Source organism: Rhizobium sp. N621 (genome assembly GCF_001664325.1).
GTDB lineage: Bacteria > Pseudomonadota > Alphaproteobacteria > Rhizobiales > Rhizobiaceae > Rhizobium > Rhizobium esperanzae.
Genome location: NZ_CP013495.1, coordinates 2,369,753 through 2,424,709, shown reverse-complemented (window position 1 = coordinate 2,424,709; position 54,957 = coordinate 2,369,753). Strand labels below are relative to the sequence as shown.

Genomic DNA, 54,957 nt, shown 5'->3' with positions numbered 1-54,957 from the left:
TTCGATAGTGCAACTCGAACACGAGAGCGGCATTCCCCGCAATCCCTTCATCAATGCCGGGGCGATCGCCGTCACAGACGTCGTCATGGCGGGCCATGCGCCGCGCGAGGCGATCGGGGAGCTGCTGCGTTTCGTGCGGTATCTCGCCGACGACGAGTCGATCACCATTGACGACAAGGTAGCGCGTTCCGAGACGCAGACGGGATATCGCAATGTTGCGCTTGCCAATTTCATGCGCGCCTATCGCAATCTCGACCATCCCGTCGATCACGTGCTCGGCGTCTATTTCCATCAATGCGCGCTCGCAATGAGCTGCGAGCAGCTGGCCCGGGCCGGGTTATTCCTGGCGGCGCGCGGCAGCAATCCGATGACCGGTCATTCCGTGGTCTCGCCGAAGCGGGCGCGGCGCATCAATGCGCTGATGTTGACCTGCGGCCATTATGACGGTTCGGGCGACTTTGCCTATCATGTCGGCCTGCCCGGCAAGAGCGGCGTCGGCGGCGGCATTTTTGCGGTAGCGCCCGGCATCGCCTCGATCGCGGTGTGGTCGCCGGGGCTGAACAAGGTCGGCAATTCGCAGCTCGGCGCCGTGGCGCTTGAGATGCTTGCGGCCCGCACCGGCTGGTCGGTTTTCGGCGATTGAGGCTGTGTTGCCGGATGACTTTCTGCTAAGGCAGGCAGACCTTCGATAGGACGGAGCAATGAATATCGCAGCCAACATCGCTGATGATCCGGAAACTAGCGAAATCGACGACGGCGCAGGCCCCGCACTCTTTGCCGATGCGCCACGTTCGGTCTCCTTTAACAAGCTGCGCAAGCGCCTGCTCAGGCAAGTACGTCAGGCTTTCGATGACTTCGACATGCTGAAGGGGCAGAATCGCTGGCTTGTCGGCCTTTCCGGCGGCAAGGATTCCTACGGTCTCTTGGCGCTGCTGCTTGATCTGAAATGGCGTGGGCTGCTGCCCGTCGAGCTCGTCGCCTGCAATCTCGACCAGGGACAGCCGAACTTTCCAAAGCATGTGCTGCCGGATTATCTGACGAAGATCGGCGTCCGGCATCGGATCGAATATCGCGACACCTATTCGATCGTGAAGGAGAAGGTGCCCGAAGGCGCCACCTATTGCTCGCTCTGTTCGCGGCTGCGGCGCGGCAATCTCTACCGCATCGCGCGGGAGGAGGGCTGCGACGCACTGGTGCTCGGCCATCACCGTGAGGACATTCTCGAAACCTTCTTCATGAATTTCTTCCACGGCGGACGGCTTGCCTCGATGCCGGCAAAGCTTCTGAACGACGAGGGCGACCTAATGGTGCTTCGGCCGCTCGCCTATGCCGCCGAGGACGATCTTGCCAGGTTTGCCGTCGCCATGCAGTTCCCGATCATCCCCTGCGATCTCTGCGGCTCCCAGGACGGGCTGCAGCGCAATGCGATGAAGGACATGCTCGCCGATATCGAACGGCGCATGCCTGGACGCAAGGACACAATGCTGCGAGCGCTTTCGCACGTGAACCCGTCGCATCTGCTCGATCCGAAACTCTTCGACTTTTCCAGCCTTGGTGTCACCGATCCTTCATGAAAGGCCGGCTAAGCAGGCTGGCTCTTTGCATGAAGGACAGCAATTCGCATGACCATTTCAGATCAGGATATTCTCTTTCTCGGCGAATGCGTAAAGGAGGCGGCGCGTGCGGAAATCATGCCGCGTTTTCGCAACCTCGGCGACACGGATGTTTCGGAAAAAACCTCGGCAACCGATCTGGTGACGCAGGCGGATCTGCTTGCCGAACACCGGATCACCGCGGCCCTGAAAGAGCGCTTTCCCTCGGCACTCGTGGTCGGCGAGGAAGCCTATGACGCCGACAAGTCGGTGGTGCCGGCGCTTGCCGATGCCGAGCTTGCCTTCGTCATCGATCCTGTCGACGGCACGTTCAATTTCGCCGCCGGACTTCCCGTTTTCGGAACGATGCTTGCGGTTACCGTGAGCGGCGAAACCGTTGCCGGCATCATTCACGATCCCGCTCTCGGCGACACGGTGACGGCGATCAAGGGGGCGGGCGCCTTTCTGATGCGCCGGGATGGACAATCGAGCAGGCTGAGGGTGGCTGAGCCTGCCGCCTTGAACCAGATGGTCGGCGGCATGTCATGGGGCCATATGGAAGAGCCCGATCGCTCGCGCATCTGCGCCAACATGGCAAAGGCGCGGATGACCTTCGCTTTCAACTGCTCGGCCTATGAATATTGGATGGTCGCATCCGGCAAGATGCATTTCATTGGTCATGCGAAGCTGATGCCCTGGGATCACCTGGCCGGCGTGCTCGCGCACCAGGAGGCGGGCGGCCACACGGCGAAATTCGATGGCACACCCTATCGTCCGGGCGAGACGACCGGCGGCATCATTTCTGCGCCTGATAGGGAAAGCTGGCAGCTGATCCGGCGCGAGATTGTCGGCATCTGATATAAGGCCTCGGCCGAAGTGAGAGGATTTGATATGACAACAAGCGTTGACGTGACCGTTCTTGCCGATCTCTTGCGCCGCGCGGCAAAGGCCGAGATCCTGCCGCGCTTCCGCCGGCTCGGCCGGGATGAAGTGCGCGCCAAGAGCGAGGCGACCGATCTTGTCACCGAGGCCGACGAGCAGGCCGAGCGGATGATCAAGGCGGAAGCGCAACAGCTCTGGCCGGACGCGCTGTTTCTCGGGGAAGAGTCGGTCGCGGCCGACCCGACGCTGCTTGGCAGGCTTGCCGATGCCGATCTCGCGATCGTAGTCGATCCGGTCGACGGAACGTTCAACTTCGCCGCCGGCATCCCGGCCTTCGGCGTCATGGCCTCGGTCATTTCAGGCGGCGAGACCATTGCCGGCATCATCTACGACCCGATGGGCGACGACTGGGTCATGGCAGAGAAGGGCGGTGGTGCCTGGCTGCGCAGACCGAATGGTGAGGCGCAACGACTGCGCGCAGCCGAGCCTGTCGCGCTCGCCCAGATGGTCGGCATGGCTTCCACCGGCTACCTGCCGGTCGAGAAGCGCGCCGAGGTCCTTGGCAATCTCGCCAAGGTGCGCTTCCTCACCAACTACCGCTGTGCTGCTCACGAATACCGCACTCTTGCGGGCGGGCACGTCCATTACCTGATGTATAACAAGCTGATGCCTTGGGACCATCTTGCCGGCACGCTGATCTCGCAGGAGGCCGGCGCCTATGCGGCCCGCTTCGACGGCTCGCCCTATTTACCGCAGCATCTCGATGGCGGACTGCTGATTGCGCCCGACAAGGCATCGTGGGATACGCTGCGGCGTGAGGTCGTTACCATCTAAAACCGATGCGACCGGCCGTCGCAAAGCCGATCGCAAATGACAATTTAGGCGTAGAAATTTTCCATCAGGAAGTTTTCCAGGCCTTGTCCGCGCTTCTCGACGGTTTGCCGGGTTATCACGCGAAATCCTTTGCGTTCAAAGAACGGACGAGCAGTTCTGCTTGCTTCCGTAGATATTCGGCGAAATCCCAGCTTGAGAGCTTCTTCTTCGACCCTGCCCAGCAGGCAGGTTGCTACACCGACCCCTTGATAGCCAGGGTGCACGAACATCATGTCGAGGCACCCGTCGCTGGCGAGATCCGAAAAACCCACGGGGTTTCCGGCGATCTCTGCCATCCAGGCCGGCCTGCTCATCCTTCGTTCCGCCCATAGGGCGCGATCCTCCACCTTTGCCCAAGCTTCGATCTCAGCGGCGGAATAGTCTTTTGACGAGACTTCCCGGATGGAGCGTAGAAAAATCTCGATCGTGGCGTCCACGTCACCCGGTACATAAGGCCTGATCAGAATTCGCTCGTTCATCGAGAATGCCTTGAGTTGATCCGGTGCTCCTGCCTCAGAAGTGAGCCGCGCCCGGATCGAGTTGCGGATTGTCACCGGGATGGGTGAAGAGCTTGCCGTTCTCAGCCCATAGCGTGGCTGTGATCGTCACCAGGCCGAACAGCGCGAATCCGCCGAAGAGCGGCTGCACCGTGCCGTTGAACATCTGGCCGACCAGGCCACCGAGGATGGCGCCGAAGGTCGTCGAGACAAAGCCGGTGATGGCGGTCGCCGTGCCGGCGAGATTGCCCATCGGCTCGAGGCTGATGGCGGTGAAATTGGTGGCGATCACCGCAAACATCATCAGAACGATGGTGAAGATGCTGTAGGCGGTGGCGAAGTCCGGCTTGCCCGCCAAGGCGATGACGAAGCCGAGAGCCGACAGTGCCGTGAAGATCAGCAGCGCGGCGTGCGAGATGCGGCGCATGCCGAATTTGCGGACGAAGAAGCCGTTCGCGAAATTGGCGACGGCAATGCCGCCGGCGGTCGCCGCAAAGGCGATCGGCAGCCAGTCGCCAAGGCCATAAACTTCGCCGAAAACCTGCTGCACGGAAATCACATAGGCGCTGATGACGCCTGTAAACATGGTCAGACCGATCATGTAGCCGCAGGTGATGCGGTTGGTGAGCACGGTCTTGAAGCCGTCTGCGACAGAGCCGACCGACAGCGGCAGGCGTTCTGCCGGGGGCAGCGATTCCTTCAGCCGCAGAAGAGCCCAGACGAACAGGATGCTGGCGACTGCGCCGAGCAGGATGAAGATCCAGTGCCAGTTGGCATAGAGGATGATGAGCTGGCCGATAGAAGGGGCAACGATCGGCACGATCATGAAGACGATCATGACATAGGACATGACGCGGGCCATTTCGCGGCCACCGAAGCAGTCGCGGACGATGGCCATGGTGGTGATGCGCACGGCCGCGCCGCCCACGCCTTGAATGAAGCGCATGAGGAGCAGCATTTCGAAGCTGCCGGTTGCTGCAGCGGCCAACATCGCGACTACATAGCAGGCAAGGCCGCCAAGCAGGATGTTGCGGCGGCCGAAGGTGTCGGAAAGGCTGCCGAAGAATATCTGCGAGACGCCGAAGCCGAGGAAGAACACGCCGATGATAAGCTGGGCGTCGTTGGTGTTGGTGACGCCGAGGGAATGGCCGATATTGGGCAATGCCGGCAGCATGCTGTCGATTGCCATGGCAATGCTGGCGGTCATGATGGCGATGGTGACGACGAATTCGCCGAAGCCCATGCCGATGCGGCGGGAACCCTGGTTTTCCTGGTGCGGTTTATGCGGCGGCGTCATGCGGTGAAATCCTGGATGCGGAAGGGACCGGCCGCTCAAACGGCCGGATTGTGCTGATGGAAGAGGCGGCCCTTTTCGGCGATCAGCACGAAGATGAGCCCGATGATCGAGACGATGAAATAACCGGCGACCATCGGCAGCGCCGTGCCGTCGAAGGCCTGGCCGATGCCGGCGCCGATAAGGGCGCCGCCGACCGTGCTCATGAAGCCGAGAACGGAGGAGGCGGTACCGGCGACGTGTCCGAGCGGCTCCATGGCAAGCGAATTGAAGTTCGAGCCGATCCAGCCGAACTGGAACATGGCAAGGCCGAAGAAGGAGATGAACAGCGCAAACGGCATCGGCTCGGAGCTTGCCATCTGGACGATCAGCCAGATGGTGTTGATGGCGATGAAGCCGAGGAGCGAGCCGTGTGACAGGCGGCGCATGCCGAGTTTGCCGACAAAACGGGAATTGAAGAAGGACGACAGCGACATGAAGATCGCCACGCCGGCAAAGGCGAACGGGAAATAGACGCCGAGGCCGTAGATGCCGACATAGATCTGCTGGGCGGAATTGATGAAGCCGAACAGCGCGCCGAAGATGAAGGTGCTGGCGATGGTGTAGCAGAGCGCCACGCGGTTGGTCAGCACCAGCTTGAAGGCGCCGAAGATCGAGCGGGCGGTGAAGGGGCGGACATTCTGCGGATGCAGGGTTTCCGGCAGGCGGACATAGGCCCAGACGCCGATCGCCGTCGCCATTGTGGCGATGAAGAGGAAGATCAGGTGCCAGTTGCCGAAGAACATGACGACCTGGCCGGTGCCGGGCGCAATCACCGGCACGATCATGAACACCATCATGATGAGCGACATGACCTCCGCCATCTGCCGGCCGCCATAGATGTCGCGGACGATGGAGATGGTGATGACGCGGGTGGCGGCCGAGCCGACGCCCTGGACGAAGCGCAGCACCAGCAGGCCGGCGAAGGAGGGAACGAAAACGATTCCGATGGCGGACGTGATATAGACGACGAGGCCGATCAACAGCGGCGTGCGGCGGCCGAAACGGTCGGAGAGCGGACCGTAGAACAGCTGGGCGCAGCCGAAACCGAGCAGATAAGAGGAGACGACGAACTGCCGGTGATTCTCGCTTTCGACGCCGAGGCTCGCGCCGATCTGCTGCAGCGCCGGAAGCATGATGTCGATGGCAAGCGAGTTGATGGCCATCAGGAAGGCGGCAAGCGCGATGAACTCACGCTTGCCCATGGGCAGGCGGCCCGCGGACACGGCTTGTGATGAATCTGTCACAATGAAATTCCCATAAACAGGCCAAGGCGCTGCTCACCGCAGCGCCTCGGACTCGAGAAACAGATTTGGAAACCGGGCGGACGTCCGGTGACCGGTCAGGCGGCGCCGCGAACGGTGACGCCGTTTTCCTGGAGATGCTGCTGCAGTTCACCGGCCTGGAACATTTCCCGGACGATGTCACAACCGCCGATGAATTCGCCCTTTACGTAGAGCTGCGGGATCGTCGGCCAGTTGGAATAATCCTTGATGCCCTGGCGGATTTCCGAATCGGCGAGCACATTGATGCCCTTGTAGTCGACGCCGATGTAATCGAGAATCTGCACGACCTGGCCGGAGAACCCGCACTGCGGAAACTGCGGCGTGCCCTTCATGAAGAGGACGACGTCGTTGCTCTTGATTTCGTTGTCGATGAATTCGTGAATGCCGCTCATGGGATCTGATCCTTTCAACAGGCGAGTTAAAGGCCCGCCGTTTCAATCGTTTCCCTTAGATAGCATGTGACAGCAGGAATTCCAGCCGCCCGAGCCAAAAAAAGACCATCTGGTCAGACCACTTTGCGATTGTTGCTGTCGCGTTACGGTCGGAAGTTTGCCTTGCTTCTCAGACGCGACGCTGACGGCTGCGGCCGGCGGCGGTGCGGCGCTTGCTGACCTGTTTGCGGGCGGGCTTGCGCTTGGCCGTAGCCGTCTTCCTGACAGCCGTCGTCGTCGCGCCGGGGCGCGCCTTGCGCCTCTTGCGTTTCGTCGAGACGCGACCTGTGGTTTTCTTCAGGATTTCCTTCAGCACGCTGTCGACGACACCCGATATCAATTCTTTTACAAGATCGGCCACAAAACCCCTCCGTTTGCGGTGAAAACGACGTGCCTGCTATTGAATTCCGGATGAGTTCGGTTAGCAAGACGGCTTTGAAATCATACCTGCTTTTTCGCGATATCGGCGGTCAGCAGGTGGTTTGCAGCAATATGCCGGCTATTTGCCCGGCCGGAACAGCGGAATGACATTGATAAAGAAGCGGGTCGTCCTGCATTTCCCGGGCTTCGAGCCGCTCGACGGCCTTGCCCATAGGGCGCGGTACGAACGCTCTGCCAGACAGAGTGCTGCCGTCTGGGGCTACTCCGTCGAAACCGGTGCGCCGGAGGCGGGAAGCGATCCTCTCAGCTTCGAGGTCACGACTGGCAGCGCGGGAGCCCGCGAAACGGCGCCTGCGGCGGAGACCGGTTCCGCCGGCTGGCGGACGAAGAGCCGGATCCATATGGTTGATCACGACATGTTCGTGCGTCGGCTGCGCGGCCGCAATACACTGAGCCGGATCATTGCAGGATTTCGGAGCTGCGCCGAGATCATGCTGGAAGGTGGCATGCGGGGATATTTCAGGCATGCGTGGCGTTTCGGCCTGTTCTTCCTCTTTCCGTTCCTGCTGACGGCGCTGGCGATCGCGCTGACGGCCGAGATCGTCTTCCTGCCCTATAGTCTCGGCTTCTCCGCCTGGCACGTGCTCTGGAGTGGGTCACTGGCGCTCTGCTTCTTCATCTTCGCCTTCCTGCCTTTTTCCGAGCGTTTCCATACGCTGCATCTTTTTGCCGATTGGGAAATGGCAGTGGCGCTCGGCCGTATGGATCGGGCCGACTTCAACGACTGGCTGGAAGAGCGGGCGACTGCGGTGCGCAAGGCGCTCGCCGAGGAGGCGGACGAGTACGTGATCTCCTCGCACAGCATGGGATCGAGCGTCGCCGCCCATGTCATCGGCATACTGCTTGAAAGGGAGCCGGGGATCTTCGCGGGCAAGCGAGTGGTATTCGCCACACTCGGCAGCGCCGTTCTGCAATGCGCCCTGCTGTCATCGGCAACATTGCTTCGCGCCCGCGTTGGCCTGATCGCCCGCTGTCCGGAGATCTCCTGGCTTGACGTGCAATGCCTGACGGATTCGATCAATTTCTACAAGGTGCCGGTCGTTGCCGTCTCCGGCCATGCAGATGCGCCGCCGGCAAAGATCCTTCTTATCCGCGTCAAGCAGATGCTGACGAGCGAACATTACCGGAAGATCCGCAAGGACCAACTGCGGGTCCATCGGCAATATGTGCTCGGCCCAGATCTCAAGGCGCCCTTTGATTTCACCCTGATGACGTCAGGACCGATGCCGGCCTCGGTCTTTGCCTCTCCGGAGCAGAATAAGCTGCCGGCTTGAAGGCTGGGCTCCAGCGGTGTTGGCTGGTTACGAAATTGCCGTTCTGATCCCGCCAAGGCCAGCACGTGCCCAAGAGCCGAGGACGTTACTTTACGGCGCTCCAGCGCTTGCATTCAGACGGTGTACGAAATCCGCAAAGAAGGCTGAGGCATGAATGGCTCTTCGGTGCACGGCGATCGTCTGGGGAATTTCAGAGAACGCTCCCTCCACCAGCCTGAAGCCGGAAATTCGCTCCGAACTCTGAACGAGGAATTCGGTCAATCCCGCAGCCGCGTCGCATTGCGACCCGACAAGGAGATCGATGGCAGCTGCCGGGCTGTCCGTATGCGAGACAGTGGCCTTTTCAAGAATACGCTCGAGCTGCTTCGTATAGGCGGCGCTTCTTGCGGAGGCTATCCGTAGTCCTTCAGCATCGACATCTCCGACCGTTCGAAGCGCTGAGTCCTCCGGCACCAAATAGGTCGCTCTGACGGAGATGTAGGGAGGTGAAAAGGAGAACCGGTCGGCTCTCGATGCATCCGAGGCAATAAAAGCAATGTCCCACTCGCCGCGGTCCGCAGCGGCGAGGATGTCGGCGGCCGAGCTGTACTGAATCAGCGAGAGGCCGCGATCCAGTTGCTCGGCAATTTTGTGACCGATCCGAGCGCTTGGACCGACCAAGGTGCCCGCCTGATCGTCCCACTGGACCAACGCTGTATTCGACATGTTGACGGCGGCCCGGATCACACCCGCGGGCGCTATCTCGGACAGAACTTTCTTCCGCGTCGACATCGGCGCGAACTCCCTAAGATGCAAACCGGGCTGCGAGCGCCTCCGATCCTCTCGCAAGGAGGGCGACGTCTACGCCAACGGCGGTGAACAACGTCCCGAGCGAAATGCAGCGGGCTGCAAACGTCTCGTCCGGCGTGAGGATGCCTGCCGGTTTTCCAAGAATTTTCAGGCGTCCGATCGCGTCTTCAATGGCCGCGACCACCTCGGGATGCCCCGGTTGGCCGGGATGACCGAAACTGGCCGCCAGGTCGGCGGGGCCAATGAAGACGCCGTCGACGCCTTCGACCGCTGCGATGGCCTCTAGCTGACCGAGTGCCTCTCGGGTCTCGATCTGCAGAAGCAGGCAGATCTCCTGTTCGGCAATGCGCGCGTAGTTCGGCACGCGCCCGAAGCGGGTGGCGCGCGTTAGAGCGGAGACCCCGCGGACCCCGTGCGGCGGATACCGTATGGCGGCGACCGCCGCCTTCGCTTCCTCTTCGTTCTGAACATAGGGAACGAGGAGCGTTTGGACGCCGATATCCAGAAAGCGCTTGATCAACACGGGATCGTTAAATGCCGGGCGTACGACCGGGGAAACGTCGTAAGGCGCGACCGCCTGCAATTGCGGTAGGACGGTGAGGACGTCGCTCGGAGAGTGCTCTGTATCGAACAGCACCCAATCGAAGCCCGACGGCGCGACGATTTCTGCCGCGTAGCTTCCGGGAAGGCCGCACCAGAGACCGATCTGGCTTTTGCCGGCTCTCAGTTTCCGTTTGAAGTGATTGACGGGAAGTTCCATCGGCGCCTCACACAAACGAGACGCCGATGGAGCCGACCGGACCATAGTCGGCTTGGATGACATCGCCCTTGACGATGTCCACAGGGCGGGTGAACGAGCCGGCAAGCACGATCTGGCCCTTCTTCAAACCGCCTCCGACGGCATGGAGCTTGTTCACGAGCCAGGCGATTCCGGCGGCCGGATGCCCCATGATAGCGGCGGAAACACCCGATTCCTCGATGATGCCGTTTTTTGAAAGCGTCGCGCCGACCCAGCGGATGTCGATGTCCATCGGCCGGATGATACGGCCACCCACGACGATCGCTCCGAAGGCGGCGTTGTCGGCGATCGTATCGGTGATGGCTCTGGGCACTTCGGTTCGGTAGTCGATGATCTCAAGCGCAGGAACGACAAATTCAGTCGCGCGCATGACATCATAGATCCGAGTGCCCGGTCCCTCGAGATCCTCGCCCATTACGAAGGCGAGCTCCACTTCGAGACGAGGCTTGATGAAGAGTTCCGCTCTGATCTGCGCTCCGTCGTTAAAAAGGGCGTCATCCAGAATGACGCCGTAGTCGGGCTCCGTCATTTTCGAGGCCATCTGCATCGCCCGCGATGTCAGTCCGATCTTATGACCCGCAATCCGCGCCCCCTTTGCAATCCGGGCCTGCGCCCAGAGTGCTTGGATCTCGTAAGCGTCTTCAAGTTCCAAATTCGGATATGTCCTGCTCGGCTGGACGATGGGCTTGCGTTCGGTTTCTGCCTTCAGCAGTGCGTCGGCTGCCGCCTGGCGTTCCTTTTGCGTAATCATGATTTGGCTCTGTTGGTTTCGTTATTTGATCGGGGGACGCGGCAGGATGGCCTCGCCTGGCTCCATGACGTAGGTGTAGTCGAGCGAGAACCACGGGCCAGTGACGTCCGTGTCGGACGGGTGCGGCTCGTCATGACGGACAAAGTCGCCTGTCAAAGCCGCGGTGACGCCGAACTGCACATCGGAATCAATGTTCGGATCGCTCGGGTCGAAGACCTGGGAAATGAGGGTTTTGTATCCCTCTTTGAAGATCAGGGCGTGCAGATGCGCAGGTCGGTAAGGGTGGCGACCTTGCGCCTGGAGAAGCCGACCGGCGACTCCGTCGACAGGGATGGGATAGCCCACCATCTTGACCGTTCTAAACCAGAATCGACCCTCGTCGTCCGTAGTGAACTTGCCGCGCAGGTTCATTTCCGCCTGATCAGGATCCTGGTTCTCGTAAAGGCCGACAGGCGAGGCGTGCCATACGTCGATCTCGGCGCCTTGGATGGGCTTGCCTCCTCGATCAACCACCTTCGCGTGGACAAACAGGGGTGTTCCCGGCGTTTCCGACCGGATGATGGTTCCGCCGTTTTCCACCCGCGGAGAGTTGAGCCGCCAGAACGGCCCGAGTAGCGACTGTGAAGTCTCGGTCTGCCCGTTGTCGCCGTTGTTGAGCAGGCACACAAGGGACGAGACGCCAAGCGATCCGGCGATGAGCACGAATTCGTTGTGGCTGTCGGTCTGCAGCTGGCCAATTTCGTTGAGGATGGCGGTCGCTTCGCGAAACTCGACTTCCGACAGCCTGACTTCCCGCACGAATGCGTGGAGGTGCTTCACCATTGCAACGAGTATATCCCGCAACCGTGGATCTTCCGTGCGGTTCATCACGGCGAGGACGGCCGGCGTCAACTCGCTTTCCATTCTTATTGCCATAAGGCTACCTCCCAATGAGGTTCGACTATCAAAATAATCGATTATTTGTCAAGCTATCACTATGCGCTCAATGCTGGCTGCCAATGAAAGCATGGCCAGAAGGATGCCGTAAGCATTGGAAATGACGTGATTAAAAGGCTTCTGAAGGCGAGAGATGGGAAGCTCGACACTTTTCTAGGTTGACATAAATAATCGTTTATTATACCGATAATCGAAACTTGCGCCGGATTGCTGGAGGAAGAATGGACACGGCCGACGACAGCTCTCTTGGGCCGTTGACAGAAGATGTGCCGTCAACCGGCTTTCTCGACGATGGTAAGAACACCATCGGCAGCCAGCTCGCATCGCGCCTTCGGGAGGCGATCATCTCCGGTGAGCTGGAAGCGGGCAGCAAGATCAATCTCGACAAGGCGCGGAAGACTTTCAACGTCAGCCTGAGCCCGTTGCGGGAGGGCTTGGCCCGGCTCATTTCAGACGGCCTGGTCGAGTTTCAGGACAACAGAGGCTATCGCGTCGCCCCGATCTCGCTGGCTAATCTGGAAGAGGTCACGAGCCTGCGCGAGGAGCTCGAGGTTTTTGCGTTGCGTGAATCCATGCGTCTTGGCGACGTCGAATGGGAGGGCAACATTATGCGTGCGCTTCATCGTCTAAACCGCTCGGAGCGCGACGCCGCGCGTCCCGAAACGCTGGAACAATGGGAAGCGCTTCACCGCGAATTCCACCTCACCTTGATCTCGGGCTGTGGCAAACCTCTGCTACTTCACTTCTGCAGTCTTCTGCTGAATCTCAACGACCGATATCGCCGCGTCTTCTTGATCCGTACGTCGGGGGATCGCAATGTAGGGCAGGAGCACAGCGAGATTGCCCAGGGAGCGGTCGCGCGTGATGTCGACTATGCCTGCGAGAAGCTCCGCCAGCACATCCATCGCACCGGCACCAATCTGCGCAACCATCTCGCGGCGAAGGGGATCGCGTGATGGCCGCCGTAACATCGAAATCGGCGCCACTGATTGGCGTCGCGCACTTCTCCGCGATATTGCTGTCTCCCATAGAATTTGCGAAGGCCGCTGCGTGCGCGGGATTTTCCAGGATCGGGCTCAGACTGAATCCGGCGTTCCCTGGTGCGCCCTACTACGAGTTGCCTGTCGGTGGTTCGGCTGCGCGCGAGCTGAAAACCGTGCTTGCCGGTGAAGGCATCGAGGTTTTCGATATCGAGTTCTTCGTAATCGACCCCTCGTTCGACGCGTCGTCGGTGGAGGCCACAGTCGCTGCGGCTGCGAACATTAGAGCACGCCGGCTCAGTGTCTGCGGAGATGATCCTGATCAAGCCAGATTGGCATCGAACTTCTCGGATCTCTGCGGCCTTGCGGACCGCTACGGCTTGGCTGTCGATATCGAGAACATGGGTTGGCGGGTGATTAAAACCTTTCAGGACAGCGTCAATCTTGTGAAGGCGAGCGGTGCCCGCAATGCCGGCGCCCTCGTCGACGGAGTACATTTCTTCAGGAATGGCGGTACGCTCGCCTCGCTCCGAACCGAGATTGGCAGGGTAAGGCACGTTCAGTTGTGCGATGTCACTGGACCAGCGCCGATGACACCAGAGGAGATGATCACTGAAGCTAGAGGCGGGCGGTTCGCACCGGGGGAGGGTGAATTGCCATTGAAGGAACTCGTTGCAGCGGTCGATAGCTCCGCGGCGATCTCGGTGGAAGTCCCACTCGCAGGGTCTGCCCCGCCTGAGACGCATTTGAAACATCTGTACGACAGGGCCGAAGAATTATTCGGGCCGGATCGCTGATCCGGCGCCGGCAAGGCGTGAGCCGCGCCGGAGGGAGGAAGTCAACATATGGGCTATACGTTCGATTTTGGTGCGGTCTTCGACCGCGCCCCGGAATTGTTTTGGGGTTCGCTTGGGACGCTCGGTCTCGCGGTTGCCGGAATGATCCTTGCGCTCACGATCGGTATTCTCGGCGTCGCTGCAAGAACGTCCAAGAACAAACTTGTCCGAGCTCCGGTGATTGCCTTTATCGAGATCGTTCGAAACACACCGTTCCTGGTGCAGATATTCTTTATCTACTTCGCCCTTCCGCTTATGGGCATCCGTCTAAACCCTACAGCTACTGCCATCATCGCGCTGGGGATCAATGGCGGCGCCTATGCGATTGAGATCATTCGAGGCGGCGTGGAAAGCGTGAGCAAGGGGCAGGTCGAGGCAGGCTTTGCGTTGGGGTTGCATAAGGCCGATGTCTTCCGGCTGATCGTTTTGAAGCCGGCTCTGCGGGCGATCTATCCGTCCCTGACCAGCCAGTTCGTGATGCTGACCTTGACGACTTCGGTCTGCACTTCAATCGCCGCCTACGAGCTGACCTCGGCGGCGCAGCGGATCGAATCCGACACCTTCCGAAGCTTCGAGGTCTATTTCAGCGTGACCGCAATCTACCTGGTCATCTCGAGCCTGATGATGGGCATCTTCGCCCTTATCTCCCGTTCCTACTTCAACTACCCGACCCGATAGGAGGCGTTCATGGGTCCCATCGGCGAAAACGAGCTGTTCTTCCTCTTGCAGGGTCTGAAGTGGACTGTGCTGCTGGCCATCATCGGCTTCCTCGGCGGAGGCATATTCGGAATCCTGATCGCTCTGGTGCGCACGTCGCAGAACCGTGTCGCACGCTTCGTATCGTCGGGCTACATAGCGCTCTTCCAGGGCACGCCGCTCCTGATGCAGCTTTTCGTCGTCTACTACGGCGTCGCGCTTTTGGGCGTCGACGTCAATGCATGGATCGCTGTGGCCATAGCGTTCACCCTGCATGCGAGCGCTTTCCTGGGCGAGATCTGGCGCGGCTCGATCGAGGCCGTTCCGAAGGGACAGACCGAAGCCGCGAACGCGCTCGGGCTGCATTACGTCTCCCGGATGAAGGACATTGTCCTACCACAGGCGCTGAAGATTTCGATGCCTGCAACCATCGGATTTCTCGTTCAGCTCATCAAGGGCACATCGCTCGCAGCAATCGTCGGCTTCATCGAGCTGACCCGTGCCGGACAGATCATTTCGAACCAGACCTACCGCCCGCTGCTCGTCTTTGGGATCGTCGGAATAGTCTATTTCATCATTTGTTGGCCTCTCTCCCACATCGGGAGCGGCCTCGAAAAACGGATGGCAAAAGCTGCCCGCTAACCTTGCTTCGCTCGAAGCAAAGACCACAGAGGAGGAGAATGGAATGTATAGCAATCGCAGACAATTTCTTGGAATGGCCCTGGCTACGGCCGCCTTCGCCACGGTAGGCGCTGCTGCGGCTTCCGCGGCGACCGTCGAGGAGATCAAGGCCAAGGGCACGATCGTCGTCGGCATTCAGGGCGACAACGCGCCATGGGGCTTCGTCAACACGAGCGGCAAGCAGGACGGGTTCGATGCCGATGTCGCGACACTCTTCGCTAGGGAACTCGGAGTTAAGGTCGAGTTCCAGCCGCTCGCTGTCGCCAACCGCATTCCGGCCCTGACCACCGGCAAGGTCGACATCCTGTTCGCCACCATGGCCATGACGGAAGAGCGCGCCAAATCGATCCAGTACAGCAAGCCATACGCGGCGAACACGATCTCACTTTATGCGGCAAAGGCCGATACCGCAAAAACGCCTGCCGATGTAGCCGGCTGGGAAATCGGCGTGCCGAAGTCCAGCTCGCAGGACAAGGCTATTACCGACGCGATGGGATCGACGGCGACCGTCCGCCGTTTCGACGACGACGCCGCAACCATTCAGGCGCTGGTCTCCGGACAGGTCAAGGCCGTCGGAGGCAACATGTTCTACGGACAGCGGCTCGATGCCGCCAGCGCCGGCACCTACGAGCGCAAGATCGACTTCCTGACGACTTACAATGGCGTTGGAACGCGACTGGGCGAGAAGGACTGGAACGAGGCCGTCAATGCCTTTCTCGACAAGATCAAGGCTAATGGCGAACTTGCAGCCATCACCAAGAAGTGGATGAAGATCGATCTGCCGACGTTCCCGGAATCCATCCCCAACATTCCGTTCACCGTTAAGTAAAGCATACATGGAGGGTGCCGTGCTCAGTTCCGCTAATGATCAGTCGACATTGATATCTTTAAATCAGGTGGAGAAGTGGTACGGCTCCTTCCATGCGCTGAAAAACATCAGCCTGTCGGTTCGCAAAGGTGAGAAGATCGTCCTTTGCGGACCTTCGGGTTCCGGCAAGTCGACGTTGATCCGCTGCATCAACGCTCTCGAGCTGATCCAGGAAGGCAGGATCATCGTCGAGGGGCAGTTGCTCGACGGCACAAGCAAGGCGGTTGATGCCATTCGGCGTGAAGTCGGGATGGTGTTCCAGAACTTCAATTTGTTCCCGCACATGACCGTTCTGCAGAACTGCGCGCTTGCACCTATGAGGGTCCGCGGAACCAGCCGGGCCGACGCCGAGAGGCTGGCGAGAAAATACCTCGAACGAGTTCGAATCCTTGACCAGGCGGAGAAATATCCCGCGCAGCTCAGCGGAGGGCAGCAACAGCGTGTCGCCATTGCCCGGGCGCTCTGCATGGAACCCAAGGCGATGCTGTTCGACGAACCCACATCGGCGCTCGATCCGGAAATGGTCAAGGAAGTGCTGGACACGATGATCGGACTCGCACGCGACGGCATGACCATGATCTGCGTCACCCATGAAATGGGCTTCGCCCGTCAGGTTGCAGACAGGGTCATCTTCATGGCTTCCGGCGAGATCATAGAGGAGGCCGAGCCCGAGGTCTTCTTCAAGTCTCCGAAGCATGAGCGCACCAAGGCTTTCCTTGGCGAGATCCTCGCACATCACTGAGCCGATTGGGTTTTTGAGATGAACAATAACAAATTCCTCGTCGGTCTCATCGGGGCCGACATCCAGATGTCGAAGTCACCCGCACTGCACGAAATCGAGGCGCGGCACCTGAAGCTGGATTACCATTATGAACTCGTCGATTTCGCCGAGCGCAGTTTACCCGCTTCTGCGCTGCCTGAATTGCTCGTAGAGTTCGAAGACCGCGGATTCGCGGGAAGCAACATCACGCACCCCTGCAAGCAGACGGTCATCGCTCATCTTACCAGCCTGTCGGAGGACGCCGAGATGCTCGGAGCGGTCAACACGGTTGTGCTTCGGGACGGAAAGCGGATCGGGCACAATACAGACTGGTATGGCTTCTACAAGAATTTCGAGCGCGGCATGCCCGGTGTCGCCAAAACGCATGCCGTCCTGCTCGGAGCCGGCGGCGCAGGGGTGGCGGTCGCGCACGCAGCAATTAAGCTGGGTATCGAGATGCTCTCGATCTTCGACCAGGACACAAATCGCGCCGCCGCGCTTGCCGATCAGCTCAACCGGCGCTTTTCAAGAACCTGCGCGCAGCCGGTCAGGGAAGTCGGTGCGGCGCTCGCTTCGGCCGATGGGCTGATTCACGCGACGCCGACGGGCATGCGAAGTCATCCGGGTCTCCCGATCGAACCGGAATGGCTTCACCCACGTCACTGGGTCGCCGATATCGTCTATATGCCGCTCGTGACGGAACTTTTGGCCCTGGCAGAGAAGAAGGGGTGCAGGACCTTGCCGGGCGGCGGCATGACCGTGTTCCAGGCCGCGGCTGCCTTTGAACTATTCACGTGTGTAAAACCGGATGCGGAACGCATGTCGCGTCACTTCGAAGAATTGTGCCGAGCTCCAGCCTGACCGGGAGGACATGCCTTGCCGCACATTATCATCGACTACAGCCGAGGTGCTGCCGAACGGGTAGCGATCGACGAATTGACCAGAGCGGTCCATCATCGAGTGCGCGACGGAGGCCTGGTGAAACCCACAGCCGTGCGGACGTTTGCCAGGGAGGCGACCTTCTCCTGCGTCGGCGACGAGCATCCGGACAATCACTTCATCCAGATAATCGTGCGCATGGCGCCTGGCCGGCCGGCAGAAACGAAGCGGCGGCTGTTGAAGGCGGTCCTCGAAGCCGCGTGCGATGTAGCGGCCCCCGCGCTGCATGCGGGCCGGCTGGGGCTGCGGGCAGATCTTTACGAATCCGATCCGGACTTCGCATTCCAGCAAATAGCGTTCGCCTGAGCCTGGCAACGCCCTCACAAGGACAATTACAATGAGTTTGATCTACGTTCTCAACGGCCCAAACCTCAATTTGCTCGGCAAGCGTCAGCCTCACATCTATGGTCACGAGACGCTGGCCGACGTCGAAGCAGACTGCCGGAAACTGGCCTCGGAACTCGGCCACGAGATCCGTTTCCACCAGAGCAACCGTGAATATGAAATCATCGACTGGATCCACGAAGCGCGCGAAGACGGAGCCGGCATCGTCATCAATCCGGCCGCATTCACGCACACGTCGCTGGCAATTCTCGACGCCTTGAACACATTCGAAGGTCCCGTCATCGAGATCCATATCTCCAACGTGCATAAGCGTGAAAGCTTCCGTCATCATTCTTTCGTTTCCCACCGCGCCGATGGAGTCATCGCCGGTCTTGGTACGGAGGGCTATCAGCTCGGAATCCGCCGAGTCGCGACGATGCTCAAGGTGCCGAAGAAGGAGTGACAATGGCTCCCGCAGTCAGACTGGCGGTCCTCGGAGCGGGGCTTATCGGAAGGCGTCACATCAAACACGTGCTGGACGAACCGATGGCAGAGCTTATCGCTATCGTCGATCCGACCCCGGCTGGAGAGGCGATCGCAAGCGAGGTCGGCACCAAATGGTTTTCGAGCTTCGCTGAACTGGTCGCCGCGGGGCGCCCCGACGGCGTCATCATCGCGACGCCCAACCAGATCCATGTCAGAAACGGCTTTGAGGCCGTAGAGGCCGGCATCCCGGCCTTGATCGAGAAGCCAATCGCCGACGATATTGCCGCTGGCGAGAAGCTTGTTCAGATAGCCGAGGCCAAAGGCGTTCCGCTGCTGACCGGACATCATCGCCGACATAATCCGATGATGCAAAGGGCTAAACAGATTATCGAAAGCGGAGAGCTCGGGCGAATACTGGTCGTAAATGCCATGTTCTGGCTATTCAAACCGGAGGAATATTTCGACACTTCCTGGCGGCGCGAACGCGGCGCGGGACCAGTCTTTCTCAATCTGATCCACGACATCGACAACCTTCGTTACCTGTTTGGAGATATCGCTGCCGTCCAGGCATGCGAATCCAATGCAGTTCGCGGAAACGCCGTTGAGGAGACCGCAGTGATCCTCATCGAGTTCAAGAACGGAATTCTCGGCACTGCTTCCGTTTCGGATTGCGTCGTCGCCCCATGGAGTTGGGAAATGACGACCGGCGAAAATCCCGCCTATCCTAAAACTGGGGAGGCCTGCTACATGATCGGCGGCACCCGCGGGTCGCTGTCGGTGCCGTCACTCGAAATGTGGAGCAATCCCAGCAAGCGGAGTTGGACGGAACCATTCGAATGCAATCGCGCCGAAGTCGAGAATGAAGACCCGCTCATCTTGCAGATACGCCAGCTTTGCAGGGTCATCAGAGGCGAAGAAGCGCCGCTGGTCAGCGGACGTGAGGGACTAGAAACCTTGAAGGTTATCGATGCCGTGAAGCGATCCGCCGCAGCGGGCAAGCGTATCAGCCTGACCTAAATGGTTGCGCGCCAGCTCAAGGTGGTCGCAACTGTTTGACGTAGGGTGCATACGAGTTCGGGCACCTTTGTCATCCAGAACCGCTTTGCAGAGAACCAAAGACCCGGCAGGAAGGAATCCTTCCACCCGGGTCTGTTTCATTTCAAGCTTCAACCGGGCGAAGCCGGCATATCAATCCGGCGCGGAGGTCTGCAGAGCGAGAGCGTGCAATAGGCCACCCATATTGCCCTTCAGCGCCTCGTAGACCATCTGGTGCTGCTGCACGCGGCTCTTGCCGCGGAAGGCTTCGGCGACGACTTCGGCGGCGTAGTGATCGCCGTCGCCCGCCAGATCGCGGATCGTCACCTTGGCACCGGGAATCCCAGCCTTGATCATGTCTTCGATATCGCCGGGTTTCATGGCCATGATCGTTACTCCTTGCGCATCATTCCGCGGCAAGTTCGCCGCGGCCTTCCATGAAATCAGGGAACCACGATTCATGGGCATCGCGCAATTGCTGAATCGGCAGTGAAATAAGATCGCCGACATCAAGTGTATCGCCCCCGACCGTGCCGAGGCGACGGAAGGGAACGCCAGCGCCTTCCGCATTGACGCAGACGAAATCGGCGACATCGGCCGGCACAGTCAGCACGTAACGGGCCTGATCTTCGCCGAAGAGCAGCGCATGCGCAGCACCCTTGCCTTCGGCGAGATCGATCTGAATGCCCTTGTCCGAGGCCATGGCCATTTCGGCAAGGGCAACGGCCAGGCCGCCCGAGGAAATGTCGTGGCAGGCGGTCGCCTGGCCGTTGCGGATGACGGAGCGGACGAAATCGCCGTTGCGGCGCTCGGCGAAGAGATCGACTTCCGGCGCCGGACCCTCGCGGCTGAAAAGGACATCGCGGAGGTAAATGGACTGGCCGAGGTGGCTGCCGTCGACGCCGATCATGATCACCTTGTCGCCGACATTGGCGCTGCCGATGCGGACCATCTTGCGCCAGTCCGGCAGCAGGCCGACGCCTGCAATCGTCGGCGTCGGCAGGATGGCGACGCCATTGGTCTCGTTGTAGAGCGAGACGTTACCGGAGACGATCGGGAAATCGAGCGCGCGGCATGCTTCGCCGATGCCCTTCACCGCCTGAACGAACTGGCCCATGATTTCGGGCTTTTCGGGGTTGCCGAAGTTGAGATTGTCGGTGGCGGCAAGCGGCTCGGCGCCTGTCGCAGTGATGTTGCGCCAGCATTCAGCGACCGCCTGCTTGCCGCCCTCGAAGGGATCGGCCTCGACATAACGCGGCGTCACGTCGGAGGAGAAGGCAAGCGCCTTGCTCTTGTGGCCATCGACGCGCACGACACCGGCGTCGCCACCGGGGAGCTGCAGAGAATTGCCCTGGATCAGCGTGTCATACTGTTCGTAGACCCAGCGGCGGCTCGACTGATTGGCGGAGCCGACGAGCTGGAGCAGCGCCTGGCCGTAATCCTCGGGGGCGGCGACGAGATTAGCGGGCAGGGGCGCCGGCTTGCCGGATTCACGCCAAGGGCGGTCATATTCAGGCGCCTGGTCGCCGAGATCCTTGATCGGCAGGTTGGCGACTTCTTCGCCCTGATGCATGACGCGGAAGCGCAGATCATCGGTCGTCCTGCCGACGATGGCGAAGTCGAGGCCCCATTTGACGAAGATCGCCTTGGCCTGCTCTTCCTTTTCCGGCTGCAGCACCATGAGCATGCGCTCCTGGCTTTCCGACAGCATCATCTCATAGGCGGTCATCCGCTCTTCACGGACCGGTACCTTGTCGAGTTCCAGCAGAATGCCGAGATCGCCCTTGGCGCCCATTTCGACGGCCGAGCAGGTGAGCCCGGCCGCACCCATGTCCTGAATGGCGATGACGGCGCCGGTCTGCATCAGCTCGAGGCAGGCTTCGAGCAGGCATTTCTCGGTGAAGGGGTCGCCGACCTGAACGGTCGGGCGCTTTTCCTCGATCGATTCGTCGAATTCGGCCGATGCCATGGTCGCGCCGCCGACGCCGTCGCGGCCGGTCTTGGCGCCGAGATAGACGACCGGGAGGCCGACGCCCTTGGCTTCGGACAGGAAGATGGCGTTCGATTTCGCGATGCCGGCGGCAAAGGCGTTGACGAGGATATTGCCGTTATAACGCGCATCGAACTCGACTTCGCCACCGACCGTGGGAACGCCAAAGGAATTGCCGTAACCGCCGACGCCGGAGACGACGCCGGAGACGAGATGGCGGGTCTTCGGGTGATCCGGCTCACCGAAGCGCAGCGCGTTCATCGCGGCGATCGGCCGGGCGCCCATGGTGAAGACGTCGCGAAGGATGCCGCCGACGCCGGTCGCAGCACCCTGATACGGTTCGATGTAGGAGGGGTGATTGTGGCTCTCCATCTTGAAAACCACGCAATCGCCGTCATCGATATCGACGACGCCGGCATTCTCGCCGGGCCCCTGGATGACCCGCGGCCCCTTGGTCGGCAGCGTGCGCAGCCATTTCTTCGAGGACTTGTAGGAGCAGTGCTCGTTCCACATGGCCGAGAAGATGCCGAGCTCGGTGAAAGTCGGCTCGCGGCCGATCAGATCCAGAATGCGCTGGTACTCGTCCGGCTTCAAGCCGTGGCTTGCGATGAGTTCCGACGTGATCGGGATGGTGTTTGGAATGGTCATGAGCGGAAAGTCCCTGGCGCGGTTTGCGCTGTCTTTAGCTTATGTAGCGGCGGCGCGCGACAGAAAAAAACCACCGTCAACACAGTGAACTGATCTCCGAAGTTGGACACCCAACTTCGGGGTTCAGTTTACAGGGCGGACAGGCTTTTGTTCTCGTGAAGGCGGCAATCGCTCAGAACTTGTAGCCGATCTGGATGCCGGCGCGCGTCATACCGTCGTTCGGGCCGTCGCAGAGATCGGCATGAGAGGAGTGGGCGATCTGGGCCATCACGTTCCAATTGCGGGTGAAACGGTAGCCGGCGCCGACATATTCGTGGAACAGAACGCGACAGCCGAGTTCCGGGCCGTCATCATTGTCGTCCAGCTCGCCGGTATGGATGACCCCGCCGAATCCGGCTTCGGCAAAGAGCTTCTCGTTGAGATCGACCGTCCAGGTGAAGCCCGTGAAGAACTGCGTTGCTTCACCCGAGGTGCCGATCGAGGTGCCGAGATGGACGCGGGGATGCAACAGCTGTTGCTGCCAGCCGACGGCCTCCTCATATCCAAAAGGATCGAAGAGAGCGGTAATCTCCGGAAAAACGCCATCTTCCCCGGCACGACCCGATTGCACCGAGGCGGAGGCCCCGAATCGCAATTCATCGAATATCTGCTCGCCGGCATTGGCCGAACCCGCCATCGAAGTGACGGCTACGGCCGCCACGGATGCCAGCCCCAAGAAGCGTAACGCGATCTTTCCGAACTCGACCCTCATCTGCCGTCCTTTGATTCGCACCAAGCGGGAATAACAAAGAGGTAGCACGGGGGTCGGAGCGGTAAAGCGCTCTCGTCAGGCGTGTGCGTTTTTTCGGAATTATGGCGTGTATTTGCAACAGGTCATATTTCGCCGTCATAGGCGGAACCGCCATTTTCCAGCAGCCGGCGCAGGATCATCAGGCCTGCGGTCAATTCCTGGCCCGTTTTGGGTGAGGAGAAGCCGATGCGAATGCGGTAGTAGGTTTTCTCGCCGCGGGCCGCCTTAAACTCGTCTTCGTCATCGACCAGCACGCCGTCGCGAAAGGCGGCATTCTTGAAGGTGCCGGACATCCAGGGCTCCGGCAGTTTCAGCCAGAGGAAGGGCGCATGCGGGTGCGACGCGAAGTCGAAACCCCGCAGATGCTCGCGGGCGAGGTGGGCACGTCGGGAGAGTTCCCCGATAACTTCCTTGCGGATCTCGTGCGCCCGGCCGCTTTCGACCAGGCGGGCACAGGTCTCTGCCAGGATGAAAGGCAGGCCGCCGGTGACCATCCTGTGCGTTACCTTGATGCGCTGGGCAAAATGCGGCGGGCAGGCGACCCAGCCGCCGCGCACACCGGCGGCGACCGATTTCGACAGGCCGTTGACCAGGAAGGTGCGATCGGGCGCAAGCGCGGCAATGAGCGGCGTCTCATCGTCGGCCATGCCGCCGTAGAGGTCGTCCTCGATCAGCCAGACGCTGTGCTTTCTGGCAATTGCGGCAATTGCCGCGCGCCGCTCGTAGGGCATGATCGTCACTGTCGGATTATGCACGGTCGGCATCAGGAAGGCGATCTTCGGATGCTGCTGCTGGCAGAGCCGTTCGAAATCGTCGGGAATGATGCCGAATTCGTCGGAATCGACCGTCACCGTACGGCGGCCGAGAAGGCGGGCGCTGCGGCTGACCTGGGTATAGGTCAGATTTTCGAAGACGATCTTGTCGCCCGGCGCCGAGACAGCGGCAATAACGGCAACCGCCGCGGCATGGGCCCCGAGCGTCGGTACGATGTTTTCGACCTCCGGTGTCCAGCCGCTGCGGGCAAGCCAGCGGCGGCCCGCGTCGAACCAGTTCCGCGGAAAGCTACGGGAATAGGAGGAAATCTCGGTGAGATGCTGTTCGCCGATCTCGGCGAGGATGGCTGAGATGATCTTGCCCTGGCCGAGATCGGGGGCGGCTGTCGTATCGAAACGGATCTTGTCGGCCGGCGCGTCCTGAAAGCGAGTGCCGCCAAGCGAGACGGCCAGTGCATCGGTTTGTTCGCCGGGCGGCGTCTCGGCGCGGTTCAGCACGTAGGTGCCGCGGCCCACCTCGCCGGCAACCAGGCCGCGCTCGTGCACCAGCGCATAGGCGCGGCCGATCGTGCCGATCGTCACCCCGATATCATAGGCAAGATTACGCTGCGGCGGCAATTTGCTGCCGGCGGGCAGGGCGCCGCTCGCAATGGCGGATTCGATGCTGTCGGCAAGCCGGAGATAGACCGGCCCGGAGCCGCGGGAAAGATCAGGAAGCCAATTTGTCATGGTGACAATTGCTTATATTGTCACTGTGTGCCTGTCAAGTTTAAGAGTCAATTCCACGGATGAGCCGAGAGGATTCCTGGAATGTCTGCATTGCCCGAAATCAATACGCGAATTGTGCCGATTGTCTCTTATGAGGACAGGCGCGTCATTCTTCCCAGCCCGCCTGCCGAGGCGACGATGCCTCTGGGACGGATCTGGGCCGCCATTCGTCTCTGGCATCAGAAGCGGGAGGGACGGCGCGCGCTCAGGGAGCTTACGGCGGCAGGGCTCAAGGATATCGGGGTATCGCAGTCCGAAGCCGCACGCGAAATCGGCAAGTCATTTTTCTGGGACTGATGCTGCGGGCGACCGCGGCGATCAATTGCAGGCTCTGTTGCCGCCGGACCAACGATTGACGTCGGCGGCGATGCGGCCGGCGACGGGGTCCGACATCATCGGACCAAAGGCCTGCAGACGGGCAGGGCTTCCCTCGGCCTGGACGACGAGCAGCGGCCGGCTTTCCGGGCTGGCCTTGTGGACGAGCAGGATGCGCGGCCGACCGGAGAAGGAATTGAGCTCCGGAGCGAGCTTATAGGCTGCAAAGGCCGGATCGCCCGATTTGAACCAGCAGGCATTGGCGCCGAGCGCTACGCGCTCCATCGTCGGCAACGCCGCCCGGTTTGGACCTGCTGCCGGTGCCGGTGATTGGCAGGCGGCGACAATGTTTGCCAGAGCAGTCAACAAGGCGGCGTTTGCGACGGAGAGGCGGGGACGCATTGATCTTGCTCCAGTGATCCGGATGAAGGTCTTCTCGGCTGCACGCCGTTGCCCGCGGTAGGCCTGCGGGCGGCATGGCTGAGGTGGGGGTCAGGCGGCGACGACGTCGAGCGCCGAGGCGAAGAGGCCCCGGCCATCCGAACCGCCATGGGCGGCCTCGATCAGGTTTTCGGGATGCGGCATCATGCCGAGCACATTGCCCTTTTCGTTCATCACGCCGGCAATGTCGTTGATCGAACCGTTCGGATTGGTGCCCTCGGCATAACGGAACAGCACCTGACCATTGCCCTCGATCTTCGCCAGCGTCGCTTCGTCGGCAAAATAATTGCCGTCGTGGTGGGCGACAGGGCAACGGATGACCTGCCCTCGCGCGTAGGCGCGGGTGAAATCCGTCTCGGCATTGACGACTTCGAGCTTGATCTCGCGGCAGACGAATTTCAGCGAGGCGTTACGCATCAGCGCGCCCGGCAGCAGGCCGGCTTCGACGAGGATCTGGAAGCCGTTGCAGACGCCGAGCACCTTCACGCCCTTCGCAGCCTTGTCGATGATCGCCTGCATGACCGGCATGCGGGCGGCGATCGCGCCGCAGCGCAGATAATCGCCATAGGAAAAGCCGCCGGGGATGACGATCAGGTCAACGTCGGGGATTTCCGTCTCCGTCTGCCAGATCGTCACCGGTTGGTGACCCGTGATCTTGGTGAGAGCGGCGATCATGTCGCGATCGCGGTTGAGGCCCGGAAGTTGAACGACGGCTGATTTCATAGAGTCCCCGCATTTCGCGAAAGATATTGGACTGGAACGCTCTCGGCGAGCCATACTCCATTGTCCGCGACAAAGAAAGAATGGCCTTCTGAAAACATGGCGGCTGCGTCGACACGCAGAATGATATAGTCGCCCTTGCGGCGCACGGCGACAATTTTCGCCGTATCGATGTCGGCCGATAGATGGACGTGGTGCCGCTCCATCTTCTTCAGGCCTTCGCGCTCGATCGACGGCCAGTTCGTGAGTGACGTGCCGTGAAAGAGAACTGCCGGCGGTTCAACCGGGGTCAATGCCAGGTCGACCTCGACACTGTGGCCCTGATTGGCGCGGATCCTGTTATCGACAAGCGTGAAGCGTTTCTTCGGACTGTTGTCGATCACCTCGAGGATATCGGCGCGGGAGACGCCGTATTTCGACGTCAGCACCTTTTCGAGATCATCGAACGATACCCAACCCTCGGCATCAAGCGTCAAGCCTGCGGCATCCGGCGCATGGCGCAAAACATAGCTCATGAATTTCGAGACTTCCGTCTCCAGCTTTGCCTTCAGCATGACGCTCAATCCATAAGACCCGCCGGTTGACGGGCAGGTCTGCAGGTCAGTCGATCGCGATCGCGTAATTCTCGATGACCGTGTTGGCGAGCAGTTTTTCGCACATCGCCTTGAGGTCTGCCTCGGCCATGGCCTTGTCGGCGCCTTCGAGCTCCAGGTCGAAGACCTTGCCCTGCCTTACATGGCCGACGCCCGAAAAGCCGAGGGCGCCGAGCGCGCCTTCGATGGCCTTGCCCTGCGGATCGAGAACGCCGTTTTTCAGCGTGACGGTGACACGAGCCTTGATCACTTTGTCTTTCCTGCCTTACTTGACGAGAACCGGGCCGGTGCCGCGCACAGGCTCGTTTTCATTGATGATGCCGAGACGGCGTGCGACTTCGGAATAGGCTTCGAGCAAGCCGCCGAGATCGCGGCGGAAGCGGTCCTTGTCCATCTTCTCGCGGGTTTCGATATCCCAGAGCCGGCAGCTGTCGGGCGAGATTTCGTCGGCGAGGATGATCCGCATCATGTCGCCTTCGAAGAGGCGGCCGCATTCGATCTTGAAATCGACAAGCTGGATGCCGACGCCGAGGAAGAGGCCGGTCATGAAATCGTTGACGCGGATGGCGAGCGCCATGATGTCGTCGAGCTCGGCCGGATTGGCCCAGCCGAAGGCGGTGATGTGCTCTTCGGAGACCATCGGATCGTCGAGGGCGTCGGACTTGTAATAGAACTCGATGATCGAGCGGGGCAACACGACGCCTTCCTCGATGCCGAGGCGCTTGGCGAGAGAACCGGCGGCGACATTGCGCACGACGATCTCCAGCGGGATCATCTCCACTTCCCTGATCAGCTGCTCGCGCATGTTGAGCCGGCGGATGAAATGGGTGGGGATGCCGATCTTGTTCAGATGGCTGAAGATATATTCGGAAATGCGGTTGTTGAGAACGCCCTTGCCGTCGATGACTTCGTGTTTCTTCTTGTTGAAGGCGGTGGCATCGTCCTTGAAGAACTGGATCAAAGTGCCCGGCTCCGGGCCCTCATACAGAATCTTTGCCTTGCCCTCGTAGATACGGCGGCGACGGTTCATCTTGGTCATTCTCTGTTGTTGGCGCTCTTGGGATAGCGCGAGTGGATCGATCTCGTGGCGTCCCCTTAAAGGAAAAGAGAGTGTTTCACAATCCGCCTGTCGCTCCTTCCCCGGTTTCCGGATTTCGTGGCCCCGGTTCCCGGATTTCATGGCCCTGTTTCCGGATTTTACGGAATAGCGCCAAGAGAATCGAATGAATTCGCGTTACGAGTCTAGCGGCTTTTTCTCTACGCTGGAATGAAGGCGAAATGGCGGGCCGCTTATACAGGTTTTATTTGGCGGTTCTGCTTGGCGTCGCGCGGAGAAGATGCGTCTGCAAGCCGCGCGCGGCGGTCAGCCCGTGTCGCCAGCTTCCGACGCGAATGAAGGAGGGGATCTGCATGGCCGGCATCGGCCGGGCGAGCGCATAGCCCTGCAGCGTGTCGCAGCCGAGTTGCTCCAGAATGCGCACATGATCAGCCGTTTCGACGCCCTCGGCAATGACGAGAATATTGAGCGAGCGCCCGATATCGATGATCGAGCCGACGAGTTTACGCTGCTCGGCAGACTGCGGCAGCATGCGGATCAGCTCGCGATCAATCTTCAGCGTGTTCGGGCTCAGGCGCAGAAGGCTGACGATCGAGGCGTGGCCGGTGCCGAAGTCGTCGATGTGAATGTCGATGCCGAGCTTGCGGATCTTTTTCAAATTGGCCGCCACCACCTTGTCGCAATCATCGAGCGGGATCGATTCCAGCAGTTCGAAGGCGATCGCGCCGGGCTCGATCTTCAGGGCGCGGAGCTTCTTGCCAAGATCGGGATCGGTCAGCCGCCGGGCGGAAACGTTGACCGATATTTTCGGGATCGACAGGCCATCCTTGATCCAGGCACGGCGGTCCGCCAGCGCGCGCTCGAGGATCAAGGCGTCGATCGTCGAGACGACGTCGAGATCCTCGGCGATATCGAGAAAGCGGTCTGGCGTCAGCAGGCCGTGCACGGGATGTTGCCACCGTGCGAGCGTCTCGACGCCTGTGACATCGAGCGTGCGGGCGTCGAACTGTAATTGATAGAACGGCACGAATTCATTGCGCTCCAGGCCGATCAGGATTTCATCGGCGAGCTGCTTGGCAGAGACGATATCGTTGCGGGCCGATGCCGAGAAGAATTCGAAGCGGTTTCGGCCGAGACCTTTGGCACGATAGAGTGCGATGTCGGCGTCGAGCAGCGTCTGCTTGGCGTCGAGCTTGGCGCCGCCATTGACCGCGATGCCGATGCTGGCGCCGAAACGGCAGTCATGCCCCTCATATCTGACGGGTCGGCGCAATTCTCGGATCAGGCGTTCGGCCAGGCTGGCGATCTTCTTCGATGCAGCATCGACGGCGCAGAGGATGACAAATTCGTCACCGCCGATACGGGCGACGAAATCGGCGGCGCGGACGGAATATCTGAGCACATTTGCGGTGTGCTGCAGCATGGCGTCGCCCGCCCGATGGCCGAGGGTATCATTGATCTGCTTGAAGCGGTCGAGATCGATATGCAGAACCGCCAAAGCGAGGCCTTTAGCCCGGCATTGCGCCGCGCCGTCGTCGAGCATCTTGTCGAGATAGCGGCGGTTCGGCAGGCCGGTGAGGTAATCGTGCAGCGCCAGGTGTTCGATGCTTTCCTTGGCGGCTTCGAGTTCGCGGTTGCGGGCTTCCGCCAGTTCCTTGGCACGCTGCAGCTCGTTGCGAAGCGCGACCTCCTCGGTGACGTCCCAATTGGCGCCGATCAGCTTGCGCTGGCCGTTGCCGTCGACGAAGAAGGCCGAGCGGGCACGGATGATGCGTTCGACGCCGTCGCCGCGGATTATGCGGTATTCCTGCTGAAAGTCGCTGCCGCTTTCGACGCTGCGGTCGGCCAGCCCGAGCACGCGTTCCCGGTCGTCCGGATGCAGGCTTTCGGCCCAGGCCTCGCCGCCGATCTTGCGCGCCGCACCCTGCAAGCCGTAAATGGCAATCAGGCGATCGTCCCATTCGACGCTGTCGTTTTCGATGTCGGCCTCGAAGACGCCGATGCGGGAAATTTCCAGCGCCAGATCGAGCCGGCGTGACAGGCGCGACAGCGTCTCCTCGGCTTCCTTGCGGGCGGTGATATCGATATCCGTGCCGACGATGCGCGTCGGTACCCCGTTCTCATCCCATTCGACGCAGGCGCCACGGCAGTCGATCCAGACCCAGTGGCCGTCCCTGTGGCGTTCACGATATTGGAAGATCTGATAATCCGGATCGCCGGCATTCTGCCGCTCGATCGCATGAGCGACGAAGTCCCGGTCGTCGGGATGGACGAGTTGCAGCCAAGCCTCGTAGTCGCCGGCGACGTCCTCGTCCGGCGCCATTCCGCGGATGATTTTCCACGTCGGCGAATAATATTTCCGGTCGAGACGGTAATTGTGATCCCATACGCCGAGGCCAGAACCAACAAGCGCATGGTTCCAGCGGCTCTCGCGCTCGGCCAGATCGGAATCGTCGGTCGACCCGTTGCCGACGCCAGCCTCAGCCGCTGCGAGATCGCCATGCGGTTTGTCGGCCTCCGGGCGGGCTTTCTTCACGGGCATTCTCGCTGATTTCATCTCGGCGCAGTCTGGGGGCTTTCTATTAAGAAATGCTTAGAAAGCGGTCGCTGAAATGGCGAGGGTCGGGGGTTCCAAATCAGGCAGAGAGGCGGCTGAGGAATTGGGCGAAGACCATTGTTCCTTCGGGCCACGGGCCGTGCCCGGACTCAGCATTGATATGCCCCGCCTCGCCGGCATCGACGAGGAAGGAACCCCAGCTGCTGGCGATATCGTCGGCATGGTCGTAGCTGCCGAACGGATCGTTGCGGCTGGCGACGGTGATCGAAGGGAAGGGCAGCGGGTCGCGCGGATAGGGCCCGAAGGTCATCAGGTGCTTGGGGCGAATGTCGGGATTGGTGACTTCAGGCGGAGCGACAAGGAAAGCGCCTGCCACCCGTTTGCGGAAATGTGGGATGGCATGGATCGCCGAGGGCACGCCGAGCGAATGGGCGACGAGCACGACCGGGCGGGTCGAGGCGTTCACCTCTTCGGCGATGCGGGCGATCCAGTCCTCGCGGACCGGCTTTGTCCATTCGGCCTGTTCGACGCGCCGCGCTGTGCTGAGCTTCGCCTGCCAGCGGCTCTGCCAGTGGCCGGGGCCGGAATTGGTGTAGCCGGGGATGATGAGAATATCTGCGTCTGAGGCTTTCATAGTGCCGCCGATGTGAGAAGGCTTGACCAAGATGTCAAGAGGGGGCGGCAAGGGAGCGACACGGGCGCTGAAATTTGTTATGTTACTCCAGTGCCGGTTGCGGATTTCGTATCGGCTTACCCGCCGATGCATGTCCGCGGCCGACCAAGTCTCGGCTGAGGAGGAGAAAGCCATGGCGGCATTTCATGTCATGACGGGTGCCAATGAAAACCTGGCGCGGCCCGTGGTCAATCGCATCGGCATCGCCGACGTCTTCGATGCGCTCAAGCGCGGGCTCGACGATTTCAGTGAGAAGCCTTCCCATTACGTGTTCCTGTGCCTGATGTATCCGATTGCCGGCGTCTTCCTGACGCTGTGGACCTCCGGCGCCAATCTTCTGCCAATGGTCTTCCCGCTGATGTCCGGTTTCGTGCTCATCGGCCCGATTGCGGCGATCGGTCTTTATGAGATCAGCCGCCGGCGCGAGGAAGGCCTCGATACGTCATGGACGCATGCGCTCGAGGTGCGCCATTCGCCGGCGCTGCCTTCGATCATCGCGGTCGGGCTGATGCTCTTTGGCCTGTTCGTCGTCTGGCTGGTGACGGCACAGACGCTGTACGCCAATCTTCTCGGCGAAGTGTTTCCGCGCACCATGACGGACTTCACCCGCCAGGTTTTCGGCACGGCGCAAGGCCTACAGCTGATCGTCTGGGGCAATCTCATCGGATTCGGTTTCGCGCTGGTCGTGCTGGCGATTTCAGTCATCACCTTCCCGCTTCTGCTCGATCGTGATATCGGGGCGGTCGCCGCCGTCGTGACCTCGATCCGTGCGACGGTCATCAATCCGGTGCCGGTGCTGCTCTGGGGCCTGATCGTCGCAGCGCTCCTCGTCGTCGGCACCATCCCGGTCTTTGCCGGACTCGCGCTCGTCATCCCGATCCTCGGCCACGCGACCTGGCATCTCTACCGCAAGCTGATTGCGCGGGAAGCTGTATAGCTTCGATCCTGCCCGCGGAAAACCTTGATACCGTGGGATCCCCGATTTTCGGGAACCTCGAACCTGCCTCGGAGTTTTTTGCGAGAGCATGATTGTAGCAACATCATGCTCCCGAGACTCCGAGGAGAGAGTTCAGAGGTGACGATGACGCATCTGTTTGCCCGCTTCGCAACCAAGACATCGGAATGGGCGGGTAAGCCCGTCATCTTCATCCTGGCGCTGTGCGTCGTCATTATCTGGGCCTTGCTCGGCCCCTTCTTCGACTATTCGGAAACTTGGCAGCTCATCATCAACACGGGTACGACCATCATCACCTTCCTGATGGTCTTCGTGCTGCAGAACGCCCAGACGCGCGACACCCGGGCAATCCAGGCCAAACTCAACGAAATCATCCTGACAAGCCATGCCGAAAATCGCTTCATCGGCATCGAAAATCTCGACGAGGAGGAGCTGAAACATCTCGACCAGCTGGTCGCCAAGGCTGCCAAGGGCAGGGGCGAGACGGAGGCTTGCAGTACTGCGGAGACCGCGGAAGCCGCTGCGCCGAAAAAGACCGATGCGCGTAAGCGATCGGGGAATGCTAAGGGCTCGAAGATGAAGCAACGACCGCTTGAGAAGAGCTGAATTCCGCAATATGCTTTATAACGCATGTCGGGTCTAAAGCTGTTTTGCAGGGGGAAATGCGCGATTCCTTTCTCAGAGAACCGCAGGTCGAATTGTTTTTTCAGGCCTATCTCATAGGGCTGCCATTGGGCCATTTGCCTTTTTTCTTCAGTGATCTAGGCCTTGGTCTGCTGTTCGCGAAGTTTTTTCTTTCGCTTCCGATCGTTTTTTTATTGTTTATTTTTTATCGCATTAAATATGCCGCAGTAAATTCAAGGCCATTTTTGTGGGGATCCATCATCTTTATCGCAACGTTGGTGTTAATCGTTGCGTCGTTCTTTTTGATGCGCGGCGGGATAAATGATCTCACACGGAAGGACATGACAATATTGGAGATTATCCTGATTGTGTCCGCTCCTTCTCTCCTTGCGACATGCATCTACTTCCCGGTCATGATCAGGCTGCGGCTAGGACGGAGCGTCGGGTAGACAGCACAGGAGACAACGGCGCCGGAAGGCGCCGCCATGACGTGGAAAAGAATCCTTATGCAGCTCCAAACACCCGCCGGAAGATCGTATCGACGTGCTTGGTGTGATAGCCAAGGTCGAACTTCTCGCGAATATCCTCCTCGGAGAGCGCAGCGCGGACCTCCGCATCCGCCAGCAGCTCTTCCAGGAAATCCTTGCCCTGTTCCCAGACCTTCATGGCGTTGCGCTGCACCAGGCGGTAGGCGTCCTCGCGGGAGGTGCCAGCCTGGGTCAGCGCCAGGAGGACGCGTTGGGAGTGGACGAGGCCGCGGAACTTGTTGAGGTTCTTCTCCATGTTCTCCGGGTAGACCAACAGCTTTTCGATGACGCCGGCCAGACGTGAGAGGGCGAAATCGAGGGTGACGGTAGCGTCGGGGCCGATCATGCGCTCGACCGAGGAGTGAGAGATATCGCGCTCGTGCCAGAGGGCGACGTTTTCCATGGCCGGCATGGCGTAGGAGCGGACCATGCGGGCGAGGCCGGTGAGGTTTTCGGTCAGCACCGGGTTACGCTTGTGAGGCATGGCCGAGGAGCCTTTCTGGCCGGGGGAGAAATATTCCTCGGCCTCCAGAACCTCGGTGCGCTGCAGGTGGCGGATCTCGGTTGCGAGCCGCTCGATCGACGAGGCAACGACGCCGAGGGTGGCGAAATACATGGCGTGGCGGTCGCGCGGGATGACCTGGGTCGAGACCGGCTCGGCCTTCAGGCCAAGCGCCTCGGCGACATGTTCCTCGACGCGCGGATCGATATTGGCGAAGGTGCCGACGGCGCCGGAGATGGCGCAGGTCGCGACTTCCTCGCGGGCGGCGACGAGGCGCTGGCGGCAGCGCTCGAATTCGGCATAGGCGAGCGCCAGCTTGACGCCGAAGGTGGTAGGCTCGGCATGGATGCCGTGCGAGCGACCGATGGTGACGGTGTCCTTGTGTTCGAAGGCGCGGGTTTTCAGCGCTGCCAGCAGCCGGTCGAGATCGGCAATCAGAATATCGGTGGCGCGCACCAACTGGACGTTGAAGCAGGTGTCGAGCACGTCTGACGAGGTCATGCCCTGGTGGACGAAGCGCGCATCCGGGCCGACGATCTCGGCGAGATGGGTCAGGAAGGCGATGACGTCATGCTTGGTGACAGCCTCGATCTCGTCGATCCGGGCGACGTCGAAGGTGGCCGCACCGCCCTTTTCCCAGATGGTCTTCGCTGCCGATTTCGGAATGACGCCGAGTTCGGCCAGCGCGTCGCAGGCATGCGCCTCGATCTCGAACCAGATGCGGAACTTGGTTTCGGGAGACCAGATGGCGACCATTTCGGGCCGGGAATAACGCGGGATCATGGGCGGCTGCCTTCACTTCAAGAGGTTAAGCATCGATGTTTTGTTTTTGCGCAATTTCGGGCGCAAAACCGCTGAACACTTTTGCTGAAATTGCTTCAGCGCCCCTGTAGCAAAGACGGGCGGCAATCTCAACGCATGCGTTTGGCAAGATGATAGCTGCTGACGACAAGGCAGACGAGGCCAAGCGGCAGGAAAAGGCGAAGGCCGATCACCAGGAACTGGTAGACGGCGCTGATGCCGGTAAAGACGAACTGGAAGGCCCAGGCGACGCTGCCGAAGGGCGCGTGCCAGCGCGAATAGAAGATCCGGTATTCCATGGCGAAGAGAAAGGCGGTCATCAGGATCGTGGCTGCCGTCAGCGTCACGAAAAAGGCGGCGAACCGCGCTTCCGGCGGTCTGTTATAGGCAAAAAAGCGAGCGACCGGCAGGGCGAAGGGCCAGGAGAGCAGGCCGCCGAGAAAATAGAGTGCCGCCAGCTCGGCGAGCCGGCTCGTCTCGAGGCCGTTGCGGAGGTACAGGCCGAGCATCGCGGCGGCCAGCATCTGCACGCCCCAGAGCAGTGCGCCGGCAAAGAGATCGGAGGAGGGCGGCTTTGCCGCCCTCAGACGATCCGTCCTCGGGCGATCCATGCTCAGGGATGGACCGGGACGGCGATCCAGCGTCCGTTCCTCTCAGCATCGAAGGCGAGGACGAGTGCAATGTGAATTTGATTTCCGCCCTCCGGTTGGTAGACCACCGCGCCGCCGATCCTGAATTCGACCGAGCATGTGCGCTCGGCCGGAACAGCTGTTGCCTGCCGCGCCGCCTGACGGTTCGGGACACCTTCCTTCTCGATCATCTGCAGGCTGAAGCCAAGGATCCGCTTGTCGACCGTTGCGCATTCCTTCGGCGTCGGCACCGGCATCTCGCCGAGTGAGAGCGTATAGGGCGTCTTCGGCGGTCCATCGATCGCAAGTGTGGTGTAGCGAAGCGTCTTCGAGGGCGAGCCGAGCTCGGTTGGCGGGTTGAAGGCGGCAATCAGACCCGGATTTGTCAGAAGGTCGTACTTATCCATCTGACTGCGCGCCGCCGTCAGGTTCTGGCGGCGGGCCTTGGAAAGATTGGCGTCCTTATCCGTCAGTTCGGTGCGGAAGGGGGTGCCTTCGAGATATTGGCCGCTGTCGGTATTGATGAAGTAGGTTTCGGAATAGGGGACGCTGCCGCTTTCCTTGATGCCGAATTCCTGAAATGCAAAGATCTTGCCGTCGGCGGAAAAACCGATTGGCTGGATGCTGGCAATGTCGCCGGCCAGCGACAAGCCGGGCAGGCCGGCCAATGCGGCGGCAAGCATGCCGCCAATGATCAGACTCTTCTTCATGTTCGTGCCCCTTCGGCTGCCTGACGCAATTCGGCGACGGTCCTACGGTAGCTGTCGACCGTACCACCCTTGAAAATTGCCGAGCCGGCGACGAGCACGTTGCCGCCGGCTCGCGCGATATCAGGCGCCGTTTCCACGGTGACGCCGCCGTCGACCTCGAGCTCGATCGGCCGGTCACCGATCAGAGACTTTGCCGCGGCGATCTTGGCCGTCATTGCGGGAATGAATTTCTGTCCGCCGAAACCGGGATTGACCGACATGATGAGGATGAGGTCGACGTCGTCGAGCACGTTCTCGATGGCGCTCAGCGGCGTAGCCGGATTGATCGTCACGCCGACCTTCTTGCCGAGATTGCGGATGGTCTGCAGCGAGCGGTGCAGATGTGGCCCGGATTCGGTGTGGACGGTGATGCGGTCGCAGCCGGCCTTGGCGAAGGCTTCGAGATAATCATCGACCGGAGAGATCATCAAATGGCAGTCGAAAGTGGCTGAAGTGTAGGAACGCAGTGATTTGATGACATCGGGACCGAAGGAGATGTTCGGCACGAAATGCCCATCCATCACGTCGAGGTGGATCCAATCGGCGCCGGCGGCGGTGACGTCGCGCACCTCCTCGCCGAGCCTGGCGAAATCCGCCGCGAGGATCGAAGGGGCAATGCGAATGGGCAGCGTCATCAAGTCTTACTCCCGTATGGGCGCCACTTGCGCACGGCGCCGAAATTCAGGGCTGGCAGCCGCTCATTGCGTCGGCGCAGCAGGTGGAAAAAAGCCATTGCCCCGCCATTCGAGCAGGCGGTAGGGGTTTTGCGAAAGCTCATGCGCGCCGGTGAAGGCGACGGCGCCGATCGGTGTCTGGAACGTCGTGCCGACAAGTGTCTCCCGCAGCGGCTTGCCGGCGGCAGCGGCGGCTTCGGCCGCCCGGCCGGCAATCAGGGCCGCCGCCAGGGATGGCAGGACATAACCTTCAGGCTCGGTGCCCTTGGCGCGCAAAGCGCCGGCCGCCGGCCCGCCTTCCGGTAAAAGCGCATATTCGGGCAGGGCGACGGCACGCACGCCGGGAGTGAGAGGCAGCGGCTGATCGGCGGCGCGCATGGCATCGCCGCCGAGGATCGACAGCGGAATGTTTTCCGCCTTGGCGTCGCGGGCCATGACGGCAACATCGTTGCGATCGCCGCCAACGAAGACCCTTGTGGCGCCGGCCCGTTTCAGGCGGCGCACCAGAGCGATCTGCTGCTCCTGTCCCGGCCGGTAGGTATCGGTGAAAACCGGCTTCAGGCCGTTCTGCTCCAGCGCATTGCGCACAGCTTCCGTCAGTTCGCGGCCATGAATGGTGCCGTCCTCGATCAGCGCGATCGGGTCGGCTGCCCAGTCCTTAAGGATCACCTCGATGATCTTTGCTGCCTCAGTGCCATCGGCCGGTGCCAAGCGGAAGAGCGGCCAGCCGTTTTTCAGCGCATCCTCCATCAGAATGCGCGAACGTGCCGAAACGGTGATCGCGGGAATATTGGCGTCCTTCAGCTTCGGCAGTGCGCCTTCCAGCGTCTCACTGCAGAGAAAACCGATTGCGATCTGAACCTTGGCATTGACGAGCGCATCGGCGACCGCCGCGCCGCTATTGTCCTCGCAGGTCTCGTTGACGGCGACGAGTGTATTACCGGACTGCTGGATCTCGAAACCGGCGCCGGCAGCGATCTGCGCGCCGAGGAGGCCGAGCGGCCCGCCCTGCGGGGCGACGACGCCGATCGTCACGCCGGCCGCATGGCCTTGGGCCGCCGTTCCGAGCAGCGTCAGAAAGGCTGCTATGCCACGCAGGTTGATCATGAAAGGCGAAGATCCCTAGCCATCGTCCATGCCCTTTTATCCGCAAGGCCGCAATCGTCAAAGAAAAACAAGCGGAACCCGACGCTTTTCACCGGTCCTATTGTAGAAAAGGTAACCGATGCTCGCCATATTGGCGCGATAGCAAGTCGAACTACGGTGTCGGACGTCATTTCAGTCGCGCAAAGGACACTGTAGCATTTTGAATTGCTGCATAGTTCTCCTAAATCGATCCCGATTTAAGGAACGACGCAGGCAGAAGAGCGCGCGGGAGAAGCACGTGTTGAACAGGCAGCATATCGACCCCGGCCTTTATCGCGATGCCATGAGCCGTTATGCCGGTCATGTGCAGCTCGTGACGACGGCGATGGAAGGTCTGCGCCGCGGCGTCACCATCACCGCCGCCTGCTCGGTCTCGGACAATCCGGCTTCGGTGCTGTTCTGCCTCAACAACACCAATCCGAAGAACGAGATCTTTTTCCGAAGCGGCATCTTCGTGCTCAACACGCTCGGCGCCCACCACCAGGGCGTCGCCGACGCTTTCTCCGGGCGCACCGCGATTGCCAATGACGAGCGCTTCGCCAGCGGCCGTTTCGATACGCTCGTCACCGGCGCCCCCGTTCTTGCCGATGCGCTCGCGGCCTTCGATTGCCGGGTGACAGACATCAAGGAAATGCCGACGCACAATGTCATCTTCGGTGAGGTTGCCGCCGTCCGCTTCAGCGAGAAGCACCCGGCGCTCATCTATATGAACCGGGATTATCACACGCTGTAATGCGGCTGGCGGGGATGCGAGGAAACAGAGAATGGATAATGCCGGGATCGAGGAAATGTTTCAGGGGCTCGGCCCCGTCACGATCAAGCGCATGTTCGGCGGCAAGGGCATTTATCATCTCGGGCGCATCGTCGCCGTCGAAGTGCGCGACGAGATGCTGCTGAAGGCCGATGAGAAAAGCGCTCCGGAATTTGCCGCAGCCGGCGCCACGCAATGGGCCTATGAGGGCAAGAAGGGTAAACCGGTGAAAATGCCCTATTGGTCGATCCCCGAAGAGGCCTACGACGATCCCGATCTGATGGCGAAATGGGTAAGGCTTGCCTATGAGGCGGCGCTGCGCGCAGAGGATTAGAGCCTTTCCTGGTTAGATTGAAGCATTCTGCCGGAGCAGGTTTTCGTCAGGGCAGAGGCGATTGGCGATGGGCATACCCCCAGGTATGTCCGAGCCGATCGCCTTTGATCCTGGCGGAAACATGCCCGGCCCACCGGCCGCACCGCTTCGCCACGGCGAAGCGACAAGTGCGTCCGGCGATTCCAAAGTCTTGCAGATTTGCCAGGCAAATCTGCGGGAGGGTTGGCTGAAATGGGCCGGCTGGTCGACCGGCCGGCTTGGCCGTAGAACCGGGCTACGACGCGCGCCGGCCGGTCGACCATCCGACTCCGTTTGAGCCACAGAATGCTTCAATCTAACCAGGAAAGGCTCTAACCGCGTTCGGCAGTCGGCAAGGCTGCTATCGCCGCCCTGGTGAAGGCCGACAGCGGCGTGGGCAAATCCGTCAGGGCAAACCAGCCGAAATCCGAAAGCTTGTCCGGTTCTGTCAATTGCGGCTCGCCGCCAATGTCGTGGGCGAGATAAAGGATGGAGATCCAGTGCTGGCGGTCGGCATCGATGATCTGTTCGGTCACGCCGATCCGTTCGATCCGACCGATCTTGAGGCCGGTTTCTTCTTCGGCTTCGCGTCGCGCGGCTTCTTCAGCCGGTTCCATGTGATCGACCTTGCCGCCGACGATGTTCCAGTAGCCGGCTTCAGGCGGGCGCATGCGCTTATAGAGAAGGATCCTGCCTTGGCGCAGGATCACCAAACCGACGCCGAGGCCCGGAAAGTCGACGCCGGGCCTGCTCATTGGATGCTCAGACCTTGGCGCTGCCGGCGATCAGCATGAAGGCCGGGATGTCGTCGCCGAAGCCGACCGGGGTCGGGCCGTCGTCGTGATCGCGATGACGGCGGCGGTCGCGGCTGTCGTCGTTTGCCGGGTAAGGCCGATTGTTGCGCGCATTGTTTTGCGGCTTCTGCTCTGCTTTGCGCTCGTTCTTCACGACTTCGGCCTTTGCTGGTGCTGCTGCGATCACTTGGACGTCATTATCCTGTATGTCGTTATCAGATTTATGACTCGCAGCACTGTGCCTGCCGCGCCCGCGCCCGCGATCCTTGTCGCCACGTTCGCGTCCGTTGCGGCGCGGACGGTCGCTGTCCTTGCCTTCTTCCGCCGGTGGCAGCGAGTTCAGGTCGCCATTCAGCCATTCGACATTTTCGCCGATCAGCTTCTCGATCGCGTCGACGAATTTCGTGTCGCGCTTGGTGACGAGAGTGAAGGCGGCGCCGGAGCGGCCGGCGCGGCCGGTGCGGCCGATGCGGTGGACATAGTCCTCGGAGTGGATCGGCACGTCGAAATTGAAGACGTGGCTGACATCGGGAATGTCGAGACCTCGGGCGGCAACGTCGGAGGCCACCAGCAGCTGGAGGTTGCCGTCACGGAAGTTCTGCAGCATCGTCGTGCGGGAACGCTGGTCCATGTCGCCATGCAACGCACCGACGGAGAAGCCGTGGCGTTCGAGCGAACGGAAGAGATCGGCGACATCCTTCTTGCGGTTGCAGAAGATGATGGCGTTCTTGAGTTCGGTCTGGGCGCGGACGAGTTCACGCAGAACCGCGCGCTTCTCGTAATCCTTGCTGTGCGAGGCGACGAAGCGCTGCGTCACGGTCTTTGCGGCCGAAGCGGGCTTTGCCACTTCGATGCGCTCCGGATTCTGCAGGAATCGGTCGGCCAGCTTCTGAATTTCCGGCGGCATGGTGGCCGAGAAGAACAGCGTCTGGCGGGTGAAGGGAATGAGCTTGGCGATGCGCTCGATGTCGGGAATGAAGCCCATGTCGAGCATGCGGTCGGCTTCGTCGATGACGAGGATTTCGACGCCGCTCATCAAGAGCTTGCCACGCTCGAAATGGTCGAGCAGGCGACCGGGCGTGCAGATCAGCACGTCGGCGCCGCGCTCCAGCTTGCGATCCTGGTCCTCGAAGGAAACGCCGCCGATCAGCAGGGCGACGTTGAGGCGGTGGTTCTTACCGTATTTCTCGAAATTCTCGGCGACCTGGGCGGCGAGTTCGCGCGTCGGCTCCAGGATCAGCGTGCGGGGCATGCGGGCGCGGGCGCGGCCCTTTTCCAGAAGCGACAGCATCGGCAGGACAAAAGATGCCGTTTTGCCGGTGCCCGTCTGCGCGATGCCGCAAATGTCGCGACGCTCGAGCGCAAAGGGAATGGCCCCCGCCTGGATAGGTGTGGGGATCGTATAGCCCGCGTCTGTGACAGCGGATAGCACTTTTTGGCTCAAGCCAAGGTCAGCGAATGTCGTCAAAGGGAAAACAGTTTCCGTTCCGGTTCGGCCGAGCTCTGAACGAGTCGGCGGGATTGCATGCCGCAATGCAGCGCGACATAGCCCCGAATGGCCGGCAAGTCAAGAAATAGAGAGGCCGCACCCTGTGCAGAGTGAAGCTTTGGTTACCGGGTGGGTATTACTTGATATAGGTGGCGAGTTTAAGGCCGGCATTCATGAAATATACTGGATCGACCGCACGGCCGTTCTGGCGCACTTCATAGTGCAGATGCGTGCCCGTCGAGCGACCGGTGCTGCCGGCAAGGCCGATGACGTCGTTGCGGTCGACAGTATCGCCGGCCGTGACCAGGACCTGGGACATGTGGCCGTAACGCGTCGAGATGCCGTTGCCGTGATCGATCTCGACCATATTTCCGTAACCGCCTGTCCAGCCGGCTGATATCACCTTACCGGGCGCCGTCGGCCGGATCTTTTCACCCGGCGAAAAGCGGAAGTCTATGCCGGAATGCAGCGCCAGGCGGCCGAGGAAAGGATCCCGGCGGTTGCCGAAGGGGCTGGTCATTTCCTTGCCGAGAGCGGGGTTGCGGAAGGGCAGGGATTCGGCGGTGCTGCGTACAGCTTCGAGCCGTGTCAGCGCGCCGTCGAGAGCGATCAGCGAATTGTTGAAATCGTCATTGCTCTCCGGCTCGACATAGGGACCGCCGACGGCGCTGTCATCCCAGCCCTGCTTGGCAGCGGTCTCGGGCATGGGGATCTTGAACCGGGTCAGCACGCTCTCGATGGCGTTGGCGGCGTTGCCGGCGTCGCTCGTCAGCTGCTCGACGCGGTTGCGCTGGTCCTGTTCGACATCCTTCAGCGACAGCGTCACCTTGGAGAAGATGCGGTCGGCGCGATCGCCGACCGTCTCGGTGGCCGGCACGTAGGCGAGGGTCGTATTGTCGGGAGTGGCGTCGGCCGGTGCGCCGCCTGCCAGCTGTTTCTCGATCGCCTCAATGCCGCTTTCGCCGAGCGAAGCGCGCTTGTCCTTGATGGCGGGGGCATAGGATTGCGCAGGCGAAGACGGCGCGCTGTCCTTATCCGTGAGCCCGGAGCTTTCGGCGCGGTCGAGCAGATTGTCGAGCTTGCCGTGGCGTGAGGTGAGCGCCATCTGCTGTTCCATCAGCTTGTCGACCTTGTCTTCCACCACCTGCTGGTCGAGAAGCTGACGGGAGGTGATGCGGTCGACCTGGGCGCGAAGGGCGGCGATACGGTCCTCATAGTCGTGCTGCATGCGGGCCTGGCGCGCCATGGTGGCGCCGATCAGGTTGTCGCGCAGCACGAGATAGGAGGTCGCCAGGAGATAGCCGATGGAAAAGACGCCGACGAAGCAGAAGGCGAGGGCGGCCATCCACGGCCGAACCCTCATATGGCGAACCTTGTCACCGCTTGCCAGGATCAGAATATGTTCCTGCGCCCGCTTGCCGAATACCCGGTGCTGATGTCCGCCGTTCACGCAGGCTCTCCCGATTGATGCTCTACGCCTCTTTCGGAAAATTAGACACGTTTATGGTTAATGAATGCTTTCGTCGTCGGCGTTTACGTCAGAAAATCAATCAGCTCAGGCATGGCTGATCGATGCCAATGAGCGGTAGAAGGATGGCGTCAGCCCGGCTTCGGCGCGGGCGAGATCGTTGAAAGGCGGCTTCAGCGGTCCGCGGAAATTGGCGCGCACCAGCTCCTGAAAGGCCTTTGCCGGATCGCGCTTCTCCCGCGCGCAGAGGAAGCGGAACCATTTGGCGCCGACGGCGACGTGGCCTTTCTCGTCGTTGTAGATGACATCGAGCACCGCTGCGCTTTCGAGATCGCCGGTTTCACGCATTTTCGCCTGCAGCGAAGGGGTGACGTCGAGACCACGGGCTTCCAGAATGAGCGGCACGACCGCGAGTCTGGCAGTCAGGTCGTTGCGCGTCGAATGGGCCGCCTGCCACAGCCCGTCATGGGCGGGAAGATCGCCGTAATCGGCGCCGAGATCGTTCAGGCGGGCGCGCACCATGCGGAAATGCTTCGCCTCCTCGAAGGCGACCTGCATCCAGCCGTCGAAGAAGGAATTCGGCACCGGCTCGGTCGCGAATCGCGCGACGATATCGAGCGCGAGATCGACGGCGTTGAGCTCGATATGGGCAATGGCATGGAGGAGGGCGATCCGGCCTTTCAGCGTGTGCAGCGAGCGCTTTTCCACCTGGGTCGGCGGCGTCAGCACCGGTTTCTCGGGACGGCCGGGCCTCTCGGGCAGAGCTGCGTCGAGCGGTGAGCGCAGCGACACCCGGCGGGCGAACCAGCGGGTGGCGCTTTCCTGCGCAAGGGCGGTCTTGCGGTCGAGGTCGGCCGATCGGATGGCGTCGATAGCGCCGCCGCGCAGCGAGCTTATCGCGAGATCACCGGTCACGCGGCCAGATTCCTGACGGCCTCGAGCACGGTCTCGGCATGGCCCTGTACCTTCACCTTCTGCCAGATCGTCGCGATCGTGCCGTCCTGGCGGATGAGGAAAGTCGTGCGCTCCACGCCCATGAAGTTGCGGCCGTACATGCTCTTTTCCTTCCAGACGCCATAGGCCTGCAGCGTCGTCTTATCCTCATCCGAGGCGAGCGCGACCGAAAGACGGTGCTTTCTGATGAATTTGTCATGGCAGGCGGCCGAATCGGGCGACATGCCGATAACGGCGGCACCTGCTGCTTCAAACTCCGGCGCCAGCGCAGTGAAAGCCAGCGATTCGGCGGTGCAGCCCGTCGTATCATCCTTGGGATAGAAGAAGATAACGAGCGGCCGGCCATGAAAATCGGATAGCGAGACACGGCCGCCGCCATCGCGGGGGAGGTTGAAGTCGGGGGCCAGGGCACCGATGCCGGGAACCGCCATTGGGAAAACCTTTCTTTTGCCGGGTTTGTGGATGACACTCTCTCTCCCCGAATTATATAGTGGACGGAAACCCGTCCAGCATGGCCGGGTTCAATTCTTCGATTTAAGGGAGAGCCCGAGGGCGCATGTCAGCCATCCGCGGCGAAAAGGTCACGTTTCGCAAGAAGGATATCGTTGCGCTGGACCGCTTGCCGTCCGCTCAGTCCGAGGATCCGATCATCGTTCATTGCCCGCCGCCGCGTTCGCCGATGCGACGGACGGCGAAGCTGACGTCGGTTTTTCTCGGACTGATTCTCCTTATCCTTGCTGTCATCGTCTTCACCGTCGAAAGCGGCATGTTCGACAAGCCGCTGTCGCAACAGGCGCAGGCGGCGCTAGATGGCGTGGCCGGGCCGCGCTACCGTGTCGAAGTCGGCTCCACCGTCATCCGTTTCACCTCCGACTTCCGGCTGGCGCTGGAAGCGCGCAACGTCAACATGATCGATCAGAAGAGCGGCCAGCACCTGTCGACGACGGGTTCGGTGCGCCTGGGTCTCGATCCGCTGCAGCTTTTCCGCGGCCGTATCGCCGTTGCGGACATCGAAGCGGAGGACATCGCACTCGACACCGCGCTTCTGCCCTCCGGCAACCCGGTCAAGCTTGACGATCTGCGCATTGACGCCATGCCGGCGGCGATGGAGACGATCTTCGAGCAACTCGACATGTTCGACAGCATCGTGACGCGCGGCTCGACGAATTCCGTGCGCATCTCCGGCATCGACATCAAGCTTGCCGATACGGCGAACGGTCCGCTGTCGCTTGTCGTCGACAATCTGGTATTCGCTCATGGCGGGCCATCCTCGCTGCAATTGAGAGGCGAGGTTGCGCTTAACGGCGAGGTGGCGGAACTCGACGTGCTGGCCGAGAAGGAAGGCGGCCAGGTATCGAAGGTGGTGGCGACGCTCAAGCACGCGAACCTCACGCCGTTTACGCTGAAACGCAACGATCAGGGCGTGATACGGCAAGGGCTTAACACTTTTGCCGACCTGACGGTGTCGGCCACGAGGACGCGCGATGGCGTCGAACCGGCCCTCGCGGCGACGATCGACATCGATCCCGGTCTGATCTATGCCGATGGCGATCCGCAGGAGCTGTCGGGCGGGCAAATCAATCTGGCCTATGACTTCACCAAGCAGACAGTCGAGATTGCTAAATCGAATCTCCGGTTCGGCGCGACCACGCTGCCCCTCAATGGCGCGCTGATCGATCTCGACAAACTCGACCCCAAAGCCGGCAAGGGCTTCGGCATCGATCTGCTCGTCAGCGGCGGCACCGCCGCCCCGAGCGGCTCCGGCGAACAGCCTGTTGCCTTCGACATCCAGGCGACCGGACGCTATATGGTCGCCGGCCGGGAATTCCTGTTCCCCAACATGACCGTCTCCAGCCCGCTCGGCGCGCTTTACGGGGCGTTGCACATCAGGCTGGGTGAAAAATCACCGGAAATCAGCTTCGCCGGCCAGTCCAGAGAGCTGCAGACGACGGCGATCAAGCAGCTCTGGCCGTTCTGGATGGCGCCCAAGGTGCGCACCTGGGTGCATGGCAATCTCTTCGGCGGCACTGTCACCGATGCTTCGATTTCAGTCTTCATTCCATTCGGCCGGCTTGACGAGGCAGCCGGCGGTAAAGGATTGAAGCTCGACGCCAATCAGATCCGCATCGGCTTCGATATTGCCGGCGCGCGGATGAACGTCGCCGGCGACATTCCGCCGGTCCGTGATACGGCGGCGCATTTCGATCTGACCGGTGCCGTTGCGACGATTTCGATCAAGAGCGGCATGTCCTATTTCCCCTCCGGTCGGTCCGTCGGCCTCGGGCAGGGGACGTTCGTCATACCGTCCGCCTACGACAAACCGCTGATGGCCGATATCGATCTTGCGGTATCGGGTGCTGCGGACGCCATAGGCGAACTCCTCACCTATAAGCCGGTCCGGGTGCTGCAGCGCGCCGGCTTTACGCCCGACGATTTCAAGGGACATATCGACGCGAATGTGAAGGCGCATTTCGGACTGCTCTCTTCGCAAAACCCGCCGCCGGCCGAGTGGAAGGCCGCCCTGAAGCTCGCTGACGTCGATCTTGCCAAGCCGTTTTCCGGCCGCACGATCAGCAATGTCAGCGGCATGCTGAACGGCGATCCGAAGCAGATCACGCTCGACGCCAAAGGCGAAATCGACGGCATTCCCGCCAATATCGATCTGACCGAGCCGGTCGAGGCGTCGTCTGGCGTGCAGCGGCAGCGCGTAATCACGGCGACGCTCTCCGATGAGCAGCGCAGCAAGGTAATGCCCGGGCTTTCCGATATCGTCAGGGGCAACCTGAAGATGGTGCTGACGCGGATCGACGACGACCGGCAAAACGTTCAACTCGACCTCACCAAAACGATGCTCGACCTGCCCTGGATCGGCTGGTCGAAAGGCAGCGGCATTGCCGCCTCCGCCGAATTCGAGATGTCCGGCCCGCCCGAGAATGCCGAGATCAAGAATTTCCGGCTGAAGGGTGACGGCTTCGGCGCCAGCGGATCGCTTGTTGTCGGCAAGGCCGGCCTTATTTCGGCGGATTTCGACAGTGTCAGGCTCTCCTCGCTCGATGATTTCGCTCTGTCGGTCAAGCGCAGCAAGGGTAATTTCGACGTCTCCGTTTCCGGGGACAGCGCCGATGCGCGGCCGGTCATCGCCCGATTAAAATCGGGCTCGGAGGGCGGCGAGGACGGCGACGGCGATAACACCAGCGTATCGGTGCGCGCCAAGCTGAAAAACGTCGTCGGCTTCAACGACGAGAAGATCGGCAATTTCCAGGCGCAGGTGTCGCTGCGCGGCGACAAGCTGCAGACGCTGAATTTTTCCGGCGTCACCGGCAGCGGCGAGGCGGTTGTCAGCCAGATGAAGGACGGAGGTGTCATTAATATCACCAGCGGCGATGCCGGTGCGGTATCGCGTTTTGCCGATCTCTATCAGCACATACAGGGCGGCCTGCTCAACTTGGCGATCCGGCTTTCGCCGCAGGGCGGATGGGACGGCTCGCTCGATGTGCGCCGCTTCTCGATCGTCAACGAACAGCGCCTGCATTCGATCGTCTCGACACCTGTCGGCAACGAGCAGCGAAGCCTCAACGAGGCGGTCAAACGCGACATCGACACCTCGTCGCAACGCTTCCAGCGCGGCTTTGCCCGCGTCATCTCGCGCAACGGCATGGTCGGTATCGAGAACGGCGTGCTGCGCGGCGACCAGATCGGCGCGACTTTCCAGGGCGTGGTGCGCGACCGCAAGGGCAATATGGATATGACGGGCACCTTCATGCCGGCCTACGGCCTTAATCGCCTCTTTGCCGAATTGCCGCTGATCGGCGTGATCCTCGGCAATGGCAGCGACCGCGGCCTGATCGGCATCACTTTCAAGCTCACCGGCAAGTTCGACCAGCCGAACCTGCAGATCAATCCGCTGTCGATCATCGCGCCTGGTGTTTTCCGGCAGATTTTCGAATTCCAGTGAGGGAAGCGAGACTTAGATTTCTTTCCGCCTGAGGAGATAGTCTAGGCCGCCGACCCGATACCAGCGGTAGCCATAGGCATCGAGCATGACCGTATGGCGCCCTTTGTCGTCGGCTTCACTACTTGCCCCATCGGCAATATCGATCAGCAATCGCCCGAGTTCACCAACATCAGGATCGAAGGTCACTTCCGTCGGGTGCGGATGCAGGTTGTGCAGGATGAGCACCGAATTGCCGCGCCAGTCATAACGCAGCGCCAGTAGGCCGGCGTCACCTGTGTCGACCGCTGAGAAATCGCCCCAGCCGATCTCGGGAGCCTCCTTGCGCATCCGGATCATCCGCTCGGTCCAGTTCAAGAGCGAATTCGGATCGCGCCGCTGGACCGCGACATTGATATGCTCGAAGCCGTAGGGGCCGTCCTTGATAACAGGCGAAACGGGCTTTGCGCTTTTGGTGAAACCGCCTTCCGGTTCCATCGACCATTGCATCGGGGTGCGCGTGCAGTTGCGCTCTGGCAGGCACAAATCATCGCCCATGCCGATTTCATCGCCGTAGCGGATGACCGGTGTTCCGGGCAGCGAGAACAGCAGGCTGTAGGCCAGCTCGATCCTGCGACGGTCGCCGCCGAGCATGGGCGCCAGGCGCCGGCGAATGCCCCTGTCGTAAAGCTGCATGCCCTTCTCGGGTCCAAACGCGGCGAGTACCGCGTCGCGCTGCTTATCCGTCAGGCGACCGAGATCGAGTTCATCGTGGTTGCGAAGAAACAGCCCCCATTGCGCGGTCGCCGGGCGCGGCTTCGTGGCCTCCATCGCCTTCTTCAGAGGTCGCGTGTCGGCCGTGGCGAGAGCATAAAACAGCGTCTGATTGACCTGGAAATTGAACATCATCTGCATGCGGTCGCCATCGTCGCCGAAATATTCGAAATTGTCCTTCGGCAGGATATTGGCCTCCGCCAGCACGATGGAATCTCCCATGCGCCATTGCAGGAATTCGCGAAATTTCCTCAGCATGTCGAACTGCTCGACCGGCTTGGTGACCTCGGCGCCCTTTGTGGCGATGATGAAGGGGGCGGCGTCCATCCGGAAACCCGAGACGCCGAGCTGGATCCAGAAGCCCATGATCTTAAGGATCTCCGCCTGGACCTCGGGATTGGACGTGTTGAGATCGGGCTGGTGATCGTAGAAGCGATGAAAATAATAGCCTTTAGCTTTTTCGTCATAGGTCCAGGTCGTCTTCTGTACGCCCGGGAAAACCATGCCCTGATCCGCGTTGGCGGGCTTTTTGTCTGACCAGACGTACCACTCGCGATAGCGTGAATGCGGGTCGCTCCTAGCGTCTTCGAACCAGGGATGATCCTTGGAGGTGTGATTGATCACCAGATCGATCAACACCCGGATGCCCCGCTGTTTGGCACCATGGGTGAACTCGACGAAATCGCCGAGCGAGCCATAGCGTGGGTCGACATTATAGTAATCGGAGACGTCGTAGCCGTCGTCCCGACCGGGCGACGTCTGGAACGGCATGAGCCAGATCGCTGTCACGCCGAGGCCGGAGAGATAGTCGAGACGGCGCATCAGGCCCTGGAAATCGCCCACACCGTCGCCGTTCGCATCCATGAAGGTCTCGACGGACAGGCAGTAGATGACGGCGTTCTTATACCAGAGGTCGTTGATCATGCCGGCGCTCCAAATGCATCTGGTCGCAAATCCCGTCGGGCGGAAAAGGTTCCGGAAGACGATATCGTGGCGCGGATAGTTGGATAATTCCGACCTATGGCGACAGGCTGGTCATTGATGCTTTGATTATTTTAGAGAATTCTGATGTAATATTGGTGCCAGCTGCGGCAGCGGCCGGCGCAATGTCGGAGGATGCCATGCAGTGCGCCCGGACAGTCTCTTTCCTATCGGCCACCGTGATGGCCGTGACAGTTGGCGAGGCCTCGAACTCTGCAGAAAAAGGCGGACGGCTGAAGCCGGTGAAGAGCACCCCCTCCGAGCATGTCCTCCTGGTTCCCCTCGACGCAAAGATGTCGCCGCCGATTTTCTCGATCGGCTGGTGGTCGCGCGTACGACCTGCTTCGGAGGTCAATCCGCCCGGACCTCTCCTTCGAGAGACGAAACAAGACGAAGCGGAATACCGATCGCCGGCCGACTGATCCGCGCCAAAAGAAAAGCCGGCGCGGTGGGCGCCGGCTTCAAGATACGTTCAGTTGAAGCCACCTAGAGCTTTTCCGGGTTAGATTGAAGCATTCTGTTGGCTCAAACGGAGTCGGATGGTCGACCGGCCGGCGCGCGTCGTAGCCCAGCTCTACGGCCAAGCCGGCCGGTCGATCAGCCGGCCCGTTTCAGCCAACCCGGAGGGCCGGGCATCTTTCCGCCAGGATCAGAGGCGATCGGCTCGGACGTACCGAGGGGTATGTCCGTCGCCAATCGCCTCTGCCCTGACGAAAACCTGCTCCGGCAGAATGCTTCAATCTAACCCGGAAAAGCTCTAGGCCGCGCGGCGGATCAGGATGTGCTTCTTCTTGCCGAGCGAGAGCTTGATGACGCCGTCGGCGGTAATTTCGCCGCTGCCGATCAGGCGGCGTTCGTCGCTGACAGCCTCGTCATTGATGCGCACTGCGCCGCCCTGGACGTGGCGACGGGCTTCGCCGTTGGAGCCGGCCAGGCCGGCGCGGACCATCAGCGACAGCAGGCCGATGCCGCCGTCGAGTTCGGTGGCCGGGATCTCGACCGAAGGCAGGTTTTCGGCGACGCGGCCTTCCTCGAAGGTAGTGCGGGCCGTTTCGGCGGATGCTTCGGCCGCCACGCGACCGTGGACGATCGCGGTCGCTTCGGTGGCGAGAATCTTCTTCGCCTCGTTGATTTCGGCGCCGCCGAGGGCCTCGAGCCTGGCGATCTCTGCCAGCGGCAGGCGGGTGAAGATCTTCAGGAAGCGGCCGACATCGGCATCCTCGGTGTTGCGCCAATACTGCCAGAAATCATAGGGGCTGAAGACATCCTCGTTCAGCCAGACGGCGCCGGAGGCGCTCTTGCCCATCTTGGCGCCTGAGCTCGTGGTCAGAAGCGGCGTCGTCAGCGCGTAGAGCTGCTGCGTCCCCATGCGGTGACCGAGATCGACGCCGTTGATGATGTTACCCCATTGATCCGAACCGCCCATCTGCAGGCGGCAGCCGTAGCGGCGGCTGAGTTCGACGAAGTCGTAGCCCTGCATGATCATGTAGTTGAATTCGAGGAAGGAGAGCGACTGCTCGCGGTCGAGGCGCAGCTTGACGCTATCGAAGGAGAGCATGCGGTTGACCGAGAAATGCCGCCCGACATCCCGCAGGAATTCGACATAGTTGAGCTTCATCAGCCAATCGGCATTGTTGACCATGAAGGCGTCGGTCGGACCGTCACCGAAGCGCAGGATGCGCGAGAAGATCTTCTTGATGCCCTCGATGTTGGTGTTGATCGCCTCCGGCGTTAAAAGCTTGCGCTGCTCGTCACGGAAGGAGGGGTCGCCGACCATCGAGGTGCCGCCGCCCATTAGCGCGATCGGCCGGTGGCCGGTCTCCTGCAGCCAGTAGAGCATGGTGGCAGAGATCAAATTACCGATATGCAGGCTCGTCGCCGTTGCGTCGTAGCCGACATAGGCCGTCACGACCTCCTTAGCGAACAGGTCGTCGAGGCCGCTTTCATCGGAAACCTGATGAATGAAGCCGCGCTCTTTCAGCGTGCGGAGGAAATCGGACTTGAACTCGGACATGGCTTTCGTCTCTTCGTGCCTGCGCTGCGCCCACAGGCTTCACGCAACTTCGTTGTTGTTGATCTGTCGCGGCGCGTTTAGCACTGTTTTTACAAAAGTGCATCCGGGAATCGCATGGGAGGCAAGCCTCATGGATGTGGTCAGAACCGCGATCGGCCTGATGAGCGGCACGTCGATGGATGGAATCGATGTCGCGCTGATCAGGACCGACGGCCGCGGCTTCATCGAGCGCGGGCCGTTTCTCGGCATGCCATATGATGCAGAGTTTCGCGGACGGCTCAAACGGGCGCTGGAACTGGCACGGCCGCTCCGCGACAGGAACGAACGGCCGGGAGAACTTCGCGAGATTGAGCTCGAGCTGACCCAACGGCATGCAACTGCCGTTACGGCATTTCTCGAGCGTTTCGGGTTCGCTGCCAATGGCGTCGACGTTCTCGGTTTCCATGGCCAGACGGTGCTCCACCGGCCGGACGAGGGACTGACGATACAGATCGGCGACGGCTGGGAATTGGCGCGCCGGTCGGGCTTATCAGTAGTCTACGACATGCGTGCCAACGACATGGTGCATGGCGGGCAGGGTGCACCGCTGGTGCCGGCCTATCACGCAGCACTGGCGGGAAAATTCCAGCAGGCGGGAGAGGCGGTATGCTTCGTCAATATCGGCGGCATCTCCAACCTCACCTATATCGGCGCTGACGGCCGGATCGCCGCCTTCGACAGCGGCCCTGGCAATACGCTGATCGACCAATGGATAGAGATGCAGACCGGCAGAACCTACGATCCCGGCGGCGAGATCGGCGGACGCGGCAAGGTGATCCCCGCTTTGGCGGAGCGGTATCTCGACAGCCCGTTCTTCCGCGGCAATGTTCGCCGCTCGCTCGATCGCGGCGATTTCGTGCCGCTTCGGCCTGATGAGGCGAGCCTCGAAGACGGTGCCCGGACGCTTGCGCATGTCGCCGCCGCATCGATCGTCAAATCCGCCGGATTTCTGCCCGAATGTCCCTCGGCCTATATCGTCTGCGGCGGCGGGCGGCTGAACGGCACCTTGATGGCCGAACTCTCGGCGATGGCCGAGGGATCGAGAGTGTTGAGCGCCGAGGCCGCGGGCTTCGACGGCGATGCGATGGAGGCCGAGGCCTGGGCATATCTCGCCGTACGCTCGCTGGACGGGCTGCCGCTGACCTTTCCCGGCACGACGGGAGTTGCGGCTCCCGTCAGCGGCGGCGTGCTGGCAATGCCATGACAAGCGAAAGCCCGATATTGAAGACGCCGCGGCTGCGCTTTGTCATGTGGGACGAAGGCGACGCTGCCCTGTTGCAGCAACTGCATTCAACGCCGGCGACGACGCGCTACCTTCCGGGCAACGCTCCCTGGAGTCTCGATAAGGCCGAGACCCGGTTGCGCGGCTGGTTGGAGGAGCAGGCGCGCGACGGCACGACCAAATATAAGCTTCTTGCCGAGGACGGCGGCTTCGTTGGCCGCGCCGGCATTTCTCGGTTCGGGAGCGAAGAATTCGAACTCGGCTATTCTCTGCGCGAAGAGACGTGGGGAAAAGGCCTGGCGACGGAGGCGGCGAGCGCGCTGGCCGACTGGTTCTTCGCAAGGGAGTTCGCGTCGGGCTTCATCGCCTTCACGCATCCCGAAAACATTGCTTCGCAGCAGGTCCTCAGGAAGATCGGCATGCGCGAACGCGCGCCGATCTTGATCGATGGAGTGCTCGACACGGCATTCGAGCTGACTGCCGGCATGCGGTCGTGGAAGCCCAGCGCGTTGTGACGATGGCGGTGGGCAGACGCCGGGGTTATGCGGTCAGCGGATCCGCTTGGCCGCCGGCTCTGGCACCAGCTCGCCGTTGAGGCGACGGTCGAGATAATCCTCGCATTCGCTCATCAGCGTCTCCACCTGACCATTGAAGAAGTGATTGGCGTTGGCGACGGTGCGATGGGTGATGAGGATGCCTTTCTGGGTCTTCAGTTTTTCCACAAGGCCGTTGACATCCTTTTCCGGCGCCACCTTGTCGGCCTCGCCGTTGATGATCAGGCCAGACGAGGGGCAGGGCGCCAGGAAGGAGAAGTCGTAGGTATTCGGCTGCGGGGCGATCGACATGAAGCCCTCGATCTCCGGCCGGCGCATCAGAAGCTGCATGCCGATCCAGGCGCCGAAGGAATAGCCGGCGACCCAGCAGGTTTTGGAATCGGGATGCAGGCTCTGCACCCAGTCGAGCGCGGAGGCGGCGTCGGACAGTTCGCCGGCGCCGTGGTCGAATTCGCCCTGGCTGCGGCCGATGCCCCGGAAGTTGAAGCGCAGCGTCGTGAATCCGCGCTTCTGAAACATGTAGAAGAGCTGGTAGACGATCTGGTTGTTCATCGTGCCGCCGAACTGCGGATGCGGATGTAGGATGAGCGCGATGGGCGCGCTTTTTTCCTTGGAGGGCTGGTAGCGGCCTTCAAGACGGCCGGCTGGGCCGTTGAAAATAACTTCGGGCATTGGTACTCCGGGTTTTATTTCGCGTTCGCGCTGCGTTGGACGACAACATGACTTGACTAATGTTGTCAGCTTTTCTAAAACGCAGTTTAGAACAATTCGAAACTTGCATGGCGATCCACGCGTCGTGGAACGTGTCATAAGGCAAGCCCGGCGGAAATTTCAAGAAAAATGCACCGCGGCCGCTGAAGCAAGCTCGTCAAGCGCAGGACTGAAGATCATGGCGCCGCCACGCCTTTATCTCGACTGGAATGCCACAGCGCCGCTGCACCCCGCAGCACGCGAGGCGATCATGCGCGCCATCGACATATTCGGCAATCCGAACAGCGTGCATGGGGAGGGGCGTGCCGCCCGAGCCGCCATCGAAGGCGCACGGCGCAAGGTGGCCGCTCTTGCCGGCACCGATCCGGGCAACGTGATCTTCACCAGTGGCGCGACGGAAGCCGCCAATCTGGTGCTGACGCCGGATTTTCGTATGGGCCGCACGCCGCTTCAACTCGGGCACCTCTATTTTTCCGCCGTCGAGCACCTGGCTGTACGAGAGGGAGGTCGATTCCCGAAGGACCGCACGACCGAGATCCCGGTGACCGACGCCGGTATCGTCGATCTGCAAGCGCTGGCCGCATTGCTCGATGCCCATGACAAATCGACAGGTCTTCCGATGGTGGCGATTATGTTCGTCAACAACGAGACGGGCATCGTCCAGCCGGTCGAAGAAGCGGCCAAGATTGTGCGGGCGCACGGTGGTCTCTTTGTTGTCGACGCCGTGCAGGCCGCCGGTCGTCTGCCGATCGAGATCGAACGCATCGGCGCGGATTTCATCATCGTCTCCTCTCACAAGATCGGCGGACCGAAGGGGGCGGGTGCATTGATCGCGCGCGGCGAGGCGCTGATGCCGAAGGCGCTGATCCGCGGCGGCGGGCAGGAGAAAGGTCACCGCTCGGGAACGCAGAATTCGCTGGCGCTGATTGGCTTCGGAGCTGCGGCGGAAGCGGTGCTTCAGGATCTTGAGGAACGGAACGCTGCGATTGCTGCGCTGCGCGGCAGGCTGGAAGCCGGCATGCACGCCGCAGCGCCCGATGTCATCATCCACGGCGCCGGTGGTCCGAGAGTCGCCAACACGATTTTCTTCACGCTCCCTTGCCTGAAGGCGGAGACTGGGCAGATCGCTTTCGATCTTGAAGGCGTCGCCCTTTCGGCGGGCTCTGCCTGCTCATCCGGCAAGGTCGGCGAAAGCCATGTGCTGACGGCGATGGGGCGTGACGCCAAGCTGGGGGCATTGCGCATCTCGCTCGGCTTTTCCACAACGGAAGAGGATATCGATAGGGCGATTGCCGCCTTCGCGAAGATCGCCTGCCGGCGCAGGTCGGCGGGCGAGGCGGCCTGACCGCATCATAAACTTGCGGAAACGCAAATTTCTGCTTGCCAATCGGGCTGAAAAGTCCCTTTTGGCCTCTTACATCAGGGCAAAGAGATTTGCCCTTGCGCTACAAGCTGCCGGACCTTGTATCCGGCGAGATTGGAGAATGAAATGGCTGCCGTGC

The 54,957-nt window shown here is 61.0% G+C and carries 60 protein-coding genes (2 of these 60 only partly in view); 27 read left to right on the top strand and 33 right to left on the bottom strand.

All coding sequences use genetic code 11. The features are described from left to right. The 4 genes in view from AMK00_RS11830 to AMK00_RS11815 are tightly spaced (at most 58 nt apart) and all read left to right on the top strand, a layout consistent with a single transcriptional unit that may run on beyond the window. Positions 1-643 carry the 3' portion of a glutaminase gene (locus AMK00_RS11830; protein WP_064802925.1) on the top strand. It extends 287 nt beyond the left edge of the window, so only the last 643 of its 930 coding nucleotides appear in the window; its start codon lies beyond the left edge, outside the window; its stop codon occupies positions 641-643. A gap of 58 nt (positions 644-701) precedes the next feature. Beyond that, positions 702-1,574, top strand: a complete 873-nt coding sequence (gene ttcA / locus AMK00_RS11825; protein ID WP_064802923.1) for a tRNA 2-thiocytidine(32) synthetase TtcA — start codon at positions 702-704, stop codon at positions 1,572-1,574. 48 nt (positions 1,575-1,622) lie between these two features. Then, positions 1,623-2,450 (top strand): inositol monophosphatase family protein, encoded by an 828-nt coding sequence (locus tag AMK00_RS11820; protein WP_064802921.1) that lies wholly within the window; start codon positions 1,623-1,625, stop codon positions 2,448-2,450. Between the two features lie 33 nt (positions 2,451-2,483). Further along, positions 2,484-3,308 carry an inositol monophosphatase family protein gene (locus AMK00_RS11815; protein WP_064802919.1) on the top strand — a complete coding sequence of 275 codons (825 nt, stop codon included), beginning with the start codon at positions 2,484-2,486 and terminating at the stop codon, positions 3,306-3,308. Positions 3,309-3,352: 44 nt separating this feature from the next. Here AMK00_RS11815 and AMK00_RS11810 read toward each other — a convergent pair whose 3' ends face one another. The 5 genes from AMK00_RS11810 to AMK00_RS11790 form a co-directional block, all read right to left on the bottom strand. Further along, positions 3,353-3,826, bottom strand: a complete 474-nt coding sequence (locus AMK00_RS11810) for a GNAT family N-acetyltransferase (protein WP_064810485.1) — start codon at positions 3,824-3,826, stop codon at positions 3,353-3,355. Positions 3,827-3,860: 34 nt separating this feature from the next. After that, a complete protein-coding gene (locus AMK00_RS11805) occupies positions 3,861-5,141 on the bottom strand; it encodes a multidrug effflux MFS transporter (protein WP_064810484.1) in 1,281 nt (426 codons plus the stop codon). Positions 5,142-5,176: 35 nt separating this feature from the next. Further along, on the bottom strand, positions 5,177-6,382 hold the full coding sequence (locus AMK00_RS11800; protein ID WP_064806157.1) for a multidrug effflux MFS transporter: 1,206 nt from the start codon (positions 6,380-6,382) through the stop codon (positions 5,177-5,179). A gap of 137 nt (positions 6,383-6,519) precedes the next feature. Then, the gene (gene grxD, locus AMK00_RS11795; RefSeq protein ID WP_009994514.1) at positions 6,520-6,855 is read right to left on the bottom strand and encodes a Grx4 family monothiol glutaredoxin; all 336 of its coding nucleotides are present in this window, start codon (positions 6,853-6,855) and stop codon (positions 6,520-6,522) included. Positions 6,856-7,024: 169 nt separating this feature from the next. Beyond that, positions 7,025-7,255, bottom strand: a complete 231-nt coding sequence (locus AMK00_RS11790) for a hypothetical protein (RefSeq protein WP_064802913.1) — start codon at positions 7,253-7,255, stop codon at positions 7,025-7,027. Between the two features lie 163 nt (positions 7,256-7,418). Here AMK00_RS11790 and AMK00_RS11785 point away from each other — a divergent pair, with 163 nt between their 5' ends. Beyond that, positions 7,419-8,609: a hypothetical protein gene (locus tag AMK00_RS11785; protein ID WP_064810483.1), complete on the top strand. Its 1,191-nt coding sequence runs from the start codon at positions 7,419-7,421 to the stop codon at positions 8,607-8,609. Between the two features lie 90 nt (positions 8,610-8,699). Here AMK00_RS11785 and AMK00_RS11780 read toward each other — a convergent pair whose 3' ends face one another. The 4 genes from AMK00_RS11780 to AMK00_RS11765 are packed head-to-tail and all read right to left on the bottom strand — an operon-like array spanning position 8,700 to position 11,863. Beyond that, on the bottom strand, positions 8,700-9,380 hold the full coding sequence (locus tag AMK00_RS11780) for a transporter substrate-binding domain-containing protein (protein WP_064802909.1): 681 nt from the start codon (positions 9,378-9,380) through the stop codon (positions 8,700-8,702). Between the two features lie 13 nt (positions 9,381-9,393). Beyond that, positions 9,394-10,158 (bottom strand): 4-hydroxy-2-oxoheptanedioate aldolase, encoded by a 765-nt coding sequence (hpaI, locus tag AMK00_RS11775; protein ID WP_064810482.1) that lies wholly within the window; start codon positions 10,156-10,158, stop codon positions 9,394-9,396. A gap of 7 nt (positions 10,159-10,165) precedes the next feature. Beyond that, positions 10,166-10,948, bottom strand: coding sequence for a 2-oxo-hept-4-ene-1,7-dioate hydratase (gene hpaH, locus AMK00_RS11770; RefSeq protein WP_064802904.1), 783 nt, complete (start codon positions 10,946-10,948; stop codon positions 10,166-10,168). Positions 10,949-10,969: 21 nt separating this feature from the next. Further along, positions 10,970-11,863 carry a dioxygenase family protein gene (locus AMK00_RS11765; RefSeq protein ID WP_064802902.1) on the bottom strand — a complete coding sequence of 298 codons (894 nt, stop codon included), beginning with the start codon at positions 11,861-11,863 and terminating at the stop codon, positions 10,970-10,972. Positions 11,864-12,105: 242 nt separating this feature from the next. On the opposite strand from AMK00_RS11765, the gene AMK00_RS11760 reads away from it, so the two are divergent. Genes AMK00_RS11760 through AMK00_RS11715 form a run of 10 tightly spaced genes read left to right on the top strand, consistent with a single transcriptional unit; the run spans position 12,106 to position 19,471 of the window. After that, positions 12,106-12,840, top strand: coding sequence for a GntR family transcriptional regulator (locus tag AMK00_RS11760; RefSeq protein WP_064802900.1), 735 nt, complete (start codon positions 12,106-12,108; stop codon positions 12,838-12,840). Further along, positions 12,840-13,661, top strand: coding sequence for a sugar phosphate isomerase/epimerase family protein (locus AMK00_RS11755; RefSeq protein WP_064802898.1), 822 nt, complete (start codon positions 12,840-12,842; stop codon positions 13,659-13,661). Before AMK00_RS11760 ends, AMK00_RS11755 begins: the two co-directional genes overlap by 1 nt. 48 nt (positions 13,662-13,709) lie before the next feature. Continuing rightward, complete coding sequence (locus AMK00_RS11750; RefSeq protein ID WP_064802896.1) at positions 13,710-14,378, top strand: amino acid ABC transporter permease; 669 nt, start codon at positions 13,710-13,712, stop codon at positions 14,376-14,378. Positions 14,379-14,387: 9 nt separating this feature from the next. Beyond that, complete coding sequence (locus AMK00_RS11745; RefSeq protein WP_064802895.1) at positions 14,388-15,038, top strand: amino acid ABC transporter permease; 651 nt, start codon at positions 14,388-14,390, stop codon at positions 15,036-15,038. 43 nt (positions 15,039-15,081) lie between these two features. Continuing rightward, entirely contained in the window at positions 15,082-15,906 is an 825-nt protein-coding gene (locus AMK00_RS11740; RefSeq protein ID WP_082240298.1) for a transporter substrate-binding domain-containing protein, read from the top strand. 7 nt (positions 15,907-15,913) lie between these two features. After that, positions 15,914-16,687: an amino acid ABC transporter ATP-binding protein gene (locus AMK00_RS11735; protein ID WP_064802891.1), complete on the top strand. Its 774-nt coding sequence runs from the start codon at positions 15,914-15,916 to the stop codon at positions 16,685-16,687. A gap of 18 nt (positions 16,688-16,705) precedes the next feature. After that, positions 16,706-17,566, top strand: a complete 861-nt coding sequence (locus AMK00_RS11730; protein ID WP_064810481.1) for a shikimate dehydrogenase — start codon at positions 16,706-16,708, stop codon at positions 17,564-17,566. A gap of 15 nt (positions 17,567-17,581) precedes the next feature. Further along, entirely contained in the window at positions 17,582-17,950 is a 369-nt protein-coding gene (locus AMK00_RS11725) for a 5-carboxymethyl-2-hydroxymuconate Delta-isomerase (protein WP_064810480.1), read from the top strand. A 31-nt stretch (positions 17,951-17,981) separates the two neighbouring features. Further along, positions 17,982-18,431, top strand: coding sequence for a type II 3-dehydroquinate dehydratase (gene aroQ, locus AMK00_RS11720; protein ID WP_064802885.1), 450 nt, complete (start codon positions 17,982-17,984; stop codon positions 18,429-18,431). Positions 18,432-18,433: 2 nt separating this feature from the next. Continuing rightward, positions 18,434-19,471 (top strand): Gfo/Idh/MocA family protein, encoded by a 1,038-nt coding sequence (locus AMK00_RS11715; RefSeq protein WP_064810479.1) that lies wholly within the window; start codon positions 18,434-18,436, stop codon positions 19,469-19,471. A gap of 171 nt (positions 19,472-19,642) precedes the next feature. Here AMK00_RS11715 and AMK00_RS11710 read toward each other — a convergent pair whose 3' ends face one another. The 4 genes from AMK00_RS11710 to AMK00_RS11695 all read right to left on the bottom strand — a co-directional run bounded on the left by AMK00_RS11710 (position 19,643) and on the right by AMK00_RS11695 (position 24,419). Next, complete coding sequence (locus AMK00_RS11710) at positions 19,643-19,876, bottom strand: BolA/IbaG family iron-sulfur metabolism protein (RefSeq protein ID WP_011425547.1); 234 nt, start codon at positions 19,874-19,876, stop codon at positions 19,643-19,645. A gap of 19 nt (positions 19,877-19,895) precedes the next feature. Next, the gene (purL, locus tag AMK00_RS11705; protein WP_064810478.1) at positions 19,896-22,127 is read right to left on the bottom strand and encodes a phosphoribosylformylglycinamidine synthase subunit PurL; all 2,232 of its coding nucleotides are present in this window, start codon (positions 22,125-22,127) and stop codon (positions 19,896-19,898) included. A 172-nt stretch (positions 22,128-22,299) separates the two neighbouring features. After that, on the bottom strand, positions 22,300-22,878 hold the full coding sequence (locus AMK00_RS11700; RefSeq protein ID WP_064802880.1) for an acyloxyacyl hydrolase: 579 nt from the start codon (positions 22,876-22,878) through the stop codon (positions 22,300-22,302). Positions 22,879-23,000: 122 nt separating this feature from the next. Continuing rightward, positions 23,001-24,419: an aminotransferase-like domain-containing protein gene (locus AMK00_RS11695; protein WP_064802878.1), complete on the bottom strand. Its 1,419-nt coding sequence runs from the start codon at positions 24,417-24,419 to the stop codon at positions 23,001-23,003. Positions 24,420-24,500: 81 nt separating this feature from the next. Here AMK00_RS11695 and AMK00_RS11690 point away from each other — a divergent pair, with 81 nt between their 5' ends. After that, positions 24,501-24,755 (top strand): DUF1127 domain-containing protein, encoded by a 255-nt coding sequence (locus AMK00_RS11690; RefSeq protein WP_064810477.1) that lies wholly within the window; start codon positions 24,501-24,503, stop codon positions 24,753-24,755. Between the two features lie 21 nt (positions 24,756-24,776). Here AMK00_RS11690 and AMK00_RS11685 read toward each other — a convergent pair whose 3' ends face one another. The 7 genes from AMK00_RS11685 to AMK00_RS11655 form a co-directional block, all read right to left on the bottom strand. Next, positions 24,777-25,175 (bottom strand): hypothetical protein, encoded by a 399-nt coding sequence (locus AMK00_RS11685; RefSeq protein WP_064802874.1) that lies wholly within the window; start codon positions 25,173-25,175, stop codon positions 24,777-24,779. 90 nt (positions 25,176-25,265) lie between these two features. Then, positions 25,266-25,937 carry a phosphoribosylformylglycinamidine synthase subunit PurQ gene (gene purQ, locus AMK00_RS11680; RefSeq protein WP_064802872.1) on the bottom strand — a complete coding sequence of 224 codons (672 nt, stop codon included), beginning with the start codon at positions 25,935-25,937 and terminating at the stop codon, positions 25,266-25,268. Next, positions 25,934-26,488, bottom strand: a complete 555-nt coding sequence (locus AMK00_RS11675) for an RNA 2'-phosphotransferase (protein WP_064810476.1) — start codon at positions 26,486-26,488, stop codon at positions 25,934-25,936. Before AMK00_RS11675 ends, purQ begins: the two co-directional genes overlap by 4 nt. 46 nt (positions 26,489-26,534) lie before the next feature. Beyond that, the gene (purS, locus tag AMK00_RS11670) at positions 26,535-26,777 is read right to left on the bottom strand and encodes a phosphoribosylformylglycinamidine synthase subunit PurS (RefSeq protein ID WP_011425539.1); all 243 of its coding nucleotides are present in this window, start codon (positions 26,775-26,777) and stop codon (positions 26,535-26,537) included. A gap of 15 nt (positions 26,778-26,792) precedes the next feature. Further along, complete coding sequence (purC, locus tag AMK00_RS11665) at positions 26,793-27,557, bottom strand: phosphoribosylaminoimidazolesuccinocarboxamide synthase (protein WP_011425538.1); 765 nt, start codon at positions 27,555-27,557, stop codon at positions 26,793-26,795. Between the two features lie 271 nt (positions 27,558-27,828). Further along, complete coding sequence (locus AMK00_RS11660) at positions 27,829-30,126, bottom strand: putative bifunctional diguanylate cyclase/phosphodiesterase (RefSeq protein ID WP_064810475.1); 2,298 nt, start codon at positions 30,124-30,126, stop codon at positions 27,829-27,831. 94 nt (positions 30,127-30,220) lie between these two features. Then, positions 30,221-30,775, bottom strand: coding sequence for an RBBP9/YdeN family alpha/beta hydrolase (locus AMK00_RS11655; RefSeq protein WP_064802867.1), 555 nt, complete (start codon positions 30,773-30,775; stop codon positions 30,221-30,223). Between the two features lie 172 nt (positions 30,776-30,947). Between AMK00_RS11655 and AMK00_RS11650 the strand changes: the two genes are divergently transcribed. The 3 genes from AMK00_RS11650 (at position 30,948) to AMK00_RS11640 (ending at position 32,842) form a co-directional block, all read left to right on the top strand. Beyond that, entirely contained in the window at positions 30,948-31,751 is an 804-nt protein-coding gene (locus AMK00_RS11650) for a DUF2189 domain-containing protein (RefSeq protein ID WP_064810474.1), read from the top strand. A 144-nt stretch (positions 31,752-31,895) separates the two neighbouring features. Then, positions 31,896-32,375 carry a low affinity iron permease family protein gene (locus AMK00_RS11645; RefSeq protein ID WP_064802862.1) on the top strand — a complete coding sequence of 160 codons (480 nt, stop codon included), beginning with the start codon at positions 31,896-31,898 and terminating at the stop codon, positions 32,373-32,375. Positions 32,376-32,431: 56 nt separating this feature from the next. Then, positions 32,432-32,842 carry a hypothetical protein gene (locus AMK00_RS11640; RefSeq protein ID WP_064810473.1) on the top strand — a complete coding sequence of 137 codons (411 nt, stop codon included), beginning with the start codon at positions 32,432-32,434 and terminating at the stop codon, positions 32,840-32,842. 55 nt (positions 32,843-32,897) lie between these two features. On the opposite strand, the gene purB is transcribed toward AMK00_RS11640, so the two are convergent. The 5 genes from purB to AMK00_RS11615 form a co-directional block, all read right to left on the bottom strand. Next, a complete protein-coding gene (gene purB / locus AMK00_RS11635) occupies positions 32,898-34,205 on the bottom strand; it encodes an adenylosuccinate lyase (RefSeq protein WP_064810472.1) in 1,308 nt (435 codons plus the stop codon). A 128-nt stretch (positions 34,206-34,333) separates the two neighbouring features. Next, complete coding sequence (locus AMK00_RS11630) at positions 34,334-34,834, bottom strand: hypothetical protein (RefSeq protein ID WP_064810471.1); 501 nt, start codon at positions 34,832-34,834, stop codon at positions 34,334-34,336. Between the two features lie 2 nt (positions 34,835-34,836). After that, complete coding sequence (locus tag AMK00_RS11625; RefSeq protein WP_064810470.1) at positions 34,837-35,562, bottom strand: DUF2259 domain-containing protein; 726 nt, start codon at positions 35,560-35,562, stop codon at positions 34,837-34,839. After that, a complete protein-coding gene (gene rpe / locus AMK00_RS11620; RefSeq protein WP_064802854.1) occupies positions 35,559-36,236 on the bottom strand; it encodes a ribulose-phosphate 3-epimerase in 678 nt (225 codons plus the stop codon). Before rpe ends, AMK00_RS11625 begins: the two co-directional genes overlap by 4 nt. A gap of 63 nt (positions 36,237-36,299) precedes the next feature. Beyond that, complete coding sequence (locus tag AMK00_RS11615) at positions 36,300-37,382, bottom strand: ABC transporter substrate-binding protein (protein ID WP_064802852.1); 1,083 nt, start codon at positions 37,380-37,382, stop codon at positions 36,300-36,302. A 277-nt stretch (positions 37,383-37,659) separates the two neighbouring features. Between AMK00_RS11615 and AMK00_RS11610 the strand changes: the two genes are divergently transcribed. Together AMK00_RS11610 and AMK00_RS11605 are read left to right on the top strand one after the other, a co-directional pair. Continuing rightward, positions 37,660-38,154 (top strand): flavin reductase, encoded by a 495-nt coding sequence (locus tag AMK00_RS11610; protein WP_064802850.1) that lies wholly within the window; start codon positions 37,660-37,662, stop codon positions 38,152-38,154. Positions 38,155-38,185: 31 nt separating this feature from the next. Then, the gene (locus AMK00_RS11605; RefSeq protein ID WP_064802848.1) at positions 38,186-38,506 is read left to right on the top strand and encodes a TfoX/Sxy family protein; all 321 of its coding nucleotides are present in this window, start codon (positions 38,186-38,188) and stop codon (positions 38,504-38,506) included. A 350-nt stretch (positions 38,507-38,856) separates the two neighbouring features. Here AMK00_RS11605 and AMK00_RS11600 read toward each other — a convergent pair whose 3' ends face one another. The 5 genes from AMK00_RS11600 to AMK00_RS11580 all read right to left on the bottom strand — a co-directional run bounded on the left by AMK00_RS11600 (position 38,857) and on the right by AMK00_RS11580 (position 43,660). Then, positions 38,857-39,279, bottom strand: coding sequence for an NUDIX domain-containing protein (locus AMK00_RS11600; RefSeq protein WP_064810469.1), 423 nt, complete (start codon positions 39,277-39,279; stop codon positions 38,857-38,859). 7 nt (positions 39,280-39,286) lie between these two features. Continuing rightward, entirely contained in the window at positions 39,287-40,786 is a 1,500-nt protein-coding gene (locus tag AMK00_RS11595) for a DEAD/DEAH box helicase (RefSeq protein WP_064810468.1), read from the bottom strand. A 157-nt stretch (positions 40,787-40,943) separates the two neighbouring features. Continuing rightward, positions 40,944-42,257, bottom strand: a complete 1,314-nt coding sequence (locus tag AMK00_RS11590) for a peptidoglycan DD-metalloendopeptidase family protein (protein ID WP_064810467.1) — start codon at positions 42,255-42,257, stop codon at positions 40,944-40,946. A 105-nt stretch (positions 42,258-42,362) separates the two neighbouring features. Beyond that, on the bottom strand, positions 42,363-43,190 hold the full coding sequence (locus tag AMK00_RS11585) for a ferritin-like domain-containing protein (RefSeq protein ID WP_064810466.1): 828 nt from the start codon (positions 43,188-43,190) through the stop codon (positions 42,363-42,365). Further along, the gene (locus AMK00_RS11580) at positions 43,187-43,660 is read right to left on the bottom strand and encodes a peroxiredoxin (protein ID WP_064802838.1); all 474 of its coding nucleotides are present in this window, start codon (positions 43,658-43,660) and stop codon (positions 43,187-43,189) included. The genes AMK00_RS11585 and AMK00_RS11580 overlap by 4 nt, the downstream gene beginning before the upstream one ends. A gap of 125 nt (positions 43,661-43,785) precedes the next feature. On the opposite strand from AMK00_RS11580, the gene AMK00_RS11575 reads away from it, so the two are divergent. After that, entirely contained in the window at positions 43,786-47,184 is a 3,399-nt protein-coding gene (locus tag AMK00_RS11575) for a YhdP family protein (RefSeq protein WP_064810465.1), read from the top strand. A gap of 12 nt (positions 47,185-47,196) precedes the next feature. On the opposite strand, the gene AMK00_RS11570 is transcribed toward AMK00_RS11575, so the two are convergent. Beyond that, positions 47,197-48,858: an alpha-amylase family protein gene (locus AMK00_RS11570; protein WP_064810464.1), complete on the bottom strand. Its 1,662-nt coding sequence runs from the start codon at positions 48,856-48,858 to the stop codon at positions 47,197-47,199. A gap of 197 nt (positions 48,859-49,055) precedes the next feature. Between AMK00_RS11570 and AMK00_RS32995 the strand changes: the two genes are divergently transcribed. Next, positions 49,056-49,337 carry a hypothetical protein gene (locus tag AMK00_RS32995; protein WP_064810463.1) on the top strand — a complete coding sequence of 94 codons (282 nt, stop codon included), beginning with the start codon at positions 49,056-49,058 and terminating at the stop codon, positions 49,335-49,337. A gap of 335 nt (positions 49,338-49,672) precedes the next feature. Here the strand turns inward: AMK00_RS32995 and tyrS are convergent, their stop codons facing one another. After that, a complete protein-coding gene (gene tyrS, locus AMK00_RS11560) occupies positions 49,673-50,929 on the bottom strand; it encodes a tyrosine--tRNA ligase (RefSeq protein ID WP_064810462.1) in 1,257 nt (418 codons plus the stop codon). Between the two features lie 130 nt (positions 50,930-51,059). Between tyrS and AMK00_RS11555 the strand changes: the two genes are divergently transcribed. Both AMK00_RS11555 and AMK00_RS11550 read left to right on the top strand, forming a co-directional pair. Then, entirely contained in the window at positions 51,060-52,172 is a 1,113-nt protein-coding gene (locus AMK00_RS11555) for an anhydro-N-acetylmuramic acid kinase (RefSeq protein WP_064810461.1), read from the top strand. Continuing rightward, a complete protein-coding gene (locus AMK00_RS11550) occupies positions 52,169-52,705 on the top strand; it encodes a GNAT family N-acetyltransferase (RefSeq protein ID WP_064802828.1) in 537 nt (178 codons plus the stop codon). The genes AMK00_RS11555 and AMK00_RS11550 overlap by 4 nt, the downstream gene beginning before the upstream one ends. 33 nt (positions 52,706-52,738) lie before the next feature. Here AMK00_RS11550 and AMK00_RS11545 read toward each other — a convergent pair whose 3' ends face one another. Next, positions 52,739-53,416 carry an alpha/beta hydrolase gene (locus AMK00_RS11545; protein WP_064705075.1) on the bottom strand — a complete coding sequence of 226 codons (678 nt, stop codon included), beginning with the start codon at positions 53,414-53,416 and terminating at the stop codon, positions 52,739-52,741. A gap of 217 nt (positions 53,417-53,633) precedes the next feature. Between AMK00_RS11545 and AMK00_RS11540 the strand changes: the two genes are divergently transcribed. Together AMK00_RS11540 and sufB are read left to right on the top strand one after the other, a co-directional pair. Further along, positions 53,634-54,800 (top strand): cysteine desulfurase family protein, encoded by a 1,167-nt coding sequence (locus tag AMK00_RS11540; RefSeq protein ID WP_064810460.1) that lies wholly within the window; start codon positions 53,634-53,636, stop codon positions 54,798-54,800. 144 nt (positions 54,801-54,944) lie between these two features. After that, positions 54,945-54,957, top strand: the start of a protein-coding gene (gene sufB, locus AMK00_RS11535) for a Fe-S cluster assembly protein SufB (RefSeq protein ID WP_064802824.1). The gene runs 1,457 nt beyond the window's last position; the window shows 13 of its 1,470 coding nt (coding positions 1-13); the start codon lies at positions 54,945-54,947; the stop codon falls past the right edge of the window.

Excerpts from the sequence above, each read along its gene's own strand:
- ttcA (WP_064802923.1), top strand. The coding sequence starts at position 702 with ATGAATATCGCAGCCAACATCGCTGATGATCCGGAAACTAGCGAAATC.
- AMK00_RS11820 (WP_064802921.1), top strand. The coding sequence starts at position 1,623 with ATGACCATTTCAGATCAGGATATTCTCTTTCTCGGCGAATGCGTAAAG.
- AMK00_RS11815 (WP_064802919.1), top strand. The coding sequence starts at position 2,484 with ATGACAACAAGCGTTGACGTGACCGTTCTTGCCGATCTCTTGCGCCGC.
- AMK00_RS11810 (WP_064810485.1), bottom strand. The coding sequence starts at position 3,826 with ATGAACGAGCGAATTCTGATCAGGCCTTATGTACCGGGTGACGTGGAC.
- AMK00_RS11805 (WP_064810484.1), bottom strand. The coding sequence starts at position 5,141 with ATGACGCCGCCGCATAAACCGCACCAGGAAAACCAGGGTTCCCGCCGC.
- AMK00_RS11800 (WP_064806157.1), bottom strand. The coding sequence starts at position 6,382 with ATGGGCAAGCGTGAGTTCATCGCGCTTGCCGCCTTCCTGATGGCCATC.
- grxD (WP_009994514.1), bottom strand. The coding sequence starts at position 6,855 with ATGAGCGGCATTCACGAATTCATCGACAACGAAATCAAGAGCAACGAC.
- AMK00_RS11785 (WP_064810483.1), top strand. The coding sequence starts at position 7,419 with ATGACATTGATAAAGAAGCGGGTCGTCCTGCATTTCCCGGGCTTCGAG.
- AMK00_RS11780 (WP_064802909.1), bottom strand. The coding sequence starts at position 9,380 with ATGTCGACGCGGAAGAAAGTTCTGTCCGAGATAGCGCCCGCGGGTGTG.
- hpaI (WP_064810482.1), bottom strand. The coding sequence starts at position 10,158 with ATGGAACTTCCCGTCAATCACTTCAAACGGAAACTGAGAGCCGGCAAA.
- hpaH (WP_064802904.1), bottom strand. The coding sequence starts at position 10,948 with ATGATTACGCAAAAGGAACGCCAGGCGGCAGCCGACGCACTGCTGAAG.
- AMK00_RS11765 (WP_064802902.1), bottom strand. The coding sequence starts at position 11,863 with ATGGCAATAAGAATGGAAAGCGAGTTGACGCCGGCCGTCCTCGCCGTG.
- AMK00_RS11760 (WP_064802900.1), top strand. The coding sequence starts at position 12,106 with ATGGACACGGCCGACGACAGCTCTCTTGGGCCGTTGACAGAAGATGTG.
- AMK00_RS11755 (WP_064802898.1), top strand. The coding sequence starts at position 12,840 with ATGGCCGCCGTAACATCGAAATCGGCGCCACTGATTGGCGTCGCGCAC.
- AMK00_RS11750 (WP_064802896.1), top strand. The coding sequence starts at position 13,710 with ATGGGCTATACGTTCGATTTTGGTGCGGTCTTCGACCGCGCCCCGGAA.
- AMK00_RS11745 (WP_064802895.1), top strand. The coding sequence starts at position 14,388 with ATGGGTCCCATCGGCGAAAACGAGCTGTTCTTCCTCTTGCAGGGTCTG.
- AMK00_RS11740 (WP_082240298.1), top strand. The coding sequence starts at position 15,082 with ATGTATAGCAATCGCAGACAATTTCTTGGAATGGCCCTGGCTACGGCC.
- AMK00_RS11735 (WP_064802891.1), top strand. The coding sequence starts at position 15,914 with ATGGAGGGTGCCGTGCTCAGTTCCGCTAATGATCAGTCGACATTGATA.
- AMK00_RS11730 (WP_064810481.1), top strand. The coding sequence starts at position 16,706 with ATGAACAATAACAAATTCCTCGTCGGTCTCATCGGGGCCGACATCCAG.
- aroQ (WP_064802885.1), top strand. The coding sequence starts at position 17,982 with ATGAGTTTGATCTACGTTCTCAACGGCCCAAACCTCAATTTGCTCGGC.
- AMK00_RS11715 (WP_064810479.1), top strand. The coding sequence starts at position 18,434 with ATGGCTCCCGCAGTCAGACTGGCGGTCCTCGGAGCGGGGCTTATCGGA.
- AMK00_RS11710 (WP_011425547.1), bottom strand. The coding sequence starts at position 19,876 with ATGGCCATGAAACCCGGCGATATCGAAGACATGATCAAGGCTGGGATT.
- purL (WP_064810478.1), bottom strand. The coding sequence starts at position 22,127 with ATGACCATTCCAAACACCATCCCGATCACGTCGGAACTCATCGCAAGC.
- AMK00_RS11700 (WP_064802880.1), bottom strand. The coding sequence starts at position 22,878 with ATGAGGGTCGAGTTCGGAAAGATCGCGTTACGCTTCTTGGGGCTGGCA.
- AMK00_RS11695 (WP_064802878.1), bottom strand. The coding sequence starts at position 24,419 with ATGACAAATTGGCTTCCTGATCTTTCCCGCGGCTCCGGGCCGGTCTAT.
- AMK00_RS11690 (WP_064810477.1), top strand. The coding sequence starts at position 24,501 with ATGTCTGCATTGCCCGAAATCAATACGCGAATTGTGCCGATTGTCTCT.
- AMK00_RS11685 (WP_064802874.1), bottom strand. The coding sequence starts at position 25,175 with ATGCGTCCCCGCCTCTCCGTCGCAAACGCCGCCTTGTTGACTGCTCTG.
- purQ (WP_064802872.1), bottom strand. The coding sequence starts at position 25,937 with ATGAAATCAGCCGTCGTTCAACTTCCGGGCCTCAACCGCGATCGCGAC.
- AMK00_RS11675 (WP_064810476.1), bottom strand. The coding sequence starts at position 26,488 with ATGCTGAAGGCAAAGCTGGAGACGGAAGTCTCGAAATTCATGAGCTAT.
- purC (WP_011425538.1), bottom strand. The coding sequence starts at position 27,557 with ATGAACCGTCGCCGCCGTATCTACGAGGGCAAGGCAAAGATTCTGTAT.
- AMK00_RS11660 (WP_064810475.1), bottom strand. The coding sequence starts at position 30,126 with ATGCCCGTGAAGAAAGCCCGCCCGGAGGCCGACAAACCGCATGGCGAT.
- AMK00_RS11655 (WP_064802867.1), bottom strand. The coding sequence starts at position 30,775 with ATGAAAGCCTCAGACGCAGATATTCTCATCATCCCCGGCTACACCAAT.
- AMK00_RS11650 (WP_064810474.1), top strand. The coding sequence starts at position 30,948 with ATGGCGGCATTTCATGTCATGACGGGTGCCAATGAAAACCTGGCGCGG.
- AMK00_RS11645 (WP_064802862.1), top strand. The coding sequence starts at position 31,896 with ATGACGCATCTGTTTGCCCGCTTCGCAACCAAGACATCGGAATGGGCG.
- AMK00_RS11640 (WP_064810473.1), top strand. The coding sequence starts at position 32,432 with ATGCGCGATTCCTTTCTCAGAGAACCGCAGGTCGAATTGTTTTTTCAG.
- purB (WP_064810472.1), bottom strand. The coding sequence starts at position 34,205 with ATGATCCCGCGTTATTCCCGGCCCGAAATGGTCGCCATCTGGTCTCCC.
- AMK00_RS11630 (WP_064810471.1), bottom strand. The coding sequence starts at position 34,834 with ATGGATCGCCCGAGGACGGATCGTCTGAGGGCGGCAAAGCCGCCCTCC.
- AMK00_RS11625 (WP_064810470.1), bottom strand. The coding sequence starts at position 35,562 with ATGAAGAAGAGTCTGATCATTGGCGGCATGCTTGCCGCCGCATTGGCC.
- rpe (WP_064802854.1), bottom strand. The coding sequence starts at position 36,236 with ATGACGCTGCCCATTCGCATTGCCCCTTCGATCCTCGCGGCGGATTTC.
- AMK00_RS11615 (WP_064802852.1), bottom strand. The coding sequence starts at position 37,382 with ATGATCAACCTGCGTGGCATAGCAGCCTTTCTGACGCTGCTCGGAACG.
- AMK00_RS11605 (WP_064802848.1), top strand. The coding sequence starts at position 38,186 with ATGGATAATGCCGGGATCGAGGAAATGTTTCAGGGGCTCGGCCCCGTC.
- AMK00_RS11600 (WP_064810469.1), bottom strand. The coding sequence starts at position 39,279 with ATGAGCAGGCCCGGCGTCGACTTTCCGGGCCTCGGCGTCGGTTTGGTG.
- AMK00_RS11580 (WP_064802838.1), bottom strand. The coding sequence starts at position 43,660 with ATGGCGGTTCCCGGCATCGGTGCCCTGGCCCCCGACTTCAACCTCCCC.
- AMK00_RS11575 (WP_064810465.1), top strand. The coding sequence starts at position 43,786 with ATGTCAGCCATCCGCGGCGAAAAGGTCACGTTTCGCAAGAAGGATATC.
- AMK00_RS11570 (WP_064810464.1), bottom strand. The coding sequence starts at position 48,858 with ATGATCAACGACCTCTGGTATAAGAACGCCGTCATCTACTGCCTGTCC.
- AMK00_RS32995 (WP_064810463.1), top strand. The coding sequence starts at position 49,056 with ATGCAGTGCGCCCGGACAGTCTCTTTCCTATCGGCCACCGTGATGGCC.
- tyrS (WP_064810462.1), bottom strand. The coding sequence starts at position 50,929 with ATGTCCGAGTTCAAGTCCGATTTCCTCCGCACGCTGAAAGAGCGCGGC.
- AMK00_RS11555 (WP_064810461.1), top strand. The coding sequence starts at position 51,060 with ATGGATGTGGTCAGAACCGCGATCGGCCTGATGAGCGGCACGTCGATG.
- AMK00_RS11550 (WP_064802828.1), top strand. The coding sequence starts at position 52,169 with ATGACAAGCGAAAGCCCGATATTGAAGACGCCGCGGCTGCGCTTTGTC.
- AMK00_RS11545 (WP_064705075.1), bottom strand. The coding sequence starts at position 53,416 with ATGCCCGAAGTTATTTTCAACGGCCCAGCCGGCCGTCTTGAAGGCCGC.
- AMK00_RS11540 (WP_064810460.1), top strand. The coding sequence starts at position 53,634 with ATGGCGCCGCCACGCCTTTATCTCGACTGGAATGCCACAGCGCCGCTG.